The 57,671-nt window shown below is 36.2% G+C and carries 56 protein-coding genes and 1 pseudogene (1 of these 57 running past the window's edge); 48 read left to right on the forward strand and 9 right to left on the reverse strand.

Going from position 1 to position 57,671, the window contains the following annotated elements; genetic code table 11:
• Nucleotides 1–376: 376 nt before the first annotated feature.
• The 3 genes and pseudogenes from IPI15_RS05795 to IPI15_RS05805 form a co-directional block, all read right to left on the reverse strand.
• Nucleotides 377–928, reverse strand: a complete 552-nt coding sequence (locus tag IPI15_RS05795) for a hypothetical protein (RefSeq protein WP_287419498.1) — start codon at nt 926–928, stop codon at nt 377–379.
• Nucleotides 929–1,515: 587 nt separating this feature from the next.
• On the reverse strand, nt 1,516–2,133 hold the full coding sequence (locus IPI15_RS20130) for a hypothetical protein (protein WP_287419499.1): 618 nt from the start codon (nt 2,131–2,133) through the stop codon (nt 1,516–1,518).
• A gap of 969 nt (nt 2,134–3,102) precedes the next feature.
• Nucleotides 3,103–5,814: pseudogene (locus IPI15_RS05805) on the reverse strand (DUF7149 domain-containing protein); the annotation flags it as partial.
• Between the two features lie 214 nt (nt 5,815–6,028).
• Between IPI15_RS05805 and IPI15_RS05820 the strand changes: the two are divergent.
• From IPI15_RS05820 to IPI15_RS19790, 6 genes are all read left to right on the forward strand, one after another.
• Nucleotides 6,029–6,529 carry a hypothetical protein gene (locus tag IPI15_RS05820; protein WP_287419503.1) on the forward strand — a complete coding sequence of 167 codons (501 nt, stop codon included), beginning with the start codon at nt 6,029–6,031 and terminating at the stop codon, nt 6,527–6,529.
• A 99-nt stretch (nt 6,530–6,628) separates the two neighbouring features.
• A complete protein-coding gene (locus IPI15_RS05825; RefSeq protein WP_287419505.1) occupies nt 6,629–7,084 on the forward strand; it encodes a hypothetical protein in 456 nt (151 codons plus the stop codon).
• A gap of 3 nt (nt 7,085–7,087) precedes the next feature.
• Nucleotides 7,088–7,399, forward strand: a complete 312-nt coding sequence (locus tag IPI15_RS05830) for a hypothetical protein (RefSeq protein WP_287419506.1) — start codon at nt 7,088–7,090, stop codon at nt 7,397–7,399.
• Between the two features lie 152 nt (nt 7,400–7,551).
• Nucleotides 7,552–7,869 (forward strand): DUF4132 domain-containing protein, encoded by a 318-nt coding sequence (locus IPI15_RS05835; protein ID WP_287420062.1) that lies wholly within the window; start codon nt 7,552–7,554, stop codon nt 7,867–7,869.
• A 17-nt stretch (nt 7,870–7,886) separates the two neighbouring features.
• The gene (locus tag IPI15_RS05840) at nt 7,887–8,177 is read left to right on the forward strand and encodes a hypothetical protein (RefSeq protein ID WP_287419508.1); all 291 of its coding nucleotides are present in this window, start codon (nt 7,887–7,889) and stop codon (nt 8,175–8,177) included.
• A 33-nt stretch (nt 8,178–8,210) separates the two neighbouring features.
• Nucleotides 8,211–8,525: a nucleotidyltransferase family protein gene (locus IPI15_RS19790; protein WP_353845292.1), complete on the forward strand. Its 315-nt coding sequence runs from the start codon at nt 8,211–8,213 to the stop codon at nt 8,523–8,525.
• 397 nt (nt 8,526–8,922) lie between these two features.
• Here the strand turns inward: IPI15_RS19790 and IPI15_RS05845 are convergent, their stop codons facing one another.
• Complete coding sequence (locus tag IPI15_RS05845) at nt 8,923–9,153, reverse strand: type II toxin-antitoxin system antitoxin SocA domain-containing protein (protein WP_287419510.1); 231 nt, start codon at nt 9,151–9,153, stop codon at nt 8,923–8,925.
• Nucleotides 9,154–10,890: 1,737 nt separating this feature from the next.
• On the opposite strand from IPI15_RS05845, the gene IPI15_RS05850 reads away from it, so the two are divergent.
• The 33 genes from IPI15_RS05850 (at nt 10,891) to IPI15_RS06010 (ending at nt 39,266) form a co-directional block, all read left to right on the forward strand.
• Nucleotides 10,891–11,637 (forward strand): hypothetical protein, encoded by a 747-nt coding sequence (locus tag IPI15_RS05850; protein ID WP_287419512.1) that lies wholly within the window; start codon nt 10,891–10,893, stop codon nt 11,635–11,637.
• Entirely contained in the window at nt 11,634–12,500 is an 867-nt protein-coding gene (locus IPI15_RS05855; RefSeq protein WP_287419514.1) for a hypothetical protein, read from the forward strand. Before IPI15_RS05850 ends, IPI15_RS05855 begins: the two co-directional genes overlap by 4 nt.
• Before the next feature lie 2 nt (nt 12,501–12,502).
• Nucleotides 12,503–13,678: a LamG domain-containing protein gene (locus tag IPI15_RS05860; protein ID WP_287419515.1), complete on the forward strand. Its 1,176-nt coding sequence runs from the start codon at nt 12,503–12,505 to the stop codon at nt 13,676–13,678.
• Nucleotides 13,679–13,785: 107 nt separating this feature from the next.
• The gene (locus IPI15_RS05865; RefSeq protein ID WP_287419517.1) at nt 13,786–14,949 is read left to right on the forward strand and encodes a phosphodiester glycosidase family protein; all 1,164 of its coding nucleotides are present in this window, start codon (nt 13,786–13,788) and stop codon (nt 14,947–14,949) included.
• A gap of 10 nt (nt 14,950–14,959) precedes the next feature.
• Nucleotides 14,960–16,354: a BACON domain-containing protein gene (locus IPI15_RS05870; protein WP_287419518.1), complete on the forward strand. Its 1,395-nt coding sequence runs from the start codon at nt 14,960–14,962 to the stop codon at nt 16,352–16,354.
• Between the two features lie 57 nt (nt 16,355–16,411).
• Entirely contained in the window at nt 16,412–17,221 is an 810-nt protein-coding gene (locus IPI15_RS05875; RefSeq protein WP_287419520.1) for an LEM-3-like GIY-YIG domain-containing protein, read from the forward strand.
• Nucleotides 17,222–17,881: 660 nt separating this feature from the next.
• Nucleotides 17,882–18,961 carry a hypothetical protein gene (locus IPI15_RS05880; RefSeq protein ID WP_287419522.1) on the forward strand — a complete coding sequence of 360 codons (1,080 nt, stop codon included), beginning with the start codon at nt 17,882–17,884 and terminating at the stop codon, nt 18,959–18,961.
• 10 nt (nt 18,962–18,971) lie between these two features.
• On the forward strand, nt 18,972–19,385 hold the full coding sequence (locus IPI15_RS05885; protein ID WP_287419524.1) for a hypothetical protein: 414 nt from the start codon (nt 18,972–18,974) through the stop codon (nt 19,383–19,385).
• Nucleotides 19,386–20,010: 625 nt separating this feature from the next.
• Nucleotides 20,011–20,442: a hypothetical protein gene (locus IPI15_RS05890; RefSeq protein ID WP_287419526.1), complete on the forward strand. Its 432-nt coding sequence runs from the start codon at nt 20,011–20,013 to the stop codon at nt 20,440–20,442.
• A 5-nt stretch (nt 20,443–20,447) separates the two neighbouring features.
• On the forward strand, nt 20,448–21,818 hold the full coding sequence (locus IPI15_RS05895) for a T9SS type A sorting domain-containing protein (RefSeq protein WP_287419527.1): 1,371 nt from the start codon (nt 20,448–20,450) through the stop codon (nt 21,816–21,818).
• Between the two features lie 24 nt (nt 21,819–21,842).
• Nucleotides 21,843–22,598 (forward strand): hypothetical protein, encoded by a 756-nt coding sequence (locus tag IPI15_RS05900; protein WP_287419529.1) that lies wholly within the window; start codon nt 21,843–21,845, stop codon nt 22,596–22,598.
• A gap of 85 nt (nt 22,599–22,683) precedes the next feature.
• Nucleotides 22,684–23,415 (forward strand): hypothetical protein, encoded by a 732-nt coding sequence (locus IPI15_RS05905; protein WP_287419530.1) that lies wholly within the window; start codon nt 22,684–22,686, stop codon nt 23,413–23,415.
• A 6-nt stretch (nt 23,416–23,421) separates the two neighbouring features.
• Nucleotides 23,422–23,829 (forward strand): type VI secretion system protein TssR domain-containing protein, encoded by a 408-nt coding sequence (gene tssR, locus IPI15_RS05910; protein ID WP_287419532.1) that lies wholly within the window; start codon nt 23,422–23,424, stop codon nt 23,827–23,829.
• A gap of 10 nt (nt 23,830–23,839) precedes the next feature.
• Nucleotides 23,840–25,969, forward strand: a complete 2,130-nt coding sequence (locus tag IPI15_RS05915; RefSeq protein WP_287419534.1) for a hypothetical protein — start codon at nt 23,840–23,842, stop codon at nt 25,967–25,969.
• Nucleotides 25,970–25,973: 4 nt separating this feature from the next.
• Complete coding sequence (locus IPI15_RS05920) at nt 25,974–26,174, forward strand: ATP-binding cassette domain-containing protein (RefSeq protein WP_287419536.1); 201 nt, start codon at nt 25,974–25,976, stop codon at nt 26,172–26,174.
• A 23-nt stretch (nt 26,175–26,197) separates the two neighbouring features.
• Nucleotides 26,198–26,785 (forward strand): ATP-binding cassette domain-containing protein, encoded by a 588-nt coding sequence (locus tag IPI15_RS05925; protein ID WP_287419538.1) that lies wholly within the window; start codon nt 26,198–26,200, stop codon nt 26,783–26,785.
• A gap of 76 nt (nt 26,786–26,861) precedes the next feature.
• Nucleotides 26,862–27,257, forward strand: coding sequence for a hypothetical protein (locus IPI15_RS05930; protein WP_287419540.1), 396 nt, complete (start codon nt 26,862–26,864; stop codon nt 27,255–27,257).
• An 11-nt stretch (nt 27,258–27,268) separates the two neighbouring features.
• A complete protein-coding gene (locus IPI15_RS05935) occupies nt 27,269–28,261 on the forward strand; it encodes an FtsX-like permease family protein (protein WP_287419542.1) in 993 nt (330 codons plus the stop codon).
• 4 nt (nt 28,262–28,265) lie between these two features.
• On the forward strand, nt 28,266–28,709 hold the full coding sequence (locus IPI15_RS05940; RefSeq protein WP_287419543.1) for a hypothetical protein: 444 nt from the start codon (nt 28,266–28,268) through the stop codon (nt 28,707–28,709).
• Nucleotides 28,710–28,730: 21 nt separating this feature from the next.
• Nucleotides 28,731–29,690, forward strand: coding sequence for a PorP/SprF family type IX secretion system membrane protein (locus IPI15_RS05945; RefSeq protein WP_287419545.1), 960 nt, complete (start codon nt 28,731–28,733; stop codon nt 29,688–29,690).
• A gap of 4 nt (nt 29,691–29,694) precedes the next feature.
• Complete coding sequence (locus tag IPI15_RS05950; protein WP_287419547.1) at nt 29,695–30,651, forward strand: hypothetical protein; 957 nt, start codon at nt 29,695–29,697, stop codon at nt 30,649–30,651.
• Nucleotides 30,633–31,085, forward strand: a complete 453-nt coding sequence (locus tag IPI15_RS05955) for a hypothetical protein (protein WP_287419549.1) — start codon at nt 30,633–30,635, stop codon at nt 31,083–31,085. The genes IPI15_RS05950 and IPI15_RS05955 overlap by 19 nt, the downstream gene beginning before the upstream one ends.
• Before the next feature lie 46 nt (nt 31,086–31,131).
• Nucleotides 31,132–31,704, forward strand: a complete 573-nt coding sequence (locus IPI15_RS05960) for a T9SS type B sorting domain-containing protein (RefSeq protein ID WP_287419551.1) — start codon at nt 31,132–31,134, stop codon at nt 31,702–31,704.
• Nucleotides 31,705–31,755: 51 nt separating this feature from the next.
• Nucleotides 31,756–32,448 carry a LytTR family transcriptional regulator DNA-binding domain-containing protein gene (locus IPI15_RS05965; RefSeq protein WP_287419553.1) on the forward strand — a complete coding sequence of 231 codons (693 nt, stop codon included), beginning with the start codon at nt 31,756–31,758 and terminating at the stop codon, nt 32,446–32,448.
• Nucleotides 32,449–33,123 (forward strand): FHA domain-containing protein, encoded by a 675-nt coding sequence (locus IPI15_RS05970; RefSeq protein ID WP_287419555.1) that lies wholly within the window; start codon nt 32,449–32,451, stop codon nt 33,121–33,123.
• Between the two features lie 121 nt (nt 33,124–33,244).
• The gene (locus IPI15_RS05975; RefSeq protein WP_287419557.1) at nt 33,245–34,285 is read left to right on the forward strand and encodes a hypothetical protein; all 1,041 of its coding nucleotides are present in this window, start codon (nt 33,245–33,247) and stop codon (nt 34,283–34,285) included.
• Nucleotides 34,286–34,351: 66 nt separating this feature from the next.
• Nucleotides 34,352–34,474, forward strand: coding sequence for a hypothetical protein (locus IPI15_RS05980; RefSeq protein WP_287419559.1), 123 nt, complete (start codon nt 34,352–34,354; stop codon nt 34,472–34,474).
• Nucleotides 34,475–34,556: 82 nt separating this feature from the next.
• Nucleotides 34,557–34,835, forward strand: a complete 279-nt coding sequence (locus tag IPI15_RS05985) for an FHA domain-containing protein (RefSeq protein WP_287419560.1) — start codon at nt 34,557–34,559, stop codon at nt 34,833–34,835.
• 1 nt (nt 34,836) lies between these two features.
• The gene (locus tag IPI15_RS05990; RefSeq protein WP_287419562.1) at nt 34,837–35,481 is read left to right on the forward strand and encodes a PP2C family protein-serine/threonine phosphatase; all 645 of its coding nucleotides are present in this window, start codon (nt 34,837–34,839) and stop codon (nt 35,479–35,481) included.
• Nucleotides 35,482–35,590: 109 nt separating this feature from the next.
• Nucleotides 35,591–36,292, forward strand: coding sequence for a hypothetical protein (locus tag IPI15_RS05995; RefSeq protein WP_287419564.1), 702 nt, complete (start codon nt 35,591–35,593; stop codon nt 36,290–36,292).
• A gap of 8 nt (nt 36,293–36,300) precedes the next feature.
• Nucleotides 36,301–37,323, forward strand: coding sequence for a S1 family peptidase (locus tag IPI15_RS06000; RefSeq protein ID WP_287419566.1), 1,023 nt, complete (start codon nt 36,301–36,303; stop codon nt 37,321–37,323).
• A 51-nt stretch (nt 37,324–37,374) separates the two neighbouring features.
• Complete coding sequence (locus IPI15_RS06005) at nt 37,375–38,394, forward strand: serine/threonine-protein kinase (protein ID WP_287419568.1); 1,020 nt, start codon at nt 37,375–37,377, stop codon at nt 38,392–38,394.
• A gap of 83 nt (nt 38,395–38,477) precedes the next feature.
• On the forward strand, nt 38,478–39,266 hold the full coding sequence (locus IPI15_RS06010; protein ID WP_287419570.1) for a hypothetical protein: 789 nt from the start codon (nt 38,478–38,480) through the stop codon (nt 39,264–39,266).
• 5 nt (nt 39,267–39,271) lie between these two features.
• Here the strand turns inward: IPI15_RS06010 and IPI15_RS06015 are convergent, their stop codons facing one another.
• Nucleotides 39,272–39,925: a putative polyvalent protein kinase domain-containing protein gene (locus IPI15_RS06015; RefSeq protein WP_287419572.1), complete on the reverse strand. Its 654-nt coding sequence runs from the start codon at nt 39,923–39,925 to the stop codon at nt 39,272–39,274.
• Nucleotides 39,926–40,383: 458 nt separating this feature from the next.
• Complete coding sequence (locus tag IPI15_RS06020) at nt 40,384–40,851, reverse strand: hypothetical protein (protein WP_287419574.1); 468 nt, start codon at nt 40,849–40,851, stop codon at nt 40,384–40,386.
• 571 nt (nt 40,852–41,422) lie between these two features.
• Between IPI15_RS06020 and IPI15_RS06025 the strand changes: the two genes are divergently transcribed.
• Entirely contained in the window at nt 41,423–42,283 is an 861-nt protein-coding gene (locus IPI15_RS06025; protein ID WP_287419575.1) for an endonuclease/exonuclease/phosphatase family protein, read from the forward strand.
• 674 nt (nt 42,284–42,957) lie between these two features.
• Here the strand turns inward: IPI15_RS06025 and IPI15_RS06030 are convergent.
• The 3 genes from IPI15_RS06030 to tsaE form a co-directional block, all read right to left on the reverse strand.
• The gene (locus IPI15_RS06030) at nt 42,958–43,578 is read right to left on the reverse strand and encodes a Crp/Fnr family transcriptional regulator (RefSeq protein ID WP_287419577.1); all 621 of its coding nucleotides are present in this window, start codon (nt 43,576–43,578) and stop codon (nt 42,958–42,960) included.
• 156 nt (nt 43,579–43,734) lie between these two features.
• On the reverse strand, nt 43,735–44,937 hold the full coding sequence (locus tag IPI15_RS06035) for an alanine dehydrogenase (RefSeq protein WP_287404711.1): 1,203 nt from the start codon (nt 44,935–44,937) through the stop codon (nt 43,735–43,737).
• Between the two features lie 12 nt (nt 44,938–44,949).
• On the reverse strand, nt 44,950–45,390 hold the full coding sequence (tsaE, locus tag IPI15_RS06040) for a tRNA (adenosine(37)-N6)-threonylcarbamoyltransferase complex ATPase subunit type 1 TsaE (RefSeq protein WP_287419579.1): 441 nt from the start codon (nt 45,388–45,390) through the stop codon (nt 44,950–44,952).
• 133 nt (nt 45,391–45,523) lie between these two features.
• Between tsaE and IPI15_RS06045 the strand changes: the two genes are divergently transcribed.
• From IPI15_RS06045 to gyrB, 8 genes are all read left to right on the forward strand, one after another.
• Nucleotides 45,524–46,981: a CoA-acylating methylmalonate-semialdehyde dehydrogenase gene (locus IPI15_RS06045; RefSeq protein ID WP_287404707.1), complete on the forward strand. Its 1,458-nt coding sequence runs from the start codon at nt 45,524–45,526 to the stop codon at nt 46,979–46,981.
• A 380-nt stretch (nt 46,982–47,361) separates the two neighbouring features.
• Complete coding sequence (locus IPI15_RS06050) at nt 47,362–48,708, forward strand: aminotransferase class III-fold pyridoxal phosphate-dependent enzyme (RefSeq protein WP_287404704.1); 1,347 nt, start codon at nt 47,362–47,364, stop codon at nt 48,706–48,708.
• A 10-nt stretch (nt 48,709–48,718) separates the two neighbouring features.
• Nucleotides 48,719–50,179 (forward strand): NCS1 family nucleobase:cation symporter, encoded by a 1,461-nt coding sequence (locus tag IPI15_RS06055; RefSeq protein WP_287419581.1) that lies wholly within the window; start codon nt 48,719–48,721, stop codon nt 50,177–50,179.
• Nucleotides 50,176–51,570: a dihydropyrimidinase gene (gene hydA / locus IPI15_RS06060; protein WP_287404698.1), complete on the forward strand. Its 1,395-nt coding sequence runs from the start codon at nt 50,176–50,178 to the stop codon at nt 51,568–51,570. The genes IPI15_RS06055 and hydA overlap by 4 nt, the downstream gene beginning before the upstream one ends.
• 632 nt (nt 51,571–52,202) lie before the next feature.
• Nucleotides 52,203–53,069, forward strand: coding sequence for a nitrilase-related carbon-nitrogen hydrolase (locus tag IPI15_RS06065; protein WP_287419583.1), 867 nt, complete (start codon nt 52,203–52,205; stop codon nt 53,067–53,069).
• A gap of 134 nt (nt 53,070–53,203) precedes the next feature.
• On the forward strand, nt 53,204–54,553 hold the full coding sequence (locus tag IPI15_RS06070; RefSeq protein ID WP_287419584.1) for an NAD(P)-dependent oxidoreductase: 1,350 nt from the start codon (nt 53,204–53,206) through the stop codon (nt 54,551–54,553).
• A gap of 690 nt (nt 54,554–55,243) precedes the next feature.
• Entirely contained in the window at nt 55,244–56,512 is a 1,269-nt protein-coding gene (gene preA, locus IPI15_RS06075; protein WP_287404687.1) for an NAD-dependent dihydropyrimidine dehydrogenase subunit PreA, read from the forward strand.
• Between the two features lie 182 nt (nt 56,513–56,694).
• On the forward strand, nt 56,695–57,671 hold the 5' end (the start) of the coding sequence (gene gyrB / locus IPI15_RS06080) for a DNA topoisomerase (ATP-hydrolyzing) subunit B (RefSeq protein ID WP_287419585.1). The gene runs 985 nt beyond the window's last position; 977 of the gene's 1,962 nt are visible here — the first part of the coding sequence; its start codon is at nt 56,695–56,697; its stop codon lies off the right edge, out of view.

Consider the following 57,671-nt stretch of genomic DNA (forward strand, 5'->3'; position numbering starts at 1 on the left):
GGTTTTGTTAATCTTCTCAATGAATTTGGGATTGCAAATAAATGGTCGATATCATCTGAATATCTTTCTATATAACCCATTATACAATTTAGCCAATTTTACCATTAGCTTATCAAATTCGAGTAAATAAAGATTAGATAATACTGCGCTGATTGGCTAACCCTTGTGGAATACCAAAAGTCATTTTTATTCAACCTAATAAGCCCCCTTTCCGATTACGGCTTCCTGAAATGATTTTCCATCTTCAAAAAACTATCCAAAGATTTTCTCTTTAGCAACTGAGTTTATTGACACCATTCTCTGGTGTTAGTTTAATTATATCACTAATTTCTAAATATGAAAATTTAGTTATTGCTTCAACAACCCTTGTAGTGATCTAAAGAGGGGTAAAATCGATCCTCCCCAAAAGATTCGACCACAGCTTTTTCAGATGTTTATGATCTATAGAATCAAAATATTTGCTAACATCTAGACAAATCGCCGATAACTCTGTAGCATCACTTTTTTTTATATAGTCAAAAACTTCATGCGCAAAATCAATATTACATTTATTTCTAGTTTTATTAAACGGAATACTTCGATAAGCAATTACACTTTCCATTAATGAGGTATCCAGAGAATATTGATCATTAAGTTTATGATTTAAGATATCTCCATAATAAGAATAAACATGAGAATCGAGATGGTTTGAATAAAATATTTCTCTTGGCTTTTTTTTAGGTATTCTTCCTAATTCTTTTCTATTACTACTTTTGGGTCTTTGGAATTTTTTATCAACAATAGTGTAATGTAACATGGGGTAAAATCTATGCGATTTTACTTTTTCCTTATCTTTCACATATGACCTAATCCAATCTTGGTTATGTGATTGAATTTTGGGCGTCAAATGTGTATAACTTTTTATTTTAAGCCAATCTTTTTTTTCCATTTAAATTTTTAAATTTAGGTGACGAATCCGCGCAGCTATCTTCGAAGTCTAACTTCAAGAGTCATGTTAGCGGTAAAATACTCCCTTTCAAGAGTGCTGCTTTTGGGTAATAATTGATTTTCATTCTAGTTCTCTTCCTCAATGGAGGATTGCCAAAGATGATACAATTCATCAGAATACAATTAATCGATCACACTTCTCAGATAATGAACCAATTAGTAATTCCATACGTCTCCTGCCGTATATCGAGGAGGTGATACTTAATAATAAGTATTATCGTAAATACACATAACTCAGACACAATTAGATCCGTCACCTTGGACTAATCTAAAATATCGCATTGATATTCAAATACTCCATCTCAATTACTATGCCACCGCAAAACTTTGGCGAAACATTTGATTTTCAAGCCAATTTGTCAGACCATATGACACAAATTCCTCTTTTTAATTCTATGGATTATTCATAGCTTTCTTTGCCTCAGAATCTCATATCGCAACTCTTCAATATTATAATCAACATTATCAACCTTCTATACAACATTGCATGACAATTCGGACACACAGGAATCAAGTCGTTCACATAATCTATTTTGTAGTTCTCATTAATAGTAGTAATGGTGTCAAATGATGCATGTATATAATCTTACCTATTTCACCGTAAACCTTAAAAAAGTCGAATCCACATACTTTACACGATATCCCATGATGTTCAATACACTTTCTTCTGGCAATGATATTTCGCTCATACCTGTTAACTGTTATTCTTGATTTTAGACCTTCGAAAAGGCCTCCATCATTATCAATATTTTCAGGAAAATAACTTGACACTCCAAGATATGAGTCAATTGTTTCAAGCAGAATATCAAGCGCCTTATAATCGTCCTTATTAACCCAAGCTTTTTCTTTGGTATCTGGATCAATAGAGTTAGGTGGATTAAATAAATTGCCTAAAAGTGGAGTAGTTAGTCCATTTACAAATCCAATATCACAATCAATCTCTTTTGAAAGCGGTTTTACATAAAATTTTTTTGCTCTTGCTTTAAATCCATCATCCTCAAATTTCTTAATAAGTAAATCATGAGTAAATATTAATTCCTTTTCTCTTCTTCCCTGTGCGACTGGATAATTACTATCAATTTTGAGAAATCCAACCTCTTCCATTTTTGAGCACAATGATTCATATATATGATTGCGAGTAGACATAATATTATATTTTTTAAAAATTCATTAGGCGCCTTCGACTATTTTTATTTCTTCTTCAGTTAATTCATAAAGCTGATAAACTAATTTATCTATTTCGTCATCAAATTTGACTTTATTTAACTCATTTTGATTAAGTATTTTTTGAACAATATCCACCAATAATTTTTTTTGATTTCTTTCTACTTGCGGAAGAGGAAATTTTTTTAAATCATAAAGAGATATTCTTGGAAATGTTTTAGTAACATTTTTGTTAGAATTTATTGTAAAATACCATCCTATTAATTTGCTATTTATAGCCCCAAGAGAAATTTACATTCGAATTCCGTGTTTGCGGTGTTATTGCTTTTAATACCCAAAATTGATTTGTAAAAAATGTTATTAGTTTTGTCATATGTTGCAAATATTGGATATGGCATCTTTGAAGTTATTTCTCTAACTAAAATTTTATCTCCTTCGAAATATTCTTCCTTTCTTGGATGCTAACCAATTTCCATAACTAACCTAAGCTTTTTGTTTATTTCACACCCATATCTTTTAACATCTTTACCGTTTTAATTCTTATCTAAATGTTTCATTTTCTTTGAAAGTGCTGTGATAAGCCCTATTGTTAATAATTTCATTTGACTGCCCTGCATATGAATCATATGCTTGAATTCCAACGGTCAGAGAATAATTCATTTCTAATATTATTTTATTAATTCATTTTCTTTTAATTTGTAGAATTTCTGGATTAAAATTTAGATTAAAAATTCTTGATTTTTTTCCAGTCATCATAATTATGTACGAAATATTTGTCACACCTGAATTAAGGTTTTGAAAAAGTTTTTTATTGTCAATAAATTTTATGACGACTTTTTTTTTTTAAAATGTTAATTTCTTTTTTAAAATTAGGTTAGTAGTTTCAACATTTGCATCTTCAAATACATCTGAAGAAACACGTCAATTTGCTTCCATTGTCACTTCTCTTATTAGTAAATCTCTTAAGGTCTGTGCTTCTACAACTGTTGTCCATGTATGAGGGATAATAAATCCCATCCTTTTATTTATGCCTAAGATTCTAAGACCAAGTTCTATAAAAAATCCATATGAATCATACTTTCCAACTATTGATTCGAATTTGAGTTTGAAGTATTTTTTTTCTTCATTAGAAAATTTCACTCCATACGGCGGATTCCCAATCACCACATCAAATCCCACAAAATCCCCCGCATCATTCAGCACTTCCGGAAACTCAAAACGCCACTCAAAAGCATTTTCATAGATCTTATTGGCCTTGATCTCCTCTATTTCGGCATCGAGTTTTTTAACTTCAGATGTTAGCTTTTCTATTTGTTTGGTCCAGAGGGCTTTTTGCTTTTTCTCCATCTCGAAGAGGCTGTCCTGACTGGTGAGGTTGAAGAGTTCGCCATTGAGTTTGGAGAGGCGTTTGAGTTTGGGATCGTCCTTGGTGATCTCGCTGCGGAAGTCGGACTTGATGCTCGTGATGAGGCGCTCCATCTCCCGCTTCTGCTCCTTGCTCTCGGCATTGCGGTATGTATCCACGGCGAGGCGGTAGGAGTCGATGGTCCACTTGCTCTTCTTCAGCGCCTGACCCAGGTCGGCATCGATGGCAAAACGGCTCACCAGACTATTGCCACACTTGATGTTGATGTCGATATTGGGCAGGGTCTCAAGCTCGGTGGCATTTTTGTAATAAGCATTTTTCAACAGTTCTATCCAGAGGCGCAGGCGGCAGATCTTGACACTGTTGGGATTTATGTCCACGCCAAAGAGACAGTTTTCGATGATGCGCTGCTTCTCGTGAAAGAGCGTCTCCATGATGCGCTGGCTTTCCCTGCTGCGCGGATTGTATTCGAAGAGGCCACCTTCCTCATCGGTGATGATGAGTTCGTCATTGACCACCTCGACGCTGTATTCCTTGAGTCGCTGTCCCTCCCTGTCCTGGAGGATGCGCAGGTCGTTTTTGACGGAGATCATCTCATTGAGCGCCGAGACGAGGAAGTGTCCGCTACCCACGGCAGGGTCACAGATCTTGATGGCGTTGACGATGTCGTTGGCCTCGGTGCGGGCTTCGCGACTATTGCCGATCTGGTCGTATATCTGGCCGATGTCTTCACACTGCCAGCCCTTGCTTTCGTTAAACTTCTGTACGACGGCCTTGCGGATCGTCTCGCGGCACATATACATCGTGATGAAGCCGGGCGTGAAGAAGGAGCCGTCCTTGTATCCGTTGATCTTCTCAAAGATGAGGCCCAGCACGGAGGCGTTGATGAGGGTTTTGTTGTCCTCCTGAATGTCTTCCGATCCCTCCGAACTGAAGTCGTAGGCATTGAGAAATTCGAAGAGGTAGGACAACGTGGTGATTTGGCCGGTCATTTTTTTGCCCTGTTGGTCCTTCAGCACGGTATTGGACAGGATGGGCAGGATCTTTTCGTCCTTCAGATTGGAGATAAACAGCGTGACCTGCTCGATGTCCGTGGGTTCGAAGAGGGAGCTGTTGAGATAGGGCACCTTTTCAAAGATCCTGACCACATCGGCATTGCGCTCGTCGTGCCGGCGTGCCAATACCTGAAAAAACAGGCTGTTGAGGTCGTCGAAGTTTTTGATCTTATCCATATTGAGAAAGGCGTACGACTTATCCCCTTTATGATAGGAGATCAGCTGCGCCTCCAGGAGCTTCAGAAACAAAATACGGTTGATCCACGTGATACTCAGTTCCAGCGCGACATTGAAGAGGCGTTCCTGCGTATTGGCGCCAAATTGGCCGGGCCGCTCCAACCTGCTCAGCTTATCGAGACTGTCCAACTGGATGATGGCGTCCTCGAGCAAACTACCGGAATTACGTGCCTCCGGCTTGTGCCGTTCGATGATTTTTTTGCCACCTTCCTTGGTCTCTGTGAGGCCGATGATGTGTAGGAGTTCGCTGTAGAATCGTTTGTCGAGGCTGTTGCTGTCGTTGGTAAACGGCAACTTAAGCAGATGTTCGGGAGAGAGCAGTTTAAACAGGGCGATGAGCATATTGTCATCTTTGCGGTCATCATTGCGCAATGGCTGCTGATAGTCCTGTATGTTGAAATACGTAAATACAATATCTCCCTCCAGTGCCGCCACGAAAGGCTGTGCGATCTCCTTGTAGAAAAAATCCGTATTCGTGCCCGCCAATCTCCCTGCTTAGAAATCCTGAAACTGTTGTACCAGCTTTTTATTCTTTGCAAACAACGTTTCAAACAAGACTACATCGAAGATGTACCACTCATTGATGTTGGTGATGATGAGGTGTTTTACTTCGAGGTTTTTGTGGGTGATGCGTTCGCGGAGGTAGTAGAGGATGAGTTCGTGGAAGGCCTTGGCATTCAGTTTCTGAGGCGTCACCATCTCCGCCTTATTGGTCGGCTTCTTCGCTTCTATGATGACCCCAACACTCGACGCTGCAATCGTCCCATTGTGGATCACCAGGTCATTTCTTCCTTTCGTATTGATGAAATGATTCTGTTTGTAATACGTATCCTTCAGAAAGTCCGACACCAGATTCTTGTGAAACTCTTCGGACTCGCGGTCGTTGGTTCTATCCAGCAGCGTGATGAGATTCCCTTTGAAAAGCTCTATTTCATTCCGGTTTGGTTTGACCTTGAGGAAGGCTTTGTTGAGGGCGAGGCGGGGGGAGAGTTTGTTGGAGAGCATAGTGGCAGCAGGATTGTTTTTGGTAAAAAGGAGGGGGAAAGTACGGAAAAAAATGTTGATTATGATGTTTAACTTTCAGAAGTTACTGAGTATAAAAGTTCAAAAGAAACGAGGTTTAGATGAAGTTTAAAGAAATTTCATAATTTAGCCAGTGTTAATTTGAATATTAATACATCATCTATCCTTAAAAATATTGATCACAAAACTTTCTATAATGATTTACATTAAACAAAAAATAACAACAAATTTTTTTGGAGTTAGTAGGATAAATAAAAAAGTCCGAAAAAGTCTAATGTTGTTATTGGTCCTTACGATTGGAATTCTAAATTTTGGTTGCAATAAAGATAGTAATGATGACGAATATTATATCAAATATGAAGTAGGAAGCTCTACAATCTACACAGGAGGAAAGTTAGATGTTATATTGTCTAATGAAAAAAATCTAAATACAACTCTAAGTATAAAGACAAAGTCTAATTGGGAAGCTGTAGTTGGTCCTGTAAAAAAAGGATTTAAAGCGAACATTGAAGTATCTGAAGCCGGCAATAATCATGGGAAATTAACGCTTTCGACTCAAATATCCGTAAGTAAAAATAATGGCCCTTTTGCGCTGAAAGCTATTGATGATAGTGATGACCCAAGGACGAATGTTCAGTTAGGTTATACGATTGATTTTAAGAAATTGTTATCAATTTGTTTGACTGTTCCTTTGTAAATGACGAGTTCATTAGTTTTCTAGGTATTGATTAAGTGAATATGATTTTAGTAGGTTGGGATGAAAATAAATGAATTAACGACAACACTGTAAGACAATATGCTAAAAATAGAAGATTTTGAATTTAACTTTGAAAATCCAAACTCTGAACCATTAATTCAGATATATGAACATTTTTTAGAATTACGAAACCTAAACATTGGAAGCTTTGATTTCAAGGTAGATGACTTAGAGAAAATTCCTAAGCAGGAATGGTTTGATATATTATCTCGTCTGATAGAAATTTATGGCTACGAAAATTATCTACAACATCTCCGGTTCAATTTAGAAGGAATAACAAAACTTCAAGCAGGATATAATATAGTAAAACGTAGAATTAAAATAGATGAGAGAAAAGGTATTAGGAGTTACTTTTGGGACCATGTCGATAATCCTACCAATAAAAAAATATACTTAGACGCTCCAACTCATTATTATTTTTACTCTTCGACAAAAAGCAGAATACTAAAAGGATTAATATTAGTGTATGCATTCCTGACCCTACAATTCTTATAACTATTGAAAAATTTTGTTTTAGAATGTCCATTTCAGGTTGGAAGTGTATCTCAGGCACCAACTGGCCTATACGTATATGATGTTTTAGAAGTATTCTCCAAGATTTCATATCTTTTTTCGGTTCAACACATCATGAACTTAAAATCAAGAATAAATCAAACATGGGCACAAAAAAGGTTCGACAAATACATAGCACAAATAGCGAAAAAGCAAAAAGTTGATCTTGATAAGGTGATTGAAATAGCTATATCAGATTATGGATTTGACAATTTAAATTGCTTTTCAAAGACTTGGGGAATTACTTATTCAGACTGAGTTATAAATCAGGCTTAAAGTGGAGTAACTATGGATAGATAAAAAGTTTCCAACACAAAAGCAGTACCAAAATCAGAGATGATCAACCAGAAATTTTAAAGCGATAAAAACACATTTGAAGGACATTGAAAATCAAATAAAGACTCAGTTAAATAGGTGAAAAATTATATTATTCAGATTGCTCATGGGACAATGACTATTGGTTGAGGCGATATGTCCAACACCCGTTCATCGGTATTATAGCGAAAGAATTTTATTGGACCTTGTCATTGAATGATACTAATATCATTGCTAAAATTGATGAAAACAGTCAATTAACTAATGTTGGAGGAGAAACGGTCAACCCAACTGAATATACAAAAGTTAGATTATGGCATCCTTTACATAATACCATTGGCGAAAGTCCCAAGAATCCAATCAACCTTTCAAACAGAGTAAAAGAGAAGTATATACAGCAAAAGATTTATTAACACTAGATGGTAAAGTATTGAGACGCGACATTCTTTCTCAGCTGTGTAAGAGTAGGAATTGGACAGCCTCGGCTAATCATAATTTTGATATACCAGGAAGTGATATTAAGGTAGCACTAGTGGTTGAAGACATAATGCATGGTGCAAGAACTTTAGGCTATACTTCTGCTAATATAATATTTAGAGGAATCCAGTTCAAAAGCAAAAAAGACGATATAGATATTTCTAAAATAAATCCAATTACATTATCAGAAATCATCAGAGATGTTTATCTGTTCACTGCAAAATCAGAGCTAAAAGATGAATAAAGTCCACTTTGATATTTATTCTATTTTGCAGTAATTCAGGACTGTTGTGAGAAATACGATGTAAATAAATTATATGTATTTGGTAGTGCAACAACTCCTAATTATTGCAAAGCAAATAGCGATTTAGATATCCTCATTCAAATAGATGACTCAAAAATACGAAACTTAATAAGAATAAAGACCGAGCTTCAGAAAATAGCCGAAATCAATATTGACCTTTTTAAAGCAGATTGGATAAAAACTGAAGAAATGTTGAATTACTTAATTAAATACAAGGTGTTAATATATGATAAAGAAAATACAGTCACCAACATTGCATACCACGAGCATAGCTCCCAATGTCGCTAGGACGTTTATATCAACTGTTTTCTGCCAATACAAAACTCTAACAGATATCTCTGATTGAAAATTAGTTATTACAATCCCAAACCGAGTGAGGGTAAATTGTGCCCTCATCGAATAAACTAATGAAAATAAATGATATTAACATTTCTACACCTTTTGAATATAAAACTTAAATATTAATTTAATTAAATTTTGGGTTTAAATCTAGAAATAAATGTATTTAACCCAAGTGATGCTTTTGCAAGGTTTTTCATTTTTTCAACAGTATTGGAACCTGCAGTATTATAGGTATATCTATATAGTTTGTTATTAACAAATCTAACCATAATATTCCTCTCTAATTCATATTCTCTCCTGATTGCTTGCCACTCGTGTATATATCTTGTCTTATTTGTAGTTTTTAATTATATACTTCCCACCCCCACTCATAACTTATCACTCCATACCATTCAATATTCTCCTTCCACCCTTTTTCCTCATGACTGTGCAAAATGATCTCACTCACATTCATGGATTTAAACTTTTCTACTACGTTGTTTAAAGTATTTAACTCTGATGCAGAAAAAACATTCTCTTTTATATTTGAATTTTCTGCCAGACAATACTTTTCAAATATCAATTCCGTCTTCAAAGTTTTCAATTTTTCGGTTGATCTCGATATTATTGTTGATTTCTTCGGGAAAAATAATACCACATTTGACGCTGTATTGATTGTAAATTTGATTGGTATTTAATTCATCCAAAATGTCCGTCGTATACTGCTCTCCTGTATCATCACATTTATAATAATGAAATAATATCTCGAAAGATTCTTTGAAAATCGAGTGTTCTTTTTTCCTTACTTAAGGTGGTGGTCCCCGAATGGACTTCATAGTTTGGGTTTAATTCTCTAAATAAATGGAAGCATTCCATTTTAAAGGTTATCTAAAACCAAAGATACTACCTTATCGAAAGTTATTACAAAGTTTTCTATTTAGTTATCAAGTAGCAATTATGCAACTAAAAAGTTTATTTGATTTATTAAAGATTAAACCTTACATAGGGATGAATGGCTCTCTGAATTTTATATGCGAAGCACTTATGTGGATATGTGTTTAAACTTATTTGATAAGGGGACATATGACAAATAGGGTTTGATGCATTCAAATATATCTGATGATGAGATCATTCTTTATTGAATCTAGGTTAATAAAAATATTGTAATTTTTAAATATAATACACTGAACTTGATCAAAATAGCATATTGAAATTCCTAAAAATATCAGCATTCAAAAAGTTTTAGGAATTTTGATTTACCCAGATCTAAGACGGAAACAGAATGAACCATGCAATAAACCTAAATCATCAAAACTTGTAAAATGTGCAAGTTTTGATAATTTGGTTTGGCAATAAAGAATGAAGAATGCTATGCACAAAAAGTGCGAAGCACCTATGTGGCTCTTATGTGTTTAAACTTTTTTGAAACATATAGGGACATAGGACACATAAGTTTAAGTTCAACCCACTCCAGGGTTGGAATTGTGCTTCATCTTCCCCGGGTTGCACCCGAGGTTATTGTTGTTCAACCCACTCCGGGGTTTATTTGGAAACTGATTAAATGTTACCTAATTGTGTTTACATATCAAGCGTTGATTATTTGCTTATGAATGTTCATCAAAACTGTGAAATAACCAAAATCAACGTATAGCTAGTTTATTTATACCCCATAAGATATATTTTGAGCTTTATAAATCATTTTATACCACATAGGATATAAGCAGAAAACGTTTACTGCATTTGCAACCGTTAACCTATAAATATATGAACATAAGAAAATTTGTAAAAGAAAAAAGCAGTGAATACAAACTCACACAACCTGAGATGACCCCAAAGCCGGAGTCGGGATATGCTGCTCGATAAAGGACCGTTCAAACGCAACCTTTTTATTAAGGTTTGCACCACCAATCTCCACTCCATACAATTTATTCGCCCTTTCATACAATTATAATATGATACGAAATAAAAGTTTCTACTTTTGACGCAATCGTTTCACAATTTATACTTTTTGTAAGCAGGAAATAGGATTGTCCTATAACAATAAATAATTTGTATGTCTCTAATATTGACCACTAAACTTTATCAAGACCTCGCTTCGCATCGTATTTATTAGCATCAAAAATTATAACGGTTTTTTGAAGTAACAGCAATACCACTTTATGAAGTTATATACCATTTCCTTTATGCTACTTCTGAGCATATTACTTTCGTCTTTCCAGAATTTCTCAAAGTGTATTATTAAACAATCATTAATTGATCTTACCATCAACAGTAAAACTGATAAACCTAAAGCATTTAATATATATCTAATTTCTTATCAGAATAACAAAAAATGAAAAAATTTACTTTGATATTTGTTTGCTTAACTTTTCAATTCTTAAGTGTTGCAAAAAATAATGATATTATCCAATGCTCGTTTGACTTTCAAGCAAAAACATATGACATACACAATAGTTTTAAGGCATTAACCTCTGACAATATCTTCACTACTTTCCCTTACAAAGAATATTTAGATTCTACTAGTTGGTGGAATTTCCATACGATAAAATCATCTTTTTCAGAGTTAGAAAAAATAAGAGGTGTAGAGCATAACGTGGTTAATAAAGTCTTACGTGATTGTTTAATTGATACCCTTTTGCATAAATGGAATTATGAAAATTTAGATTCATTAGAATTATTGCTAACTGTAATAGAAAAATACCAAAGCTATGGAGAGGCTTCTCCAGAATTAGCCAACTTTTTTGGAGAAGTTGCTGATGCCCTTGGAATGTATGTTGCTGAAAAACTAACAGATATAGCCAATAACAATAAAGATATAAAGTCTACTTTTCGATTTAATTATGTAGCACAGCGAAGTCGCTGCTTGAAGTATGCACCAAATATAAGTCTTGATAACACGGAAAAAACGATTAAGTATTTTAGTGAAGGAGATTTTTCCTATTTGTGGAATAGATTTTGGAATGGTACTTCTCTCTTTTTTAAGTTTGCAATATTATTACCATTATCATTTTTAATAGGAATATTTATCTATGGTATATCACTTATCAATCAAAAACATTTAAATTTTAAGAAAAAATGAAAAAAATAAATTTTATTCTGATCCTAGGCATAGTTTTTTTATGCTCATTTATATCAATCTCAAATTATGATTCAAAATTTGTAGAAATATCCAGTGTGAGTGAGAAGGGTTACACTTATAATGTTGTCTACATGAATCGTGGAGGCAGTAAAAATCGAATTAAAGCAAAATACTTTGCCTCCCCCGCAAATAGTTCTGTTCCGCAGCGTTTTTTGAATTTTTCAGAAAACAAGAATATGATTATGGTATCAAGTGCAGGCTATATGGACAATTATGGAGTACCGGTTGGCTTGACAATAGATAACGGTAAATTGGTGAACAAAAATTTAGGATCGACCGATGGACTGATTATAGTATATCCAACAGGGGGAATCGTTGCCACTGATATTGAGAAAGGAGATTTAACTCTACAGGGTGGCGGAATTACTCCTGGCAGAAAATTTGACATTCGAAATAGCTGGACTGATAGAAATGATTTTATTAAATGGGCTCAAAGCCAAGAGGCAACAGTTTTTCAAACGCATTTATTAGTATACAAAGATAAGCTATCAATCGCTACAAATGCTGAACCGACCAAAAGAGAAAGACGGTTTTTAGCTGTCGGGAAAGATAAGTCATCCGGAGATCTATGCCACGCTATACTCAATTTGCCCGAATATACATCCTTGTATGATGGCACTTTCAGAGCCAAGAAATTTCTGAATGACACCGGTAATATGGAAATTACATTTATGATAAATCTTGATACTGGTTATCAAGACGTTTGCTTCCTTTACAATAAGGATGCATCAATAAACAATTTAATTCATGGACAGAGATCACTCGATTATGCAGTTAATTTACTAGCTTATTATTACGAATAAATATGAAATATTTACAAAGAGCAATAACAATATTATGCACAATATCTATTCTAATCAATGGGTATGGTCAAAAATTAGTAGCCAGTTATCCATTCGATAACGAAACGGCCTATGATATAAGTAGTAACAAGAATAATGGAACCATTGTGGGAGGCGTTACGAGCTATAACGATCGTTTTGGAAATCCATGTGGCGCGTTATATTTCAATGGTAAAAATGGTTGTATAAAGATACAAAATTCAAAATCTTTAAAAGCTATTACAGAATATTTGTCAGTATCCGTTTGGTTCTACATTGATAAAACTAATTACAATACAATAATGCGAGACGTTTCGATCATATGTAAAGCAAACAATTCTGATGAAACGGACAAAAGTCCTCAGTATCGTGCGCAAGTATTTCAAATGGCGAAACAAAGCACAATTTCAATAAACACACAGTTTATCAAGAAGGATGGTAATTTTATAAATCACCAAATTGAATTTGATAAATGGAATTTTATTTGTCTTACTTATAATGGTAATGAAGTAAAGATGTATTTAAACGGATTGCTAGTTTGGAGTGATCTCTTTAGTGGTTCGTTTCAAAAGAACAACTCTGCCTTGTTTGTGGGTAAAGATTCTCCTGGTGGCATGGAATACTTTCGTGGCGCTTTCGATGATTTAAAAATTTATAACGGAGTTCTTAGTGCCCAACAAATAGAGGCAATGTTTAATGAGCAATCAAATAATGTTGTTTGCAATGAAAGTTATTTGCCAGTAAAGTCAACCTCTTCCTCGCCAAATATAACAAATGTATTACCACCAAAGGTAGATTCATCAAAAATAACAACTTTGCCAAATTCTCTCAAAGTAGGAAATGACAATGTACATTATGAACATGAAGTAACTTTTAATACATGCACAATTACTGCAGTTTTATATGATGATGCAGAGGAGGATAACGATACCATTTCTCTTTACTACAATAATGCAATTATTGTAGACTATCAAATGATAAAACGTAAGAATAACCAACCAATTGTTAGGCTCCTAGAGTTAAATTCAAATTCAGACAATACACTCGCATCCAAAGCATGGAATCTTGGTACAATACCTCCCAATACGTTGAAAATAGCCTTTTACGAAGGTGATTGGACGAATAATATAAAAAAACTAAAAGTCAAAAGCCATTCATAGAAAAAGTAATTCACTCAAAACCTGGAGAAGCTGGAGCAATTAAATTAAGATGTAAAAAATCACAATGATGCAGAAATTACAATGTAACTCTTTTAATAAGCTTCATAATGCTAGCAATGGTATTAACACCATTTCATGAAAAAGTAAAAACCCAAACAGGTTCACCTGCAATAGATTTAAGTAAGTATAATTCGATTTCTAATACAATTGATTCTTTGAATTATCTTATTGATAAAGAGAACCAAGAAGTACTCTTGATCTCAAATGATATTAAAAAATTAAAAACGAGTAGAATTAATTTATCTAAAGAGTGTAGTTCAATCCAAAAAGATTCTTTGGGCATTAGTAAAGATTCATTAAAAAAATCAAACACGAATTGTGATTCCCTAACTCATTTATTGAAAATATTAGATAAGAAAATTAAAGATGATTCTGCTGAAATTGGCAAGTATAATAAATCAATCAGAAAAAACAAAGAAAAAGTTGCCCTGAATACAACTCAACTGAACAATGAAAGTGAATTAATTATTTCAGCTGCGAAAAATTGTAATGGCAGCCTTCACTTTGTTTTTAAGGGAATCAATTATAATGTTTTCATTGCAAACACAATGAGCAACGAAATAAAAATGTATTGGCAAAATAAAAACAAACGGAATTATGCCAGTATTGGGAAATTACTTGATCATTTAAAAGAGCAAAAAATAGCTCCACTTATGATTACAAATGCAGGAATGTATTCCCCTACATTACAGCCACAGGGATTGTTTATCGAACAGTATGAATTACTTAAACCTCTTGATTTGAGATCACCCAAAACCGATGCAAATTTCTATTTAAAACCAAACGGGGTTTACTTTATAGATAGTCTCAGAGTCTCTCATATAAAAACAAGTGAAGATTTTCAAAAAATTGTTGAAAGCAAAAATGTTGTCGTAAAATATGCAACACAATCAGGGCCCATGTTGCTAACAGATGGAAAAATTCATCCATCATTTACAAGACAATCAAACAATAAAAAAATAAGAAGTGGTGTGGGCATTATTAACGAAAATCTTACAGTATTTGCAATTTCTATAGACGAAACAAACTTTTATAATTTCGCACTTCTATTTAAAGATATTTTTGGTTGTAAAGATGCTTTGTTTTTAGATGGTGCGATTTCAAAAATGTATTTAGATATTGCTCCAAAAGAATTAGGAGGCAAATTTGGTGCATTAATTTCTGTCCTTCCAAAGAAAGAAACGCATTCTAAATTGGATAAGAAAAGATAAATATTAAATTATGAAAAAAATCATTTTTTTTACTTTGGTATTCATTGGAACTTTGTATTCTGGGTTAGCACAAATGGGCGGCTTTGGTCAATATGAATTATTATATTCTGATGCCACAATAAAAGTTGAAATTTCCTACAGAATTAGACCGTGCACTGGAAACGGAGAAAGCAACAATACTTGTAAATACAAATACAGAATTACTGGATCTCCAAAATCAACCGGTGATTATTTCCTGAATTGGAAGATGGACTATGTTGATTGTAACGGCACTCTTTATTATAGAAACAATGCATTGAATATCGGAAGCAATAATCCCCATTTTTCTGTATATGTGACTGAATTCGCAATTCCAATAGTCGATGAAGATTTTACATGTAAATCATTAGAAAAGAGGCATTATGACGAGACACTATCATCCATTAAAAAATCAGGTATTGGACTAAAGGGATTAAATTTACGTAAAGCGACATCATATGAAATAACAAAAATAATGTATGGCCTCTATGGAATAAATCCGGAACGTCGTAATAAATTAATTGCTGAAGGAATTGATCCTGACGATGCCCAAAGTCGAATAAATGCGGGAGAGGGAAGTTCAAAAGTTGCACTCGAAAAAGAAGTTACATTATCTACTTCAGTTCAAAACATCTCTGCTCCTGCAATAGGAGATATATTTACGATTGATGTAAACACCAACGAAAGTTTTTTTGAAATTTCAAATTTGCCTAATTGGTGCAGGGTCAATAAGTATACTGGTTGGTTTTCTCTTTCCTGTGATGCGAACTATACGGATCTCTCTCGGACAGATTGGTTCAAAGTTGCAGCTGGTGACAAGGACGTAAAAATAAATGTTTATCAAGCAGCTTCTATAAAAACAGCTAATAAAAACACCTATTCACAATCAAACTACACTACACCAATTATAGTAAGAAAACCCAGATGTTTTAATTGCCCCAAGACTAAAGACGTTTTAGGTTTAACTTTTGCTTTTACTGGTGATACTGATAATGATGGTGGTTTTCAAGGTGGATTAATTTATGAACCATTATTTAAATATGGATTTGGATTAAGAACAGGGTTGTTGTTTGACGCCTTTGATAAAAAAAAGTTGGGAATAGTGTTACCAATTCATTTAGAGTATCGATTAAATTTTGCGAAGAAATTCAGCTTGTATGGGTATGGAGGCTTGGGTTTAAACCTGATTATAAACTCGAATGGATATCCTCTTCCAATGACATTTGATTATGGCGCCGGGATGCAAATAAATCATTTCCACATTATTGTTGGTGATAGTAAACAAATAAGCAACTATAGTAGGGTACATAAATCAGGGTATAATCTTGAACAGTATGAAAAGCTTAATATAACATTTTCATTTATGTTTCCTGTGACTGTGTATTGAATATTTAATTAATTTCACCCTTCCAAAAAACTTTTCTATTAACAATAAATTAAAATTATGCCTGACCAAATCAACACCTTAGAAATGCCTCCCTTTTATGTTTATTGCCTAATTAATCCTGAAGATAATTCTATTTTTTATGTAGGGAAAGGAAAGGGTGAAAGGGGCTATTCTCACGTTCTTGAATCAAAATTTGAAAAAAACCAAGGGCCCAAACATCTCAAAATTCGAGAAATAGAAAACCGTGGTTTCGAACCATTCTGCCGGGTTATCGCAAGATTTGATACAGCTCAAGAAGCATATATTGCTGAAAGTATTATAATAAAATGGATGTATGGTTTAGATAACCTTACTAATTTAGTTTCAGGTCATAACCATATAAACATTCGGAATAATGGATTTTTAAATGAAGTTCCGGGGTTAGATATCCCTAAGAGAATTTCAAAAGCTTCTCTCGAATATACAAATGATATTATTAACAAAAATTTAAAGCTAGATATTGAAGGAAAATTAAAATCAATAGTGGCACTAATTATTGGTAATGTTAAATTTATAGGCCAGATAAGCTATTCAATGAAACGTCCCGAAAATCCATCTATTTATATTCATAATGAAAATTATATCATACAAATTATTTTAAGAAGAAATAAAAATGATAATGCAGTTTTCAATATTAAACCAAATAAAAACAACTTAGAGCACTTCCAGTTATTAGCGAATTATTATAATGAAGGAATAGTACGTGGCAGTATTAGTGATAGATATTTTAAAATTCCTTTTATTAAGGATAAGGTTACAATTAATGAGCCAGAGCAATTTATAAATGAAGTACAATTATTAGTCGATAGCTGCGAAAATATAAGTTGAAGAGTTTTGCATTGTTGTAAATCTATAAAATTGTGATCGTGGACCAATTCTCGTTGATTCTAAAAGGTATGAAATCTTATCCCGGATTTTGTCTGTCTTTCCAATTCCCTTATCTTTCTATAAAACCTCAACCCTATATAAGACAAAATCAATGTTAATCGGACCCAGTATCACAACAATAACAACAACATTAGCATCCTTATAAGTTATCTCTGTGATCTGAGTAATATATATTAGGATATCGGTGAAGACATCAAGCAACTCATTCATTATAATCACGTTTTAAGATTATATGTTTATAACGAAATTACATTAGTTGTATGGACGGCGAAGCTTCTATATCGATTTTTTGTTAGAATCCCTCCATTTTATGTTCAATCTCAATATTTATCTGTTAAGAACCACCCTTAACTTTCATTTTATACAGTTTTTTGTTCATTCTATACAATTGCATTTTGTTACGCGAGAAAAGTGTTTACCTTTGGTCCAATCGTTTTACAATTTATACTTTTTGTAAGTAGGAGAGGATTTTCCTCCATCAGTAAAAGTTTTTAAGTCTTTATCATTGACCCTTGAACTTTATCATGTGCCCGCTTCCTATCGTATTTATTAAGCATCAACTAGTATAGCGGTTATTTGAAGTAATATTAATACTACTTTATGAAGTTATATACCCTTTCATATGTGCTCCTATTGAGCATATTCTTTTCGTGCTCCGGGGACAATTCAAAGTCTGCCGTCAAACAAGCATTGATTGATTTTACGATCAATGATATGAACGCAACCGCTTACAAAACCGGTGAAAACCTGCCTGCGGATATTGTTGCAGACCAAGACTACATCATTGTTTCTATCAATGAAGCTATTAAAATAAAGGTGGATCTACCAGATGACAATAAACTTCCTGTACTTTGGGAAGTAGAAAATAGCCCCATCCAAGGAAAAGAGATCGAACAAAAATTTAGTACTTTAGGATTTAAGAAAATCGTGTTACAAGTTCCAGGTTATGAAGAAGTGGTCAAATTTGTAAATGTCAAAAACGAACCGATCTCCGTTCCGGAAACAACTGCACCTGCAGAAACTCCGGTATCAGAAACCGAAAAAGTGACATCACCCTCGACTCCTGAAGTCAAAATCGTTGATAAAAAACCTATTGCAGAAAACAAGGCTAAACCCAAGGTCAAAACAGATGACAGTAAAAAGTCAACTATCCCTGAAAATGACAAACCCACTGCACCTGTCATTATTAATAAAGGCAAACCAGAAACTGTAAAACCTGAAACTAAAGTAGCGACTTCATCATCAACACCACCTGTCAATACAAAACCATCTGATTTTAAATCTACCAAGGAAGAGGGAGCGAAACTCATCGAACCTTGCGCAGAAAAATCTTTTACAGAAATAGCGTCCGTCACACTGCGCCCTACTCAGGACGTGGAACTAGGAAGCATATATGTTTATACCAATCAATCCGGCAATGTAAATATTGTTTTGCTGGAAAATAATAGTCCTGTTGAAAAGCTTTCGGGTCGCAGCGTCAACAAAGGCAGGGCGCAAATCCGACTTTCTACGCTAAACTATACCTTGAGAGCCGGCAAAACCTATACGCTTAAGGTGGATGGTTCCGCCGGGGTCAACTTTGCCAATCTTTCGAACTGTAATGCCGGAGGTGGTGGCAGCATAATGCAACCATCCTACGGAAATAATGTGTCTATATTTAATATTAAATTCAACTATTAATCTCCACCTTATGAATAAGAAGTTTTACCTGATATTTTCGAATATATTTTTGGTGTTGTTGATGTTATCGTTCATATCGATTGACACTTTTGGGCAGTCTGTAAAGATTAAAGCGAGTCCTGATTCTACCTTATGTGTGGGACAAACATTGACTTTAACGAGAATGTATACGCCAGAGGTAGGAGATACTAATACTACTTTCACCGTTTATTATAAAGGCAGCACCCCTTTGGATACAGCAAATTCATTTATGAAGAACAGTATAGTTTTAACGGATGCTGGGAAATATAGAGTTAAAGTTTTTGACATCCATGGTTTGGAGGCAGAAGATTCGATAAATATAAAGGTCAACAAAATACCTACATATACCTCTATAACAAAAAGGACCCTTCAACTTGTGGTGGAATGGATGGATATTTCGTAGTTGCATGGTTTAGAAAAAAATAAATCCTATACTTTAAATTATAAATTAAATGGCGTAGATCAATTGTCATTTACAACTAATACATTAAATGGGGATACTTTAAAAAAAGAAAATCTAAAAGCTGGCATATATACCAAAATAAAATACAATTAAACGGCTGTAGCAGTAATTCAGCTATTGATACAATCGTGCTTAATGATCCTCCAGCACCTATAGATGTAACTATTAACTTGATGCCAGAAATGTGTTTTGGCGAAACTATTGCTATAACTAAAGGAAGACCAGGGGGAAAGTATCAATTGTAGATGGTTTTGGTGTAATAATTGGAAACGATGAATATTTAACCACTAACAACAACTCCAACAATAGGATTATAGTTAAATTTGAATTTACTGATCCTGTCACAAAATGTTCAAGTGAAGATAGGGATACTGTAATAATAAATAAACTACCAATAATAAATACTGTAGTCGATAGTGTTAAATGTTTTGGTTCGACTAACGGTTCGATATTAATACCTATTATTCCAAATAATAACAATCCGATAATCTATAAATGGTCAAATTCTAATGAGACTGACAATCTACGTGAAAACCTTAAGGCGGGAGAATATTCAGTAACAGTAATGGATAGTAAAGGATGTAGTAAAAGTATTGAAAATATTGAAGTTAAAGAACCAAGTATTTTGAAGTTAAATAATGTACAGGATAGAGTAATTTGTTACAATAAGCCTGTAACAGATGAAATTGAAGTAAGTGGAGGAACTAAATATTATTTCTATAATTGGGTTGGCCCAGCTGGATTAATGGGTGATACGAAAGTCATCAATTATGATAATCCTGGAAAATATTTAGTTACTGTAACCGATTTTAATCAATGTATCGAAACTGCAGAAATTAATCTTATAGAAAATAAAGAAATTTTAATCTCGATTAATGCTGAAAACCCAACAATATACCCAATCATTTTTGTGCCGGACAAAGTATCACTCTTACCGCTTCTGGGGCGCAAGAACTTACTTGGGCTAATGCAGCAATCAATGAGCCCATCACTGTAAATGTCATGAATTCATATATCGTTATGGGTAAAACTACTGAAAATGGTAAATCTTGCACGGTATTTGATACAATAGAAATAAGTATGGATACGCTACCCAAAATTACGTTTGACGAACTAAATCAGCAGACAAAAAACAACTTTCTGTTCTGTAAAAGTGACAGTTTAGTCATTTCGGTGATAAAAAACAACTCCGGTTATTCTTATTTATGGGAAGATATTTTATTAAATGATAGTAAAAGAATAATTAAAACACCAGGTAATTACCCTATTAAAGTTACAGATATCAAAACTGGATGTGTATCAAATGATATTTTAAAAGCAGATTATCTTACAACAAAAGAAATACAAATTTCTAAGCCATCAGGAACTGCAGGCTATCTCGATACAACATATATATGCGAAAACACATCTGAGTTAGAATTTCGAACTAACGGCTCACTTACTGATTTTGATTTTGTCAAATGGTCAATTAAAAGTCCTGGTAATTCAATAATTTTAACTGATGTTTTTCTTAAAACTTCAATAGTTAAAGTTAACAAAAGTAGTTTTACGCTATATTTAGAAGGAAAAGATAATATAAAAGGCTGTTATACTGCTGATAGTATTTACTTTCAAATAAGAGAAGCCGAAACAAATATATTTGAGACCCCTATTTATGGAATTGTTCAACTAAGACAAAATTATAGCTTAACTGAGAATATACCAAGTAACGTTTTAGATCTCGGCAATGGATTTTATTACATTGATGGATCAGTGCAGTTAGAATATAATTTGAAAGATGAATTTAAATCTGTTTGTACATATACAATGAACAAATCTTATGTTAATGAAGATTCTGGTCAAACAATTATTAAAGATAATTTAATTTATGACGAATGTGGCCCTTTTCTTCTGGCAAAATACAAATCAAACTTTTGCTATACATGGTACCAAATAAGTAAAAAAGATAGCAGTAGCTTTATTGTGCCCGGAAAAGATAGTTCATGGTTTAAAGAGCCCGACTTAGAACTTTATACATATGTTGCTGTAGGTTACGATTGTTCACATAACTGCGACACTACCCAAATCTCCACCCGCTCCTCTGGCGGCGGCAAAACAATCCCCTGCTATAACTCCGGTGAAAGTACAATCAAAATCTATCCAAACCCAAATCAAGGTCATATGTACCTCAAAATGGAAGGATTGCCAGCCGGTAAACAAGAAGTATTTATCTATGATATGATGGGCAGACAAGTGTTCAAAAAAACCATAGATCATACCGGGAATAATGACATCACTGAATTGTCATTGACGCAACTTCCTGATGGGATATATTTTGCAAAGACTTATTACAATCGGACAGGAATCTCTACTAAATTCATCATCACACATTAATCACCTCCATTAAAGTTAATTACTATGAAAAACTATACTTATTTAAAAGTTATTTGTGTTTTTTGGCTCGCTATTTTCGCAACTAATTTGGTTGCACAAAACTGTGTATTGGAAAGTGAAAACTGGACTGTATTATTCCAATCTAAACTAAAGGAGGCAGAAAAAACAAAGGTCAAAGATGCACTCAATCGTTTTATTGTAAATTATAATAAATACGCAGATATCTATGATGAGGAATATGATTTATGGTCGGAAAGAGACTTTCTAAAACTAATCGATGGAGGCAACTCATCCACCCAATATCTGAATGATATGATTCTGAGCCCTACCAATATGCAGGCATATGATTATATCACATTGCTGTCCGAACATTTTCCCACAGGTTATAATTTCTGTCTCAAAAGCATCAGGATAACAGAAGCACGCCAGCTGCAGGAAAACTTATATTCAGTTAGCTTCGAAGGAATAAAAGCAGTCAACAATTACATTGAGGGCAATGCTGTAGTCGACAGACAAAGAGATATTGTAATCAATTTTGACATGGTCGTTTTTGGAAATGAAAACAAAGAGGAGTTAACAGCAGCCATCTCCACAGCCAATCTTGTGAAAATTAATGCTGTCAATGACATTGCAGTTGTTGATGTCCCGGCAAATAAAAAGGTAAAAACGGAAAGGCCAACAAAAACAAAGGTAAAAGAAGAAACAAAGGAAGTTGCGATCGCAGAAAAACCACAGAGAAAAGAAAAAACTAAAACCGAACCCTACAAAGACCTGAATTAAATGAAGTCAGCGTCAAAACGCGTGACTTCAAAATAATTACGCAGAGGGCGGATATGGTTTTACTCAAAACGAACTAATAAATGGTTTGACTAAATCGGACTTAAAATCTTCTTCCAATCATTTTGGTCTAGGAGTTGACTATTGGAAAAGTTTGAATCCTTCCAATAAATTCTTTTTCTCCGCAGGGCTTTTGCTTAGATATCATTCTATCAAAGATGAGATCAATAAAGACATTACTTCCGATACTTATGTCACAACAATTAGTGACAGGGCGCCTAAGAATTCTATTTTTAAAATGGAAAAAAATGGAAAAATTGACCAAACCGCTATTGCAGTATATGCACCCATCGGCATTGTATATAATTTCGGTCGAGGCAATGACCCTCGCGTATTCACACTCCAAGCGACTATTATGCCTGGGTATGTAGTTTCAGCATCTAGGAACATAGCTGGTGCCTCCACATTCACTTCATACTATGGCGATAGTATAAATATAAATAATTGCTTGATTACAGAAAAGGAGCTGAATTCAAGCCTTGATATAAAAAAAGGCTTTACCCTTGCCGCTAAACTCAGTCCTACATTTGTATATGAATCAAGATCATGGCAAGGAAAAAGAGGCTTTGGGTATATTTTCGGTTTGGACTTTACGTTTGGCCTCACTCCCTTACTTTCTTCAGAAAGTATAAATCCTGTGTCAGCAACAGATCTAGTAAAACAGAAGCTTACAGTAAATAAAAGCGCTGCCTTTTTTAATAAAACTAGTACATATAGTGCATTGGGCGCTAGAATCGGAATTTATTATGTTTTAAATTAATCTTCAATGTCAAGAATTTTTGCATCTCTAATTATACTTTTTGCTTGTATTCAATTTTCTTTTAGCCAGGCAATTAAAATCATTGAAACTCCGGAGGATTATTCTCCACCATTAGACTATTATTACTCCGGAACGACGGCTGAATTAAATTTTTATGTGAATAACAGAAATTTAGTCTCAACCAAAGACAAAAAACGACAAGGTGCCTGGATCGTAATCAATGATAGAGAAGGAAATGAGACTTATAAAAAACCGGATGAAAAATCAGGTGTCAAAGCAACACTAGGTTATTTGGACTCTTATATCGTAAGTGAACTACAAGGGGAATTTGCACATATTTATAGGGTAGATGGTGGATTACCAAGATCCAAAGAAATTCCAAAAGGTGCTATCGTGCTAGATATGGTTGGATAAAAGAAGCAAGGTGTTACAGTGGACAATGGGCCTGGTGGATCCTAAATCCAAGATCTCTCTAAAGGGTATTCTACTTAATAAAGCTCAGGATATTGAAGCCATCATTAAGCTAAATAATAAGGAAGTTGTAAAAATATATGACAGTCCTTATAGTCAACATACACTTGGAGACAGAAACATATATGAGATCTTTTACATCCTGAAGAGAGAAAATGGAAGAGTATTGCTTTCTACAGAATATGAATATGTCGGTGCTCCAAAGAATTACATCATAGGTTGGGTAGACGAGGCAAGAATTTCAAAATGGAATACAAGAATAGCGATAGAACCGAATCATGTATTAGCAGCATTTAATGAAAGAAAAGCGCACGACAACTTCCGTTTTGCTTTTTTCGCAAATATTGTAGATACCAAAGCTTTTTTAAAAACAGGGAAAATAGACAACGACAAGGTTTTGTTCAATCAGGACCCTGTTACTTTGTCCAATGATATGTTATCAAAGTCTAATCCACGTCGTTACAAAGGAAGTATTATAAGATATCCAATTCTTACCAACCATGCTGAACTTTTCGGTACAGGAGTCATCGGTAAGGTGACCACAAAAGGTACAGATGGAAGTACAGGATCCATTAATACCATCAATTACGGAGAGTTGGTCAGTCAGTTGAGACAGAGGATGGAGGATGATAAAAATGTCAATGTATTTTTCCTTGTCGAGGGTAGTACGGAAATGAATTTGTATAAAACAAAGTTGGCGGAAATGATCAATGAGCTGCCATCAAAATTCCCTGGTTCGAATATTGTAAACGTGGGATGTGGTATATACAGGGATTATCAATCAGGTCAGGTGCCGTTTGTGTTTAAAGAACTAACACAAAATCGAAAGGAAGTTGCAGCCTTTGTAAATAATGAAGTATTCTATAGGCCACAGGATGATGATAGAGAGACCGTGTTCAGATACGCATTGAAAAAGACGCTGAAAGATGGTGGTAAATTTCAACCGGGACAAAGAAATATATTGATCATCGTAGGAAATGGGGCTGACTTTGCGAATAACAAAATACGTGCTTTAAAAGCGGAGAAATCGGAGTATTTTGTAACCGGTGATGCAATGGGGTCAGTTTATAAGGCGCTTGCGGATCTGGATATGAATGTCATATTTATGCAACCAAAGAATGAAGAAGGAAGGTTTTCACAGAAATTTCAAAGTGATGGCCTAGAGCTAATGAGTGAAACTGCCAAGAGAATTTATAATGAAAATGAAAAAATTAGTGCACAAGTAAATATAAAACGAGAACTGCCGGAAATTCCCGATTGTGAACCGGATAAATTAATCACAGCTAAAGCCGGTGTTAATTTCTATGGGTTTTATTCCACTGAGTTGAATAAGGAATTAAGTGCATCAAAGTTTTCAAGAGAATTAAATAAGGCTATTGAGGAATGCAATGATTTAAGAGAGGATCAAATGAAAGTTTTGTATGAAATAGTCGAGACTGGTAAAAGCATAGATGTGTGTCCGGGAGAGTTTCAGCCCTTTATTTTAAGATTTTTGGAGAAAGAAATGAAAGGTATCGACCCTGCCACTATGTCTAAGTTTCTGGCAGAAAAGTACCAATTATTTCAAGAAGCATATTTACCAAAAAAATTCCCAAATGCTAAATACAATTCATATTCATATGTTATGTTTCTTCCGAAAAATGAATTGTATGACTTCAAAAATAGCTTAAGCAACGTTGCAAATGCATATACCAAAGGGTATTCTATGTCAGAATTAAGACAGGCGCTAAAAGATGTTATTACCGATCTAGTATTAACATTAAGCTCTCAGAATAACAGAACTGCAGTTGGAGAAATGGACATGAGTGAAACGCTAGAGATCATTCTCGGTCTCAATGTAGAAGGCGTTGTAGTATTTGACAAATTGTCCAAAAAGGAATTAAAAAATCTAACCAAGGCCGGAGTCTATTCAGATGAAGAAATCATACAAATCGCAAAAGGCTTTAGTGAGCTCAAATTAAAACTGGACGACATCTATAAAAGTGGTGCACGTTACGAATTCTGTTTTAGAAATGAAGGAGATTCAGAAAACCTTTATTTCTGGATTGCCTTAGATGATATTTTAGACGAAAGCTTCTTTTAAACTTATGCAGCAAGCCCTTTTTTCAATTACAAATCTTTCTTGCGGATATAATTCCAATAGAACGGTACTGAGCGTGGATGCCCTGAAAATATATTCAGGACAGATCACTTTTATAGTCGGAAAATCCGGTTCCGGAAAGAGCACTATGCTGGAAACACTTGGTTTTATGAACAACACCTTCAATAGCAAGAATGCAAACAGGTGATTTTTTATGATAATAAAACTAAAGTGGAGACGGACATGGTTGGCTTGTGGCCACAAAAGATTGCTAATCATTCCAAATTCAGAAATGATCATTTTAGTTTTATTTTTCAAGAGAATAATCTTTTGGAACATTTCTGTGCAAGTGACAATATTTTAGTTCCAATGCTGCTGGCCGGAAAGGATTCCAAAACTGCTATGGATGAAATTCGTCATGCTTTTAAGGAGATACATCTTCCGGAACATCTTATGGCGCAAAATACAAGAATGCTATCCGGTGGACAGCGTCAGCGTATATCATTTCTTAGGGCATTACTTAGTAAAAAACCTGTATTGTTTGGAGATGAACCAACAGGTAATCTTGATCCGGTCACAGCAAGAGCACTGATGACCATGGTTAAAGATAATATTGGCAATACGGGCAGTTCAGCCATCATCGTTTCACATGATCTTCCATTAGCATGCAACTTTGCCGATAGGATCATCATGCTAAAAGTAGATGAAGAGACACAAATGGGAGTCATCGGTAACATTTTTGAAAGAAAAGGTCAAGATTGGGTTAATGAAATTTCAAATGAAAGTATTGATCAATCTGAAATAATAAATTTGTTATGAAAGCGATCCGGAATATTTTCGTTAAAAACGAGATCGCTAAAATGGTCCGTCATAGTAAGAATCAATTTATATTATTGTGTCTTGTTTTTGCATTGTTGATCATTGCCTTGAATCAATCCATATTTGGTCTGCAAAAGATCAATCAAAATATAATAACCCTTTTGCTAACTATATCCAAGTCGCCACGCCCAAAAATGTAGATCAGGACAGAGTGGCCATGGTTAAATCCATCGTACAAAAATTTTCTTCCGAACCGTTGAAAAGCAGGCTGAAAATCGAAAAAGTAAATGAACTTCATTATGAGTTTATAGCATTTAGTAATCCCAAGACAGGAATGGCTAAAACTTACAAAGGAAGAACATTTACGGAGGGAGATCAACTCTATAAAGAGCTAACAGGTAGCGCTAGTGAAAATATAATTCAGTCGTTGAAGCTAGAAAAACCGATGTCAATAAACAATATGGCATCATAGTAACGGAATCCATGGTAATAGATCTGGGATATGATCCTTACACGGTGAAGATGATTCCAATGAAGCTGGAGGCAAAAGAATTTGTATTAATTCCTGTCCATACTGTGGTAAAAAACCTTCCACAATATTCAGATTTCATGGTGTCAGATGATTTTTCTTACATCAATAATCAAAGCATCGATAAGACCAATTTTGCGACGCTGGGTAGCAGTAATAGATACACACTCATGTCCATGTTAGATACTGCCAGTATCATTAAAAGAGCACATCAAATCTTAAAAAACATAGAGGAAGAAAAATGCACGATCCTACAAATAGACAAAAACAACAAACTTTATTCCTGCGAATTTACTCTTTCGGATTACTGGTCTTTCACTGATAAAATGGACCGCACGACAGAGATTAACAATAAGCAAGTAGAGAAGAATTTATTATACAATAAATATACGCTGGACTATGTAGAAACAGAATCAGTCAAAACATTCACTCCGGATTATTTAGAATTTAAATTTGTAAGTTTGGATAGCGTACAAGTGTTTCAGCAAGCTTGTTTGCAAAACAATCTTGAGCCAGATATGCAGATCATTAAATCCAGACATTTATTCGCTGAGGTTGGAGCTATATCAAAAGTGCTTGCCGCTGGTTTTATATTATTCTCATTATTAATGTTATTTATTTTTACTAATAGTTTTATATCGAGACATATAGAGGAAATCAAACCAAACCTAGGAACGTTATTGGCTTACGGTATGCCCGGATCATTAATTGTCAACAATTATCTGACAGTAATTTTTATCGTTTATTCGGCTGCATTTTTAGTGGGATTGGTACTTTCTTTAATTGTGTCCTATTTATTACAATTAGTTTTTCAGGTGCCTTTCATCTTTAATTATCAGATTCCTGCCATGTTGTGTGTAGCCATATTTATCACCATACTTTATTCAAGAAGCGTAATCATAAAGATCTTCACAAAAACTCCGGGAGATTTAATTTATAAAAGATAATTAAATGAAAACAATAAAAATTCTATTATTTATTTCTTTAATATTCATGATGGCTTGCCGAAATGAAGGTGTGACCGCTGAGGAAAAGGAAATAGCTAAAATAGAGATAGACAGCATGGTAAATAACATCAAAAATGACACCCTGGTCTTAGCTAATATCCCCGCTAGTGTTGAAGTAAAAAAAGAACATAAAAAACATACTGAACGCATAGTAGAAGAATTGGAAAAGTCTGCCTATAAAGATGTTCCTTGTAAAAAAATAATAGATGAATTAAAAGCTGCTGTTGATCAATATTGTTCAGGAAAAATAACCATTGATCAATTAACGTCAAAAATACCGGATATGGACGATACAAAGATCAAACTTTGTGTAAACGAAAATTATCAAAAGGAATATGATAAAATAGTAGAGCAAATCGAACTTTGTATGGAGAAACGGGGTAACTAACTGAATTATGAAAAAGTTATTATGAAAAAAATATTTACAATATTACTGTTTATCATTTGCAGTTCAGCTTTCGGTCAGCAAATAGCTAATTGGAGTAGTTACTACGAAAATGGGTTTATTTGGAATCCTGCTTTGACAGCGAAGTGGTCTAGCACTGAAGTTTCTTTGACACATGCTCAGGAGTGGGTTGGATTCGCTGGAGCACCTCAGTATTCTAGTTTGGGATTACAAGTTCCTATAGTTAAATATGGTAAAATGGTGCGGTCTAGTATCGGTGGATTTCTGGATTATGATAAAGCAGGACCACTCAGTAAATTGAGTTTAAATCTTACTTATGGTTATCATTTTTCTCCTCAACTATTTGGATATAATGAAGATTATTTAAGTATTGGGTTTGGGGTTCAGGCCGGAAGATACCGTTTCGATCCATCAAACCTTAATGCATATGATGGCATCATTGGAGATCCTAACTTAAAGGATGCGTCCAGTGCCTCCATCAAACCAAATGCAACAATTGGGATATTCTACAAAAGCTCCGGTTCCTATGAAATGCAGTCACACTTTTACTTTGGCCTCACGGGGAATCAACTTTTTCCGGGGCGTATATTTAACGAAAGAGATCTGCGTACTTCTCCTCATGCCACAGCACATTTCGGTTACAGAAAAGTAAATCAAGGAAGTACAAGTTTCATAGAACCAAATCTAATGGTAATGTATGCCTTTAAAAAAGCAATACATGCTATGGCAAGTATCCGATATGAAATAGACAGGAAATTCTGGCTTGCCGGAGGTGGTGCGACTAATGGGGAAATATTCCTTCAGACAGGCGTAATTCTAGATGAAAGTTCCTTTTTAAGTTCTCTTGTAGGGGATGGAATGATTAGGATCGGTATCAAAGGTGATTATATGATAAGCAAGTTGGGAAGCGAGTCCGGGTTGGGGTATGAAGGATACCTTAGTTATGTAATTGATTTAAATTAAAATTATGAAGTACATTATAACATTTACGATTTTAGTATTGACATTCAGTGTTAATGGTCAACACCCTTACTATGCAGAATTGAAAAAAATATATCTTAGCACTAATGGTGATAATTGGACTGATAATTCCGGTTGGAAAGCAGGAATGAATAATCCTAATAGCGATCCGTGCAATGGCTCTTGGAATGGAATAACATGTCAATCAGGTGTAATTATTTTCATAGATTTGTCAAATAATAACTTAACAGGAACACTTCCTTCTGAAATTAAGATACCCACCTTAAAGTGGTTTAAAGCTCAGAAAAATAAAATCACTGGCGAAATTCCTTTATTTACAGGTCCATTAACACAATTGAATTTAAGTAATAATAAATTAACTGGACCACTTCCGGATTATCTAAGTAAATTTAGTGGTGTTCAAAATGGTAGTTTTCTATTTGGCAATAATGATTTAAGTGGATGCTTTTCTCCTTGGATAAAAAATTTTGTACCTACAACTATTGGTACCGATCCAAATCCCAAAATGCCATATTTGGGTAAACACTCTCAATATAATCCAAGTATTAGCCAAATTGGAGCACCGTGTAATGACGGAATTTTTAATGGATCCGATTTTATAAATGCAGATTGTACCTGCCATGATGCAGCTCCATGTGAAGACGTTATAGCGAACAGAACCTATTCTGTTTGTTTTGGAATGAAATACAAATTTTACGATACATTCTATTCTGAAGGAATTTACAATAATATTAGAATTACTAATTCTAGTAATTGTGACACATTATTCAATCTTACCATCAAAAACCATCCTGAAATTATATTCGACCTAGGAGCTGATAAAGATGTTTGCCCCAACACCCCTATACAAATAGGAATTAATCCATTACCACCAGCGCAAGGAATAACTTATTCATACAATTGGTCAAATGGAGGCCTGGATCATTGCAAACCATCAGCCTAACTCAATCAAAAGATTATGCACTAACGGTAACGAACAATTACAATTGTTCAAAAACAGATTTAATAAAAGTAAATGTTTTACCCAAGATTAACGTCACACTCAATGAGACTGTGCAAGGGACAAAAATTTTATTTAAGGGGGAACCACTTTCGGTAGGAACTTATGATAGGTCTTCTAACAATCAGGTGGGATGCGATACGCTCTTTAAAATAACCGTTGCTGAAAAACCCGAAATAATAGTTTTAGGAGAATTGTCTATTAAATGTGACGTAAATCAAAATATAAAACTAAGCGATAGATTAGAATTGGAACCGAATGACGGGATCTGGACAGAAGTTTCCGCACAACCTTCTTCCGGAGGGTTTATTGCTAATCAAGGTACGTTTAATCCGTTCAACCAAAACCCAGGGATCTATACTTTTCTTACGAAATGAATCCGGTACCTATTGCGGTCCGTCAAACAGACTAGTCAAAATCAAGGTGACAGAATGTGACGGAACTACCGATTGCAAAATTAATCATAATCCGGATTCTATTAAAGCTAAGATCGGAAACAATGATTACAATGTTCTTAAAAACGATGAAATTACAGTTTCAGATTTAGAATTAAAAATACTCAATTATGATAATTCAATACTTTCAAATGTGAGCGTTGATAATTTAGGAGCTTTGAACTTTACCATATCAGATTCTTTATCACAACCAACTTTTATTTCATATTCTTCTTCTAGTGTTAAGTGTAATTTTTATCAGCAAAAAACTGCTTTAAAAGTTTTGACAGATAGAAGAGTTGATGTAGTTGTGCCTAATATAAATGTAACAAATATAATTACTCCAAACAATGATGACCTCAATGATGTCCTAAGATTCAACAGTCAACAAATTATTAAAGAATCAGAATTGTGGATCTACAACAGATGGGGGAGCAGGATTTATCATACTAAAGATTATAAAAACGACTGGAGTGGAGAAAGATTCCCGGGAGGAACCTATTATTATGTATTAAAAATCAATGATGCAACTTATAAGAGCGCTCTCACATTGAATAAATAAAAGGATTTAAGTATATTTGTTTCTGTCAACATTACCATTTGATACCAAACTATGGATTCTCTTATCTTTTATAGCAAAACCGATTCTTTTAAATCAATTGTTGAAAAACTTACTTTTTCCTTAGTTCGGCCTTACTCCCTTTATTTTCCAACCAATTATGACCAGATTGGAAATATTCTTTCTAAAAAGAAGATAGCTTTATTGTTCTATGCCACTGATGAATTATCCGTTGATGAACGAATGCGTCTGAGGCTCATTAATATTAATTTCAAAAATGTTCATATTTGTTTGATTAGCCTTGAAAGTCAGGCGCTGGAAGCATGGAAGTTAGATTTATTTCATTTTGAAGAAATTCCACTAAAAACAGAAAGGTTGTTGCATGTCTATAAAAAGTATATTTATACTATTGCACCCGCTGTCAATGAACTGATTATAAAAAATAATGAAGAGATTATAAAGATTAGTTACGATAATATCACCCACCTCGTCGCTTCAGGCAATTACACAATGATTTATACCCTGGACGGCAAATCTATGATACAGACCCGCCAACTAGGTATGTTTGACTTTTTGACAGAAAAAGATCTTAACTTTCAAAGAATGCACCGATCTCTCATTGTCAATATCACAAATATAGCAAGTGTCGGTAATGGTAAAATAGTTTTCAAAGGAAGCTTAAACGAAATGAACGTCTCCACCAATCTGGAAACTAAAATGAAAAGGGTCTTAATGGGGCTGGCGTAAATGGAAGTAATAGAATTGAGCGTAGGCCGGGATCTGACCAATGAGATTGTTTATGACAATAAACCGATAAGTTTATTTCATTGCAAAGTAGAGATTACCGGTAAAGACCATATAACTATCATTGACAATAATTCAAATAATGGAACTTGGGTTAATGGAGTCAGAATCCAAAGGAAGAATATAACAAGATCTGATAAGTTAACCTTAGGCACAGTTGAGGTAAATTCAGAAGATTTTTACAGCAAATTAAATAGAGCTTTTGATAGAAAAAGGACGGATTATAGTGAAGATTACAAAAAGATCCTTCGCAAATTTAGTATTTACCAGAAGCAAAGAGATAAAATTATCGACCCTCCTAAGACATGGCTTGTCGTAAGACTTGGTGTGGGTTTGGCTTTTATTTTAGTGCTCATTTTTTTTAAAAAACTGATTCCGGATTCTGATACAAGATATATCATCATTTCTACTGTCGGTCTCTTATCCGTAGTTTCCACTTTATTCACGACACCACAAAGTAAGAAGAATCAAAAGATTGATCAATTAAGGTTGGAATTTGAAGACATCCTTGTTTGCCCGAAATGCAAGTCGACAATGATCAATTACAGTCTGACATATTGGACAGGCAAGACGCGATGCATTAGACAAGAATGTGATGCAAGGTATATTTCACATTGATTAATCAACGATATTCTACAGTTTAAACAATTTATGATGAAGTTCATACACAATTCATTATTTATCGGTGAGGATATGATACATTTGTTTCATTATAAGTCATTAAGCAAAATACTTCATTATGTCAATAGATCCTAAAACAACCACAAGCTCTTCACTGAAAGGTAAAATCCTTGGTAGTGCCCTTTTTACACCCAACTCTAATCAACCATGGTATGCCAATAAGATATTCCTGGGTTCAGCGCTGTTTTCGACCGTTGGAGGAGCTGTAGGCTTTGTATCGGCAAAAGTGGTAGCTGGAGAACATAATTTTCAAGACGATCAGGTAGTGGTCAATTCTGCAGACTTGTTAAAGGATGAAGGAGATTCGACTGAAATCAAGAATAATAACAATTCTCCTGAAGGATTGCATATTGATTTCACTTCAAGTCTACCTTGTGGTCATCCTGATGACAACCTTGCTTTCGGACCTGCTTTTAAAAGTCAGAGGGAATTAATGGGTCAGGGTGGCGTCTTTGAATATCATGGAAAATATTATAATACATTTTATAAGGAAGAGTGGGACTCCATGTCTGAAGGGCAAAAACATGACTATTACCTTGCAATTGATTCTAAAATAGATTACGACAAATCCATTGTCCACGATTCTAATGGAGATCATCAAATTTCAGCTAGTGAAATAAATGATCAACCACATATGCATGATCCCTTTATACCAGAAAGCCAGGCCGACGAATTTATTCCGTTTGAATATGGACATGGGGCTTTAGAATCAGGGCCAGGTTCAGCTCATCTAGATCCTGAGATGGATGTTCCTGCTACCATTATAGTGAGTTCTTTTGGTTTTCATAATGAAGGTGACGATGATTATGAGCATATAGAACATAATATAACTCAAGGGTCCGACAATTTGATGAGTGACAACTCGATACATGACGAAGAATTACATAACTATGCAAATACAATAGATTTAGATTCAGAACACATTGTTGATGTAAACAAAATGCATCTTTCACAGGGCCATGAAGAGATTACCTTGGTCGACCACAATGATACGCACCATCATTATTATACAGATGTAGATGATCTATTCGACACAAAAATAGTTGAGAATGATCATCATTTGGATAATGGACACGAAGACTTTCATTCACATGAATAGATAATTGGGAACGAGCATAATCAAAAAATGGAATTAAAATGTCCTTTTTGCGACAAAAAAACCATTTTGTCAAACGTATCTGCCTATTCTGGAAAAACTGTCAGAATAAGTTGCACCAATACTGCCTGTAATCAGCTATTCGAAGTTAAAATACCTCCGGCTGAAGAAAAAACTACCTTTATTCCGTAAAAACGAAAACTCATTATTTGCGGAACTTTCAGTAATTCGAGGACATCTTTCTGAATCGCAAAAGTTCGAAATAGGCAGTGGAGTGCATATAATAGGGCGATATAGTCAACCAGCTCAGGCAACAGTGCAAATACGTTCGAAGGATATGCTTATCTCTAGAAGACATTGTGAAATAAAAGGGGTGCTTGACCTGGAAGGAAAAAGCATGAACTTTATTATCCGTGATCTGGAAAGTAAAAACAAGGTTTATGTAAATGGAAATCTTTTAGAGAATAAAGAAGCAATTTATTTAAGTGATAAGGACATTATTAAACTAGGAATGACTGAAATACGCTTTGAACGAATAAACAGCATCTACTGAAATGCAAGTAGAAATGTTTCATCATATCGGCAAAAGATCCGATCAACAAGATGCTTTTCTAATTTCGTCTGATAAGAAATTCTTTGCGGTATGTGATGGTTTGGGAGGTACAGAAGATGGTTCTGTTGCAAGCAGTTTGGCTGTTGAAATTCTTGAAAGACAATACCAGAATGCTGAAGCAAGCCTCACATCAGAAACTTTCAAAATGTTGGTTTATGATTGTATCCTTGAGATAAACAAAATCAAGGAAATTAATACAGCTACAACACTAGTTTGTTTATATATCCATCAAGATAAAGCATATCATTGTCATGTTGGAGATAGTAAATTATTCTACATAAGCAGAAATAAAGAGATTTGGAATGTAACCAAGGATCACTCAGTAGTCCAGGAGCTATTTGATGCCGGAGTTTTAGAAACTGAAGAAGAGATGAATGCGCACCCGTATCGAAGTAAAATTACGAAAGCAATCTCTTCAAAATCAATTTATGAATTAGAATCATTGCAAATAACAGAGATAAAGGATTTGAAAACGGAGACCTATTTATTCTATGCACAGATGGGGTTTTGGAAAATTATACAAGCAGTGATTTTGCAGCATATTTCTATAATCCTTATGGAAATTTTAAAACTAAACTTGACCTAATAGAAAATCAATGCCGGACAGATTCAAAAGATAATAGCACCTTAATAATTGTGAAAGTTTAAAATAATTATTTCTTATTGCCCATTTACCATTTAAAATTTATTAAGCCATGAAAAACATATTTGCGACTCTATTTCTTATATTAATCTCGTCAATATCCCTTTTAAGTCAAGACAAAAAAATCTATTATTACGATAATGAAGGATTTGCATCTAGTAAGGCTGATGCTGCCTATTATAAGGTCATTAATTACACCAAATCCGGAAAAGTAGATGGTAAAATAAAAGACTTTTATAAAAGCGGAGAAGGTCTATCCATGATAGATGGGGCCAAAGAAATTAATAAAGATGATGATAATAAATCAATTTATTGGGGAAAGAAAATAGAATATTTCAAGAAAGGAAATATGAAATCTAAGAGTTTATCTGATTTTGAGGGAAATTTAATTTATGAAAAAAAATGGTATTCTAACGGAAATATAAAATCATTCATATCATATATTCCCAGCACTGAAACTATCATTTTAATGAAATATAATCAGGATGGATCAATTAGCGAAAGTAATATTACTCATAAAGATGGAGAATTAGACGCAAGAACATTTAATCAAAGAGATGGCTTTTATTACACTTCTTTCGAAGAAGATTTTTCTAATGATAAAAATATAAGGCTGTGGGATGAGAAATTCCCATTGAGCGAAGGTGCCTTTAAGGAAGGGAAAGGTTATTCAATTAGCACAACCGAAAAAGCTCTTTACAAAAAAATTATTCCAATTTTCGATGTTTATAATAATGCATATTCTTTTCGATAGAATTAAATATGGAATCAGGTGACAAAAACACAATGCATGGAATGGTATATAATTATGTTGATGCAGAAACATATTCATGTTTTGGAATTAATGCTTCAGGGAATTTTTGTATATTTCATGTAGATAATTCCAAAATAGATTTCGAAGTTCAAAACAAAAGGGACGAAAGTGTAAACGAAAACCGAAAATCTAATAAACTATCTATAGCAAAGGGTGAAGGAATTATAAATTTTAAAATCAATGGCAATACAGTTTATACATCAAGAAATATAAATGATGAAGCTCGTGCCTTCGGTGTATTCACGGATGGAGGAAAGAAAGATATTGTTATTTCAAATATAAGCTTATCATATCTATCAGATTATATGCAAATGGTGCAAGAATCTACCTTAGACAGTGATGGGGCATTAGGAAATGGAACAGCATTTATGATTGATGAAAGGGGCTACATGGTTACAAACAATCATGTTATAACTGATGCAAGATATGTTGAAGTAGAATTTACATGGGAAGGAAAAATAAAAACTTTTCCAGCGAAAGTTGTATTCAAAGATTCTGAAACTGATTTAGCAATTTTAAGAATTATATCAAACGACTTTAAAACCAATGGAGCGTTGCCTTTTTCAATATTAAAAGACAATGTATTAGTTGGTTCCGAGGTATTTACTTTAGGTTATCCTGAAGCGCTGATAATAATGGGTAAGGAAGTCAAATTTACAGATGGAAAAATAAGCGCTTTATCAGGACTCAAGAATAATAAAATGGTTTATCAAACCACAATTCCTGCTAGAGGTGGTAATTCAGGAGGTGCTGTTTTCGACAATAACGGAAATATTGTTGGTGTTCTAAGTTCCGGCCGAACTGGTTCAGATATTGTTTCTTATGTAATAAAATCAAGTGTTTTAATCAACTTTATTAAACAATTCAATTCAGACATAGTCATTAAAAGGTCAATAAATCTTAGCAAACAACCCCTTACAAGCAAAATTAAAACACTTTCCAATCATGTGGCTTTAGTAAAAATCTGGTAATCAGGATATTTGTCCATTTTTACTATCTTCATCCCTCATTAAGCAATTGTAGTGACTCAGGAAGTATTTTTTAAGCGTTATACGATAGATTTCGATACCGGATGGTTAGGTGAGGGGACCTTTGGGACCGTGTATAAAGCGTATGACAATACTTATAGCACCTGGAAGGCGATCAAGATATCCAAAGTAAGACTGATAGATGGGAAGAAATTCTCGTTGATCTCGGAGTTTGAAGCGACTCAAGCATTACCTCCGCATCCGAATATTGCAAATTATGAAGCTGTGTATCAATATCAGATGGCCAATGGTATGTTTGACTATGCAATCATGCAATTCTATGATGAAGGTAATCTAAAGCAACTTTTACAAAATAATGTTTTAAATAATAAACAGAAGTCAGACATAGTTAATGGTTTGATAGAGGGTATTTCATATCTGCATCGTTATAAAATAATTCACAGGGACATAAAGCCCAGCAATATAATGATCGTTAAAGATCCACTTGGAAAGTTTATTCCTAAGATAGCTGACTTTGGCTTAAGTAGATTTGTGGATAATGATGCATCATTTATGACTAACAGCTTTGGTGGAGGCACGCTTGAATATTCTTCGCCGGAACAATTGTATTGCAAGCCACTTAAATACAATTCTGATCTTTGGTCTTTTGGTGTTATAGCCTTTGAACTGTTTACCGGTGTAAGACCATTTGGTGCCGAAGACGATGGAAGTACTGAAGCAAAAAGATTGATTATCTATCAGAAAATAGTCAAAGCTGAAATCCCTAAAACAATTGAAGACGTTCCGGAACCTTACAGAAAAATTATAAAATTATGTCTTGTAAAAGATCCTATTGAAAGAGTTAATAATGGACAAGAATTAATAAATTATATTAATAAAAACAACAATGAAGGCCACCCTTCTGGTCCGGATGATGAAAAAACTTATATATTAACCAAAGAAGAGAAAACCTTATATGAAACAGCGATCCAAAGTAACCAAGAAGCAGATTCTGAAAAATTTATATTAAAATATCCTTTAGTATTTTTATTTCAGAGATTACAGATCATTTAAAAAAACTAAAAGAGAAAACTGATAAAGTTAAAGATGAAGTTTCAAAGAAGAATGCAGCAATAGAAGATACTGATTATGCAATAGTGATAAAGGAAAATAATCTAAAATATTATAAATGGTTTCTCAACAAATACCCAAATTCAAAAAACAATAATGTTGTCACTTTAAAAATAAATGAATTAAATAATCACCGCAATAATCAAGTATTAAAAAAATTTAAAAAATATTCTTTTCTTCTTTTAATACCGGTTTTTTATTTTATATTTTCATTTTATTCAAAAATGACTATGGTAAATATTTATACTAAAGATGGTAAATATGGCTTGTCTTCTAAATTAAGTGGAAATATAAGTGAAGCTCTATATGATGATATTAAAGAATTAAATAGCGGTCGATATCTTGTCTCGCAGTTTAAGCGCAAGTTTATAATTGACGGCAGTGGAAACTTTGTCAGTGAATATCCACCCAAGGTGGCTAAGGCCGAGAATGAATCAATTGATCCTTTACAAAAAGATTGGGTTTTAAAAGCAAATTTAAATGAACTTAAATCAGCAAGAATAAAATATCCAGATAGTAAGTTTATTGGTCTCATCAATACAAGGATTGGAACAATAACTGAAATAGAGTCTGGTAAATTATTTAAAAAAATTAGAAATTCTTATAACCTAAGTGAACTTCAAGGATTTTTAACTAAATATCCTAACGTCTCGAAAAGTAATGCTGTAAAGGGAATTGTTATAGAATTGACTAAAGGTTATTCAGAAGAAAAACTTTTTGGAGCAGCACAACAGACATATTCATTGGTTTTATACAACCGTTATTTAGAAAAATTTCCCAACGGTAAATTTCGTGATGAAGCAGAAACCCAATAAATAATTTATTGGTGCGCGCGACTCACAATTATCGGATCAATAAAAGCGAGAATTCCATTATTCGCCATCATCACATTTGCGGGTTTGTAGTCATGGATTTTGTATTTTCCATTTGACCAAAATCCAAATCGTTCTTTAATGAATTGATTGTTTTGAAACCATGAGTTGATCTCTTCTTCTGTGGCATATCTTTCTGCCGTGACGTATTGTTGCCTGAGAATGATAGCTACATTGCCATAGACATCATGGGCAAATCCAAGGACTTCGTATTCCAACGCAGGGAATAATTCTCCCTGTGCTATCAAACCGTCAAACAAAGCGTCAATCCCTGCTTCTGAATCCGCAGAATAGGTCATTCTGTTGAACTTTATGACGGTAGCCGGTTCAGAAGGATTTTGATAAACTTTGTTTTCACCACCTTCACCGACGTCTTCACCTCTTAAGTTGGAAGTATCTTCTATCCAAACACCGTTTTTCTTCGCTTCATTTTCTAAGGCAGATATTAACTTTTCTCTTGACCAATTTGTGCCAAACGGATCCTTCTGGGCTTTCACTTGCTGCGGTGTAGGCGGCTTCGATTGTTTCAAATATAGCCTGAGCCTTTCCTGTTCCTCCCAAAATGGTGCGAAGTCGTGTTTCTTTTTCTGTTCTTCCGTCATTATTGGTCTCTTTCACATTTAATTTTATTACCCAAATTTAGGCGTTATTGAAGATAGGTTTATGATAAATTCAATCAAAGATAATTAGTTAAATTGTAGCAAAAAAATGGTTCACGCAAAGAAAGGAAGAAGCGCGAAGAACGCTAAGTCAAAATCAACCATTTTTCTTTTAGTCAGCAAAATTGTATAATCTCTAATCTAACTTTTAAGTAGCATTTGACTATTTGCCATATCTCTCTGTGCACTTTGCGTGTCCTCCCTTGGCGCCTTTGCGTGAACCAAAAAATTAAGTTCACGCAAAGAGCGGCAGTCATCATCAACCATTTTGTTTTAGTAAGCAATTGTATAATCTAGAATCTAACTTTGAGTAGCATTTGACTATTTGCCATATCGCGCCTTTGCGTGCCTCCCTTGCGTCTTTTGCGTGAACCCAAAAACCGGATCCTTTTTTTACCTGTCTATTTGTATTGTAGGCATCCACAATATTCCCCCCATCTGCAGCCTTCAGGATTTCCTGAGCAAAAATCAAAACCGACCATTCCGTATTCCATATACATGAAATCCTCATCCAATATGTCGATCAATAGCTCGTATTGAAATTTTAGCGGAACTTCTTTGGGAAAATGCACATCGGCATTCCATGTCTTCAACAGTTTTATGTACTGTGGTATAACTGCTTTCATATCGGCATCCGAAAGCTGCTCAGATGGAGGAAAGTCCTCCTTCTTCATACCGCAAAAACTACCTAATGGCTGAAAGCCCAAAGGTCTGGTTACGAAATTTTCTACTTCTTCCATTTCTTCCTCGAAGGTCATTACTCTATGAGGAGTTTTCTCCTTTGGTCGAAATGCATTTTGAATGTCGCTGATGAGGTGCGGGATGTAAGGATGCAAAGTTGGTCTGATTGGTGTTTGTTTGTTTTTCATTTGTTTGTTTGTTTATAAGCGCGTTGGTGTGTTTGCATTTTGGCGCTTGTGGTTATTAAAAAGTTTATTTGTTACTTGGTCTTTAGACTTTAGGTCGTTTCACTTTAGTCTTTGGTATGGTACGCAGCAATATTATTCTTCGCCACTGTTCGCCGTTCGCTTCTCGCCGTTCGCCACATTCTTTAGTCTTTAGTTATTAAGCAGAAAAGTCTATTCATAACAAACTGGTGCACTTCATATTTGGGTCGCTGCGCTTTAGACTTTAGTGCGCTTCACTTTAGTCTTTGGCATCTTACGCAGAAATATTTATTTTCCGCCACTGTTCGCTGTTCACTCTCGTGTTCTAGTAAGAAAGCAATCGTAAAAATAAAGTGTTTCATATTATTTAATTTAATAGTTACAAATAGAATTTTACCTGTACCGGAATACAAGAAATAATAAGTGTGTGGTGTGTGTTAAATTAAAAGGTGTTTGTCTCGGGCTCTAAGAATTAATTTAAAGTTTGAATTCAAATATAAATTAATTATTTCGAAAAGGTCAATAAATATTTTATTTATTTTCAAATTAAATCTTGCATTTTTGCAAAATGGTGTTCTCGGGAATAAGAATCGTCTTTTTAATATTCATTGTATCAATTTATACTTTACCTGCTACCTTTTCACAATCTTCCATTCGCATCGTTTCCTGGAATCTTAAAGACTTTGGACAATCCAAATCCGATGAAGAGATTTTATTTATAGCAAAAACAATTAAGGATTTTGACATTGTAATGATCCAGGAAGTGGTGGCACAACATCCGGGCGGGGCACAGGCTGTAGGGAGGTTAGCTGAAGCTCTAAATAGAATGGGTGCCCGGTGGGATTATCGGATCAGCGACATGACAAGTGGAGAGAATTCTTACAAAAGAGAACGATATGCATTTCTATGGAAACCATCAAGAATAAAACTCATCGGACGACCTTGGTTAGAAAGACAATATAATATGGAGATCGACCGGGAACCATTTTTTGCAACATTTAATAAAGATGGAAAAGAATTTACCTTGGTTAATTTTCATGCAATAACAAAGAGTAAACAACCCGAAACGGAGATCAAATATTTCAAGTATTTACCTGCTGAATATCCTAATTTAAATCTAATTTTCTGCGGTGATTTTAATTGTCCACAAAGTCATACTGTTTTTAATCCTTTGCGCAAGATGGGCTACTTGCCGGCTTTGGTGGACCAGCGGACTAGTCTCAGACAGCAGTGCCTGAGTGATGGTTGCCTGGCATCGGAATATGATAATGTGTGGTATGATAAAAGTAAAGTCATCAAAATAGATGCAGGAATTATTCATTTTTATTTAGGTTTTACAGACATTAAAGAAGCGGGAAAGGTGAGTGATCATGTGCCGGTAGTGTTTGAGTTTGAAGTGAAGGAGGATGAGTAATGGGTAATGGGTAATGGGTAATGGGTAATGGCGCAAAGAGTTCAATTCTTCACAAGTGCAGCGCTCTTGATTGAAAACTCAGGCAATCATTGAAATTAATTAATCAGTGTAATCATCATAATCATTTAAATCAGTGGTTCAGACAAATGGGTAATGGGTAATGGGTAATGGGCTGTGAATTAGACTCTTGCAATTAAGAAAATCTTGGAATGGCAGAAAGGTCTCAGTCAATCATTGAACAGTGAAAAGGATTTAATTAAGAATTAGGGAATAAATAATCACACCATCATATACCACTGCTCATCTTGAGGTCATTCAATTTAATTTCAAACTTCCAACTTAAAACAAAAAACATTTAAATCAGTGGTTCAGACAAAAAAAGTAATGCTTCCTATGGTTGCCCAACGGAAGCATTAGCTTATAAAATGAAAGTGTGTGTAAATGTGATATTTTTAAAATCAGCTAGTCTATTAGAATATGCTGAACTTATTTTATTGTAAATCGCATGCAAAGATAGCACCACATTCTTCGTTGATAACATTTTCTCCAAAATTAATTTGAGAATAAATACAAATTAGTGGAGAATTTATTTTTTAAAATGTTGACATTCATTCGTTTGAGATAGACAAATGCCAAATTTCACACAAGTTGAATTTTAATTTATTTGACTTATGTCAAACTTTTTTTGCTTTTAATCCTCTGACACGACTTAAAGTCTCGAGTTTTATACCCAAAAATGAGGCGATATACTTCAAAGGGATTCTGTTAGAAAGTTGACTATACGTTTCCAGAAAAAATTTATATTTCTTATCTGCACTTTTCAATCGGGCGATGAGTGCCCTTACCTCAGCATCTGAATAATATTTTTCGAAAATCTTCCGTGCCAAAATATTTGTTTCCGGATGTAAATCAAACATTTCATGCATAGCCGTGTGTGACATAGCCATTAAACTACAATCCTCTATGGCTTGCATATTTTCAATACTCGGTACCTGATTTATAAAACTGTAAATGGCTGCCACCATTTCATTCTCAATGGTGATCCAGGTCGTGCTGTCCTTATCATCCTCTTTTATATAACCCCTTACGGCACCTTGCAAAACAAAAAACACCTGTTCACAGATTTCGCCAGAATGATGCAATATCTTTCCTTTTGCGAGTTTAATAGGATGAAGGTTTTTAATTAGATAGTTTTCAGCTCCTTTACTTATTGGGCTAATAGTGTTGAATATAAATAATAGTGGGTTAGCTTCTTCCCGTGTAATAGATATTGATTTTTCAATTAGTTTGTTCAATTGTTTTTAATAATTTAAATTCATCGAAATTGGTTGATTTGCTGCACTCAATAATCTAAGTTTCACCACCTCACTTTCGTTGGTCGGGCAAGCTTCTGACTTCTGACTTCTGTCTTCTAATTTCTAAATTATCTTGATTAATAGCTAAAATACTAATCAAAAAGTCGATGTAATTAACAAGTCCAAATCAGTATATTTTATTCCAAATCTCGTGGATAAATATAAATTAGTCAGACAACCCTTATATGTGTAAACACCATTACGCAAGTTGATGTGACTAAATAACACATTTTCAATACTTCCGGCACTGCCGGCCTTAGCCAGGATGGGTGTGATGATATTACTGATGGCGATGGATGCAGTCCGTGGAACTTTCGAAGCTATATTGGGTACACAATAATGAATGACGCCATATTTTTCAAAAGTTGGATTTTCAAGTGTCGTCACTTCAGAAGTTTCGAAACACCCTCCCTGATCTATACTTACATCGATGATGACTGATCCCGGTTTCATTTTAGATACCATTTCTTCGCTTACAATAAGCTGAGTTCTTCCGGCTTTAGAATGCACCGCCCCGATAGCCACATCAGCATCCTGTAGTGCATTCATGAGGTAAGTAGGATTGATGGAAGAAGTATAAAGTCTTTGGCCAACTCTTGCTTGAAGTCGCATGAGTTTGTAGATATTATTGTCAAATACATAGACACCTGCACCCAGTCCCATAGCTGTTCTGGTAGCATATTCTGCCACGACACCACCACCGAGAATTACTACTTTCGCCGGGGGAACACCTGAAATTCCTCCTAATAAAACGCCCGTTCCACCTGAAGTAGCTGTTAATAGATCGGCCGCAGTGAGGATGGCGCTAATACCAGCTAATTCACTCAGGATTCGCACTAATGGAAAAGAACCATCATCGTCTTTCATGTATTCCATGGCAAGAGCGATGACCCTTTTTTGTCTTAATTTATTGATGTAATCACTCGAAATAAGTGGTATTTGTAGAGGAGATATCAGGATCTGATTGGGATGGAAATAATTAATCTCGTCTAAGGTAGGGGGTGCTACTTTAAGAATAACATCACATTTAAATACTTCTTCTTTAGAATAAACAATATCTGCACCTGCTTCACCATATTCATGATCTGTAAAATGCGATTTTGTGCCGGCACCCATCTCTACCACCACCTTGTGATTATTGCCGACAAGATAAGCCACTGAGGCCGGAACAAGGGCAACCCTGTTCTCCAAAGGTACCGTTTCTTTAAGAATACCAATAGATAGATTCTTATGTTTATGCGGATGCTCCAACGTCTCCGTCTGCGTCAGGTGCTCTTCTTTAAATACCGGGATTGCCAAGTTTCGTTGATTTTAGTTTAAATATACAAATTTCCTCCAATGATTTTCTTTCACTTCGATCGTCATTCTTGTAAATGGTTCGACTACAATTGGTTCTATTAGTCCAGGCCACTCGATAAGAACCAGATTTTTGACATCATAAAGATAATCCTCGATGCCGCTTTGCAGAATCTCATCGATGGATCCGAAACGATAAAGATCCATGTGCACGATCTGATGATAACCATTGACAGGGCTGGCCAACGGATATTCATTGGATATGGAAAAAGTTGGGCTGGATGGTGTTAACATTGACCCCATCAAGGCTGCCAATGAAGACACGAAAGTGGTTTTGCCTGCTCCCATTGGGGCATCGATAAGTATTACATGATTTTTAAGCAACCCGGTCAAATGCTCTGCTATGGTTGAACCCAATTTATTCACGTCCGAAACAATAAAAGACTTATTTTCCAATGGTTTTCAAATAATTAATTAAAAAGTAAAGATAGTAAAGTGCCACAAACAGGTGAGGGAAATGTTTTGAACCCGGCTTTTTATAAAATAATTACTATTTTTAGTAAATTTTTGAAAAAGAACGTGCCGTTTTATGAAATATCCTCCTATTCAAAATTATATTGCCGGAAGCTTTGTAAGTGCCTCTATTGATACTGTCATGCCTGTCATTTCACCTTTAGATGGAACAATCCTGTCGACGGTTCCAATGTCTGCAATTAAAGATCTTGATCAGGCAGTAGAAGCTGCAAAAAAGGCATTTCCTTCCTGGAGCAACACACCTATAAAGGAACGTGTTCAAGTCTTCTTTAGATATAAAACGCTATTAGAAAAAAACCTCAAAATGCTTGCAGAGCTTTGCAGCGAAGAAAATGGTAAAACTTATAGTGAATCTGTTGCTGAAATAGAAAAATGTATTGAACTCACAGAATTTGCAACCTCTTTGCCTCAACTTATCTCCGGAGAATTACTTGAAGTAAGCAAAGGTGTAGAATGTCGAACAGAACATGTGCCCCTGGGCGTGGTCGCATCCATTGTACCATTTAATTTTCCTTCTATGGTGCCCAATTGGACCATTCCGAATGCCATTGCTTTGGGCAATTGCATGATCATGAAGCCTTCAGAAAAAGTGCCTTTGAGTTGCGGTATTCTGGCGCAGCTACTTAAAGAGGCCGGATTGCCGGATGGTGTTTTCAATATCGTGCATGGCGATACATCCATCGTGGAAGCCATTTGTGACCACCCTGACATCGAGGCTATTTCTTTTGTTGGTTCTACGAAGGTGGCGAAGATCGTTTATCGACGTGCTACACATAATTATAAACGCTGTATCGCTCTTGGTGGTGCAAAAAATCACCTAATGGTCTTACCGGACGCCATTCCCGATATGACAGCACAGAATGTTGCTGCATCTATGTCAGGCTGTGCCGGTCAGCGCTGTATGGCAGCATCTGCAATGATCGGAGTGGGCAATATAGACCCCATTGTCTCAAAAATATGCGATGAAGCAAGGAAGATCATTCCAGGTGTAAATCTGGGTGCTGTGATCAATCAAGAATCAAAAGAGCGAATAGAAAAGTATATCGCCCAAGCTGAAGCTGATGGCGCCAAAATACTGGTGGATGGGCGGAATACCGTCGTCGAGGGCAAAGAAAACGGAACCTATGTCGGACCGACTGTCATAGATCATGTGCGCCCCGAAATGAGTGTCGCCACGGAAGAAATATTCGGACCCGTCATCTCCATCATGCGCACCAATACTGTAGATGAAGCATTAGCTATAGAAAATGCAAGTCCGTACGGAAATGCAGCAAGCGTCTTTACTCAAAATGGCGGCATGGCCAGATACATCATCGAACATGCCAGTGCCGGGATGATCGGAGTGAATGTAGGTGTGCCGGTCCCAAGAGAACCATTTAGCTTTGGTGGTTGGAATGAAAGTAAGTTCGGTGTGGGAGACATCACCGGTAAAAGCTCAATTGAATTCTGGACAAAGTTGAAGAAAAGTACCATCAAGTGGAATGCGGAAGCAGGGGTAAACTGGATGAGTTGACATCTGACGAAGTCAGATGAATGTTGAATTTTGGATGTTGAATTTTGAATGAAGCACAGAATAAACATTTGCGTGATTTTTAAAAGTTATGCAGAGAAGGGAGAGATGGGTAATGGGTAATGGGTAATGGGTAATGGGTAATGGGTAATGGGTAATTTGGAAAAAAAGCCTGAAGGGCTGACATTATTATAAAAAGACCTAATTAATGTAATATCAGAACCCCGAAGTTTGTGACATTATGACTATAGGAAAGGATGAAAGATAAATTGGAATACATCAAATTAATTTCTAACAAAAATACGCAAAGAACTTCCCCTCTTGAGGGGTCCGCAAAGCGGGGGGTGGCCCCCCAAACAAAAGCAATAATAACAAATCAAAAAATGAATCCAGAAACTAAAAACATAACCCAGGACATCCTTCAGGACAATATGGATCACACCATCTTCTCCTGGAGCAAACAAAAAGGACATAAACCACTGGCCATCGAAAGAGGTGAAGGTGTCTATCTCTATACATTTGATGGCGATCGGATATTAGATTTCAGCAGCGGGCTGATGAATGTCAATATTGGCCACGGTGATCAACGCATCACTGATGCAGTCGTCCGACAAATGCAGCAGATTTCCTATGTGACTCCAAGCTGCGTGACGAAAGTCAGAGGCGACCTTGGTAAAAAACTTGCTGAAATCTGTCCGGGAGATTTGAACAAGGCATTTTTCACACTTTGTGGAGCTACTTCCATTGAAAACGCGATCAAAGTAGCTCGACTCTATACTGGAAGACATAAAATTCTCAGCCGATATCAATCCTATCACGGATCCAGCAGTGGCGCCATGTCTGTTAGCGGAGATCCTCGTAAACTTCCTGTGGACAGTCAACAGTCACCTAACTTTGTGCATTTCGATATTCCGATCTCATATCGCTGGGAATATGGAGAAGCAACACTTCTAAAAGAATCTGTAGCCAACCTGGAAAGAATCATTGCCTATGAAGGTCCGGGAAACATCGCCGCTATCATGCTGGAAGGCGAAAGTGGTTCGTCGGGTTGTCTCAAGTATCCCGAAGGGTATCTCTTGGAGGTAAGAAGGTTATGCGACGAACATGGCATTTTACTTATCATGGATGAAGTAATGAGTGGATTCGGTAGAACGGGTAAATGGTTTGGTTTTGAAAATCACGGCATCATTCCGGACATGATCTGCATGGCAAAAGGGTTGACTTGTGGTTATCTCCCATTTGGATGTCTGATGATGACTGATAGAATTGCAGCAAAATTTGATGATGTAGTCATGGCCATTGGTCTTACTTATTCTGCGCATCCGGTGGCTTGTGCTGCAGCTCTTGAAACATTGAAAATATATAAAAATGATGGTTTAATCGACAATGCTGTAGCCATGGGGTCATATATGAATACTAGAATCGAGGAACTTAGATTGAAACATCCTTCTATTGGCGACTGGCGCAATACCGGGCTCTTAGGTTGTCTGGAATTGGTCAAAAATCGCAATACCAAAGAGCCAATGGCGCCTTATAATGCCAAGCCTGAGGAAATGGCCGTCATGAATAAAGTCGCAGCAAAACTTCGTGAATTGGGCATGTACACCTTCGTCCGATGGTCTTACATTTTCATTGCACCTCCTCTGATCATTACCAAAGAACAAATAGATGAAGGCCTTGCGATAATTAGTGAAGCATTGAAAATAGCAGATGAAGCAGTAACGACCTAAAATAGTAACATTGAGCGACGACCTTATCAAAAAAAACAACTCCCTTTATAGCGAAGACCTCGCTCCGGTGCCAGAAAGCAAACGAACATGGACGACTTGGAACTATGCGGCGCTTTGGATCAGTATGAGCCTTTGTATTCCGACCTATATGTTGGCGAGTTCGCTTATCGAAGGTGGCATGAATTGGTGGCAATCCATCCTGACGATCTTCCTGGGGAATGTCGTCGTCCTGATACCTATGATCCTCAATGGACATGCCGGCGCAAAATATGGCATTCCATTTCCTGTATTTGCCAGAGCTAGTTTCGGGACTATTGGAGCCAATATTCCAGCCATGTTGCGCGCTATTGTGGCTTGCGGATGGTTTGGTATTCAGACCTGGATCGGAGGATTTGCGATCTTCCAGATGATGCGTTTGTGGATTCCTTCTCTGGAAAACCTTCCTGCTATTTTCCCTGAATCCTGGGGTTTACAAACCGGCCCGGCCATTTGTTTTCTGTTGTTTTGGTTGTTAAATATGTATGTCGTCTATCTTGGGGTGGAGAGCATCCGAAAGTTATTGGTTTTTAAAGCGATTTTTTTGCCATTAGCGGCACTGGCCTTGCTTTTCTGGGCTATTTCTGCTGCGAATGGCTTGGGGCCAATCCTGCAAACTCCTTCAAAATTTACCAACAGTAGTGACTTTTTCGCCTTTTTCTTTCCTGCCTTGACCGGTATGGTGGGATTTTGGGCAACATTATCTTTGAATATACCTGATTTTACGAGATATGCCAAGTCACAAAAGGCCCAGATCAATGGCCAAATCATAGGACTGGCGCCATCGATGACCATGTTTGCCTTTGTAGGTGTGGTGGTGACATCGGCGACTACGATCGTTTTTGGAACAACCATCTGGGATCCGGTGGTTTTGGCAGCAAAATTTGAGAGTAAAATGCTTGTTAGTGTGGCAATGATCGCTGTGGCTATTTCTACCTTGGCCACCAATATTGCAGCCAACATCGTCAGTCCGGCAAACGATTTTGCAAATTTATCTCCTTCTAAAATCTCCTTTCGAACAGGTGGTTACATCACCGGCATTATCGGCATCATGATATTCCCATGGAAACTCATAGCAGATCCGAGTGGATATATTTTCACCTGGTTGGTTGGGTATTCTAGTTTACTAGGGCCTGTAGGAGGCATCATGATCGTGGATTATTATTTCATCAGAAAACAACAATTGGTTTTAAGGGACCTTTATGAAACCAAAGGAATTTATAGTTATTCAAGCGGGTTCAATAATAAGGCTGTGATTGCATTACTGTTGGGTATTCTCCCAAATGTGCCCGGTTTTTTATTGACCATTAAGGCAGTCAGTGATGACGTATTTCCGCATTGGATATCTGGCCTGTATCATTATGCATGGTTCGTAGGGTTATTCATCAGCGGAGGAATTTATTGGATTTTAATGCAAAAAAAGAAAACACCATGAGGACAATAATTCGCAATGGAAGAATCATTACTGCGAGTGATGATTACTCGGCCGACATTTACATAGAAGGTGAAAAAATCCACACAATAGGCACGAATCTAAACATGGTTGCCGATAAAGAAATTGATGCGCATGGGCTCCTGGTTATGCCTGGAGGAATAGATCCGCATGTCCACCTCGACATGCCTTTCATGGGTACTTACTCCAGTGACAATTATGAAACCGGCACCAGGGCAGCACTTCACGGTGGTACAACAATGGTCATCGATTTTGTTCTTCAGACACAAGGTAAAAGTCTTCAATCTGCCCTCGATGAATGGAAGGGCAGAAGCAATGGAAATGCTGTGGGAGATTACAGCTTTCACATGGCGGTAACGGACTTTAATGAGTCTACAAAAAAGGAAATCGCGCAAATAATTCTCGAAGAGGGTATTACTTCCTTCAAGACATTCATGGCTTACAAAGGGGCCCTCATGATCGACGATAGACAGATGATCGGCCTAATGCAGGAAGTCAAAAAACATGGTGGTCTCATCAATGTTCACGCTACGAATGGTGATATGATCGATTATCTCATCGCCAAACATCGTTCAGAAGGCAAGCTCAGTCCATTGTACCACTACCTTTCTCAGCCAGAAGTAACTGAGGCAGAAGCAAGTGGGAGATTTGCAGATATGGCTGACTACACAGGTTGTCGCGGATATATCGTACACCTGACTTGTGAGGGGGCACTCAATGCGGTTCGAAATTCCACTAAAAGAAATCAGCATGTGCACGTAGAGACTTGTATTCAATATTTGTTGCTAGATGCATCCTTGTATGAACAGAATTTTGAAGGGGCGAAATATGTCATGAGTCCTCCTCTCAGAAAAGAAAAGGATAGAGAGACACTTTGGGCAGGTATCAAGCAGGGCCTGGTCAATGTCGTCGCTACAGATCATTGTCCATTCATGTGGGAACAAAAGCTCATGGGTAAGGATGATTTTTCAAAAATACCGAATGGCCATCCTGCTATTGAACACAGAATGGAATTACTTTTTAGCGAGGGTGTGAACAAAGGCAGAATCTCGCTCAATAAATTTGTAGAGGTAGCCAGTACCAACGCTGCGATGATCTTCGGTATGTTTCCCGCCAAGGGCACGATCGCCGTGGGCAGTGATGCGGATATCTTAATATTTGATCCAAATGAAAAGCACACGATATCGGCGTCGAGCCATCACATGAATGTGGATTACAGCGCTTATGAGGGAATGGAATTGATTGGGAAAGTTAAGACGGTTTTACTCCGTGGGCAGGTAGCGATAGAAGGTGGTGAGTGTAAGTTGGAGAAAGGGTATGGGCGGTTTGTGAAAAGGAAAACGACTTCATCGGGTGATCGGGTGATCGGGTGATCGGGTGATCGGGTGATCGGGTGATTGGGTGATTGGGTGATAAGTGATAAGTGAATTAACTAAAAACCTGAAAGGTTGAAATTATTATAGAAAATGTAAATTTGAGAGTAATCAGAACTCCGAAGGCGGTGACATTATGAAAGAAATGTTGAATGTTGAATGTTGAATGTTGAATGTTGAATGTTAAATAGGGGCTGCTTAAACTCTGCGACCTTTGCGTGGTCTATCTTTGCGGTCTTTGCGTGAACCCAAAAGCAATAAAAATGGTTCACGCAAAGAGAGGAAGAAGCGCGAAGGACGCTAAGACAAATTCGTTAAAACTGATTTTCTAAGTAGGAAGATAGATCAGAAACCTGAAAGGTTGACATTATTATAGAAAATAAGAATTGGAAATATTTCAGAACCCCGAAGGTGGTGACATTATGCAAGATGAATGAAAAGGTGAGAAGGTGAGAAGGACGGGTCAATTCAAAGTATCGTGATCCGATTGATCAGAATGAAATTTTGTAAGAATAATTAAAAATATTGTATCTTTTCTAAAGTGAAGCCAATAGCCAATAGCTTCAAATTTAATTCAAAATAATCTTGGGGGTTATCCTAACTTCCAATTTCTAACTTCTAACTTTACAAATATGCCAAGAATAATAAAATCAGGTCTTATCCAAATGAGCCTCGGAATGACGGAAGGAGAAGGCTCCATCTCCGAGATCATGCAAGCCATGGAAGCGAAACACATTCCATTTATAGAGCAGGCCGGCGAACAGGGAGTGCAAATCCTCTGTCTCCAGGAGATCTTCAACACACCGTATTTCTGCACAGGACAAGATGCTGCCTGGTACGCATCCGCAGAAACTGTTCCCGGGCCGACGACCGAGCGCATGTCAGTGTATGCTAAAAAATACAATATGGTCATGATCGTGCCTGTGTATGAAATGGAACAAACCGGTGTTTACTACAATACTGCAGCCGTCATTGATGCCGATGGAACCTATCTCGGAAAATACCGCAAGACACACATCCCGCAAACAGGTGGATTTTGGGAGAAATTCTTCTTCAAACCCGGCAATTTAGGCTATCCGGTTTTTGAGACAAAATATGCTAAAGTGGGAGTTTACATCTGTTACGACCGCCACTTTCCGGAAGGAGCGAGATGCCTTGGATTGAATGGCGCCGAAATCGTTTATAATCCCTCTGCAACTACTGTCGGCCAATCACAATATCTTTGGAAAATAGAACAACCTGCACACGCTGTCGCCAATGCCTACTTTATGGGCTGCATCAATCGCGTCGGAACAGAAAAACCATGGAACTTGGGAAGATTTTATGGGACATCTTATTTTGTCAATCCTTTAGGTGAGATCACCGCAACCGCTTCTGAAGACAAGGATGAGTTGCTGGTTTCAGAATTCGACCTCGACCTCATTACACAGGTCAGAGGCAAATGGCAATTTTATCGAGATCGTCGACCGGAGATGTATGATGAAATTGTAGAGCCTTAAACAGTGATGGTAAAAGGTAGATGTTAGATGGTCGCCGAATTTATATCATATTTTAATTAAATTGGTTATTTTCATTTACTAATATGCTTTAAAGACAAAGACTTACTTTAGTCTAAAATCAACCAGAAAGAACTATGGCAATAAGAAACAACAGACTCTCGGAGACCGAATACCTTGATAACTTTCAGGATATTCATCCGCCATTTGAGACCAAAGATGCAGCGTTGGTAGAAGCCAATAGGTGTATATTTTGTTACGATGCACCTTGTATGAAATCCTGCCCCACATCCATCGACGTACCAAAATTTATCAAACAGATCGCCACGGACAATGTCAAAGGTTCTGCCCATACCATATTATCCTCCAATATCATGGGAGCAGGCTGCAGCAAGGTCTGTCCTGTAGAAAAACTGTGTGAAGGAGCGTGTGTGTATAATTTCATGCATGAGAAACCGATCCAGATCGCCCGTCTGCAGCGTTATTCCACGGAAAAAGCGATGGAACAAAATTGGCAATTATTTGACCGAAAGCCAAGTATTGGTAAAAAGGTTGCTATCGTGGGCGCCGGTCCGGCCGGTTTGAGCTGTGCACATGGATTGAGCCGCGAAGGCGTGGATGTGACGATCTTCGAAAAGGAAGAAAAAGGCGGTGGCCTCATGACGTACGGTATTGCAGCATATAAAGTTACTCCGGAGTTTTGTCAGGAAGAAGTGGATTATATTACTTCGATAGGTGGAATTGATATTAAATACGGAAAGGAATTGGGCATCAATATTTCTCTTGAAAAATTGCGGTCTGAATATGATGCGGTATATCTGGCCTATGGAGTCGGCCTGGCACGACAATTAAATATTCCGGGTGAAGATTTATCGGGAGTAGTCGATGCGCTCAAGTTTATTTATGACATCAGAAACGACGGATATAAATCTGTTTCTGTAGGTGATGAGGTCGTCGTGATCGGCATGGGTATGACAGCTATTGATGCTGCCACTCAGGCTAAGCGACTAGGTGCTGCCTCTGTAACAATGGTTTACCGCAGGACACAAGAAGAAATGCCCTGTACAGAACATGAGTTGAATATTGCAAAGTTGGACGGTTGCAAAATCATTTGGTTGGCGGCACCAATAGAAGTTATTGGAGAAAATGGGCACATAAAAGAAGTTGTTTTTGACGAAATGGGCCTCAGTGAGCCCGATGCTAGTGGCAGAAGAAGTCCAGTAAAAAACGGTTCAACTTTCAGCCTCAAAGCAGACATGCTAATCAAAGCCGCCGGTCAAATGCCCTTCGAAGCTCTAAATGACTCCATGTCTTTAGAGCACAATTATGGAAAAATTCTAGTTGAAAGCGGCTGTAAAACAAATATTCAGGGAGTATTCGCCGGTGGCGATAATGTGAATGGAGGACGAGAGGTGGTGGATGCGGTGCAGGCGGGGAAGGAGGCTGCGGCGGAGATGCTAAGGGAAATGTTGAAGGTTGAATGTTAGATGTTGAATGCTACTCCGATTTGGAGAAATGTTGGATGTTGGATGTTGAAGGTTGGATGTTGAATGCTACTCCGATTTTAAGGATTTATAAAATTGAGGCAGACTTCTCCATTTGTTAAATTAAAAAAAGCCTGAAGGGCTGACATTATTATAGAAAATAAGATTGTGATGGCAATCAGAACCCCGAAGGTGGTGACATTATGTGGAAAATGTTGGATGTTGAATGTTAGATGTTGAATGCTACTCCGATAGGGAGAAATGTTGGATGTTGAATGCTGAATGTTGAATGATACTCCGATTTGAAGGATTTAAAATTGGTTCAGACTTTTCCATTTGTTAACTTAAAAAAAGCCTGAAGGGCTGACATTATTATAGAAAATAAGATGGTGATGGCAATCAGAACCCCGAAGGTGGTGACATTTTGAATTCGAAATGTTGAAAGAAATGTGAGAAATTATAAATAGTGAATATCAAATACTCCCCTTGGCCCCCTTAAAAGGGGAAAAGCGGATGTATCAAATTTATTAGTATTATTTATGCCAAATTTTACTTGAAACTAAAATTTAAATCAATGATAGAAAGAAACATGCTGGCTGATTTCCCCCTTTGGAGGGGGGTAGGGGGAGGCTCTTCCTCTCTTCTAATATTCAAAATTTATACAAACCTCATTTAACATTCAACATTTCCAAAATGGCTGATCTAACCTCTAACTTCCTCGGCATCAAATCCCCCAACCCTTTCTGGCTGGCCAGTGCGCCACCGACAGATAAAAAATATAATGTCCTCAGAGCATTGGAAGCAGGTTGGGGCGGCATCGTCTGGAAAACACTTGGTTCTCAGGTTAAGAATGTGTCCTCCAGATATTCCTCCGTCAACTATGGCGGTAAGAGAATGATGGGTTTCAATAACATCGAACTCATCAGTGATCGACCACTGGACATCAATCTCAGAGAAATATACGAAGTCGTAAAAGAATTTCCAGATCGTGCCATGATCGTTTCGCTGATGGCAGATAATGATCGAAACTCCTGGCACGAATTAATCAAAAAATGTGAAGATGCGGGCGCAATGGGCTTCGAACTCAACTTCGGCTGCCCGCACGGAATGACGGAGCGCGGCATGGGAGCAGCAGTAGGGCAAGATCCGGAGATCGCCAAAATGGTCGTGGAATGGGTCATGGAAAAAGCAACGATTCCTGTGATCACCAAACTCACGCCTAATATACATTCCGTAGTGCCCACGGCCAGAGCTGCAGTCCAGGGTGGAACCAATGCACTGAGCCTAATCAATACCATTCAAAGTGTGACAGGTGTGGATCTTGATACACTCGTTCCAAATCCCTACGTCGCAGGTAAAAGTGTCTTCGGAGGCTATTGTGGCCCGGCAGTCAAACCAATTGCCCTCAAGATGCTGACCACTGTGGCGCAGGATGAATTGACCTCCAAAGTACCCGTTTCCGGCATCGGCGGTATCAGCACCTGGCAGGATGCGGTAGAATTTATGCTGCTGGGAAGCACCACCGTTCAGGTATGTACGGCTGTGATGAATCATGGATTCAGGATCATCGAAGATTTGTGCGAAGGCATGAGCAACTGGATGGACGAAAAAGGATTTACCAAAGTAGAAGATTTCATCGGAAAGTCTGTTGAAAAGATCACGCATTGGGAAGATCTCGACATCAACTATCATCACATTGCTAAGATAGACCAGGATAAATGTATCCATTGCGGCTTATGCTACATAGCCTGTGAAGACACTTCTCATCAATCCATTTCACTTACTTCCGGTCATCCTTACAACCATTACAACGTCATCGAAGAGGAATGCGTAGGCTGCAATCTGTGCAAACTCGTCTGTCCGGTGGAGGATTGTATCACTATGGAAGAACATCGGGTCGGTCCTGAATATGTCAACTGGAAAGAATGGCAAAAACGAGGACTTCCATTGAATGATCATTGACTTTATAAGACATTGATAATCTATTAATTATAGATTCTTCAATCAAGAATTGAAGACACAGAACTTAAGTTAGTGTATAGATGTTATTATCCTGGTAATTTGCTAGCACAAGATTTAGTAAACATGAGGTTTTTACCTTATTTTTTACTATCTTTGTGCACTTTTTAAAAGGGTAAAATTATATGTCAGAAATAGTAGATGATCCTCAGGATAGAGGAAATTATGATGCGAGTAATATCCAGGCACTTGAAGGTTTGGAAGCAGTCAGAAAACGTCCCGGAATGTACATCGGTAGCACCGATACCAAAGGGCTTCACCATTTAGTATACGAAGTAGTAGATAACTCGATCGATGAACATTTAGCGGGTTATTGTGATATGATCACCACAATCATTCATCCTGACAATTCCATCACCGTAATTGACAATGGTCGTGGTATTCCTACAGGAATGCATGAAAAATTGCAGAAATCGGCCTTGGAAGTGGTAATGACCGTACTACACGCCGGTGGAAAATTCGACAAGGACACTTACAAAGTATCCGGTGGACTTCATGGTGTAGGTGTATCTTGCGTAAATGCATTGTCAGTTTATCTAAAGGCTGAAGTGCGCAGAGAAGGAAAAATTTTCCAACAGGAATACAGCAAAGGGATACCAACTTCTGAAGTTGTTGTCGTAGGTGAATCAACTGAAACAGGTACTACTATTACATTTAAGCCTGATAATACCATTCTGGAAACATTAGAGTATAAGTATGAAACACTTGCTGTAAGGATGCGTGAACTTGCATACTTAAACCAAGGTCTTACCTTATCTCTAATCGATGAAAGGCTGGATGACGAAGGAAAAATCAAACAGGAAACTTTCCACAGTGAAGGCGGACTTGCAGAATTTGTAACTTATCTGGATCAGTCGAGAACTTCTATTATTGCTAATCCTATTCACGTCATAGGCAAAGAAGATAACGTTGAAGTGGAAGTTGCCCTGCAATACAATACTTCTTATTCTGAAAATATATTCTCTTATGTAAACAACATCAATACACGCGAAGGTGGCACGCACGTAAGTGGATTCCGTCGAGCGGTGACAAGATTGTTCAAACAATATGGTGACGATAACGGCTTTTTCAAGAAAATGAAATTTGCCGTTTCAGGAGAAGA

The organism is Candidatus Brachybacter algidus, from assembly GCF_016707225.1.
GTDB classification, from domain to species: domain Bacteria; phylum Bacteroidota; class Bacteroidia; order Chitinophagales; family Saprospiraceae; genus Parvibacillus; species Parvibacillus algidus.

Excerpts from the sequence above, each read along its gene's own strand:
- IPI15_RS05895 (WP_287419527.1), top strand. The coding sequence starts at position 20,448 with ATGAATTCATATATCGTTATGGGTAAAACTACTGAAAATGGTAAATCT.
- IPI15_RS06070 (WP_287419584.1), top strand. The coding sequence starts at position 53,204 with ATGGCAATAAGAAACAACAGACTCTCGGAGACCGAATACCTTGATAAC.
- IPI15_RS05885 (WP_287419524.1), top strand. The coding sequence starts at position 18,972 with ATGAATAAGAAGTTTTACCTGATATTTTCGAATATATTTTTGGTGTTG.
- IPI15_RS05975 (WP_287419557.1), top strand. The coding sequence starts at position 33,245 with ATGTCAATAGATCCTAAAACAACCACAAGCTCTTCACTGAAAGGTAAA.
- IPI15_RS05855 (WP_287419514.1), top strand. The coding sequence starts at position 11,634 with ATGAAAAAAATAAATTTTATTCTGATCCTAGGCATAGTTTTTTTATGC.
- IPI15_RS05965 (WP_287419553.1), top strand. The coding sequence starts at position 31,756 with ATGGATTCTCTTATCTTTTATAGCAAAACCGATTCTTTTAAATCAATT.
- IPI15_RS05850 (WP_287419512.1), top strand. The coding sequence starts at position 10,891 with ATGAAAAAATTTACTTTGATATTTGTTTGCTTAACTTTTCAATTCTTA.
- IPI15_RS06065 (WP_287419583.1), top strand. The coding sequence starts at position 52,203 with ATGCCAAGAATAATAAAATCAGGTCTTATCCAAATGAGCCTCGGAATG.
- tssR (WP_287419532.1), top strand. The coding sequence starts at position 23,422 with ATGTCAAGAATTTTTGCATCTCTAATTATACTTTTTGCTTGTATTCAA.
- IPI15_RS06050 (WP_287404704.1), top strand. The coding sequence starts at position 47,362 with ATGAATCCAGAAACTAAAAACATAACCCAGGACATCCTTCAGGACAAT.
- IPI15_RS05940 (WP_287419543.1), top strand. The coding sequence starts at position 28,266 with ATGAAAACAATAAAAATTCTATTATTTATTTCTTTAATATTCATGATG.
- IPI15_RS05990 (WP_287419562.1), top strand. The coding sequence starts at position 34,837 with ATGCAAGTAGAAATGTTTCATCATATCGGCAAAAGATCCGATCAACAA.
- IPI15_RS05995 (WP_287419564.1), top strand. The coding sequence starts at position 35,591 with ATGAAAAACATATTTGCGACTCTATTTCTTATATTAATCTCGTCAATA.
- IPI15_RS05870 (WP_287419518.1), top strand. The coding sequence starts at position 14,960 with ATGAAAAAAATCATTTTTTTTACTTTGGTATTCATTGGAACTTTGTAT.
- preA (WP_287404687.1), top strand. The coding sequence starts at position 55,244 with ATGGCTGATCTAACCTCTAACTTCCTCGGCATCAAATCCCCCAACCCT.
- IPI15_RS06015 (WP_287419572.1), bottom strand. The coding sequence starts at position 39,925 with ATGACGGAAGAACAGAAAAAGAAACACGACTTCGCACCATTTTGGGAG.
- IPI15_RS05860 (WP_287419515.1), top strand. The coding sequence starts at position 12,503 with ATGAAATATTTACAAAGAGCAATAACAATATTATGCACAATATCTATT.
- IPI15_RS05920 (WP_287419536.1), top strand. The coding sequence starts at position 25,974 with ATGCAGCAAGCCCTTTTTTCAATTACAAATCTTTCTTGCGGATATAAT.
- hydA (WP_287404698.1), top strand. The coding sequence starts at position 50,176 with ATGAGGACAATAATTCGCAATGGAAGAATCATTACTGCGAGTGATGAT.
- IPI15_RS05795 (WP_287419498.1), bottom strand. The coding sequence starts at position 928 with ATGGAAAAAAAAGATTGGCTTAAAATAAAAAGTTATACACATTTGACG.
- IPI15_RS05945 (WP_287419545.1), top strand. The coding sequence starts at position 28,731 with ATGAAAAAAATATTTACAATATTACTGTTTATCATTTGCAGTTCAGCT.
- IPI15_RS05900 (WP_287419529.1), top strand. The coding sequence starts at position 21,843 with ATGAAAAACTATACTTATTTAAAAGTTATTTGTGTTTTTTGGCTCGCT.
- IPI15_RS05935 (WP_287419542.1), top strand. The coding sequence starts at position 27,269 with ATGGTAATAGATCTGGGATATGATCCTTACACGGTGAAGATGATTCCA.
- IPI15_RS05865 (WP_287419517.1), top strand. The coding sequence starts at position 13,786 with ATGCTAGCAATGGTATTAACACCATTTCATGAAAAAGTAAAAACCCAA.
- IPI15_RS06045 (WP_287404707.1), top strand. The coding sequence starts at position 45,524 with ATGAAATATCCTCCTATTCAAAATTATATTGCCGGAAGCTTTGTAAGT.
- IPI15_RS05890 (WP_287419526.1), top strand. The coding sequence starts at position 20,011 with ATGGATAGTAAAGGATGTAGTAAAAGTATTGAAAATATTGAAGTTAAA.
- IPI15_RS20130 (WP_287419499.1), bottom strand. The coding sequence starts at position 2,133 with ATGTCTACTCGCAATCATATATATGAATCATTGTGCTCAAAAATGGAA.
- IPI15_RS05880 (WP_287419522.1), top strand. The coding sequence starts at position 17,882 with ATGAAGTTATATACCCTTTCATATGTGCTCCTATTGAGCATATTCTTT.
- IPI15_RS06000 (WP_287419566.1), top strand. The coding sequence starts at position 36,301 with ATGGAATCAGGTGACAAAAACACAATGCATGGAATGGTATATAATTAT.
- IPI15_RS05875 (WP_287419520.1), top strand. The coding sequence starts at position 16,412 with ATGCCTGACCAAATCAACACCTTAGAAATGCCTCCCTTTTATGTTTAT.
- IPI15_RS05820 (WP_287419503.1), top strand. The coding sequence starts at position 6,029 with ATGATTTACATTAAACAAAAAATAACAACAAATTTTTTTGGAGTTAGT.
- IPI15_RS05825 (WP_287419505.1), top strand. The coding sequence starts at position 6,629 with ATGCTAAAAATAGAAGATTTTGAATTTAACTTTGAAAATCCAAACTCT.
- IPI15_RS06020 (WP_287419574.1), bottom strand. The coding sequence starts at position 40,851 with ATGAAAAACAAACAAACACCAATCAGACCAACTTTGCATCCTTACATC.
- IPI15_RS05950 (WP_287419547.1), top strand. The coding sequence starts at position 29,695 with ATGAAGTACATTATAACATTTACGATTTTAGTATTGACATTCAGTGTT.
- IPI15_RS05970 (WP_287419555.1), top strand. The coding sequence starts at position 32,449 with ATGGAAGTAATAGAATTGAGCGTAGGCCGGGATCTGACCAATGAGATT.